We start from the raw sequence: 55,055 nt of genomic DNA on the forward strand, positions 1-55,055 counted from the left end.
AGGTTCCGCCATAGGTGGCGTAGACAGGATATTTCTGCAAACCGGCCTGCACGTTCGGGCTGCCGGGATTGTCGGTGGCGAGCCGCAGGCGCAGCTGCGACGTCAGCTTGAGATCGCGGTCGACGTCGAAACGGCCGTCGACATGGCCGGTGAAGTCAGGACGGTCGATCTCGACCGGCGACGGCGAGGGAAGCCCGTCGATCGCGGCCGGCATGTTGTTGGTGTAGCCGGAGAACGAACCGCGCAAATCCGCCACCAGCGCATGGCGCTCCCAGTCCGACATCACCAGCAGATCGGGCGCGACCACGTAGACGGGCGAACCGACAGGCTTTTGCAAGCGCGCAGGATTGCTGTCGTAGCCGGTGGAGAGCTCGAGCCCGCCCTTGATCAGGAAGCTGCCGGCGTAGTCGCCGACCGCGCCGAACGCATCGTCATCGACCTTGAGGCGACGGCGCAATGGCTGGCCGGGGACGGTGCCGGCCATCGCGGGCGACAGCGGCGCCTTATGCGCGGTCTCCGACGGCGGCGGCGCGATGCGCGGTGGGCCAAGGCTCGTGTCGGGCGTCGCAAGCGGCACCGGCGAGCCCGGGCCTGCGGGCTTCATGGGCTTCGGCTGGCCCGGATAGAGCTTTGGCTGCTGGCGCTTGCGGTTGAGCGAGTCGTAGCCGGAGCTGCTCGCGCCGTTGGCCGCGGGCAGGCCATAGGCCGGGACCTGGGCGATTCGGGATGGCGCCGCCGTCTCGCTTCGCTTGCGCGGATCATCATTGGGATCCGGCGGCTGCGGGATCGCATCCGAGGGTGCCTGCAGGACGCCCGCCGTGCGCCGCGTCGGCAGCGTGTCAGGCGAGACGAAGCCACCGCGGGTGGGATTGAACAGGTCTGGCGTGACGCTCTGGGCGGCCGCGGGCGCGCTTTCCAGCGCGGTCAGCAGCAGGCATGGCAAAGCGGCGCGAAGGAGTTGCGCGCGCTTGCTCCGGCCCCTGCCTGGAGGCGACCCCACGATGGAATAACTCCAACGAAATCAGATACTTGACTGATGGCCTCGCGCGGACACGCGGGGAACCATCCTTAATGGAGTTAAAACAATTATGGTTAATGACCCGTTGAGGTCCTGGCGCCCGCGTCGCCTCGAAGGTCCGGGCATGCTAAGGGAGGCGCCAACGGGCCGACGCCCCTCCTCCCTGGACCAGCACATGCCGAGTTCGAAACCGCTGATGACCCACTCATCTGGCCCCACTCCTGACAGCGTCGAATCCGCGCTCCGCACGCTGGAGACAGAGAGCGGCGGCATCAACGCGCTCGCCGCCGCGCTGCGCGGGCCGCTGGGCGAGCCTTTTGCCAGAGCGGTCGATCTGATCCGCAACGCCAAGGGCCGCGTCATCGTCACCGGCCTCGGCAAATCGGGCCACATGGCGCGCAAGACCGCGGCGACCCTCGCCTCGACGGGCACGCCGGCGTTCTTCGTTCACACCGCTGAAGCCGCCCATGGCGACCTCGGCATGATCACGACTGACGACGTCATCATGGCGCTGTCCTGGTCCGGCGAGCAGCCGGAGATGAAGACGCTGGTGAACTATTCGGCGCGGTTTGCGATCCCGATGATCGCGGTGACCTCGAACGCGGCGTCTTCGCTCGGCCAGGCCGCCGACATCGTCATCGAGCTGCCGAAGGCGCGCGAGGCCTGCCCGCACAATCTGGCGCCGACCACCTCGACCATGATGCAGGCCGCCATCGGCGATGCCATTGCGATTGCGCTGCTCGAAGGCCGCGGCTTCACGGCGCTGGAGTTCGCGCATTTCCATCCCGGCGGCAAGCTCGGCGCGATGCTGAAATTCGTCCGCGACTACATGCGCACCGGCGCGGAGATTCCAGTCAAGCCCCTGGGCACCAAGATGTCGGACGCGGTGGTGGAGATGTCGGCCAAGGGGCTCGGCTGCGTCTGCATCGTCGACGCCGCGAACGAGGCCGTGGGCATCATCACCGACGGCGATCTGCGCCGCCACATGCGGCCCGATCTGTTGACGGCGTCGGTCGATGACATCATGACCAGGCGGCCGAAGACCGTGCCGCCCTCGATGCTCGCGACCGAGATGATCGAGGTGCTGAACACCCGCAAGATCACGACGCTGGTGGTGACCGAGGCAGACAAGGTGGTCGGCATCGTGCATCTGCACGATCTGCTGCGGGCGGGCGTGGCGTAGGTCTCTCCCCGCCATTGGTTCGTCGCTTCAGCGCAAAATTGCTTCGCAATTTTATCGCGAGCTCCTCGCAATGACTGCGGTTGGAATGTCTACCCCGGAAACCGCGCCGCGTTCTCCTCCAGCGGCAGCTTCAGCCCGTTCGCCAGATACGACACCGTGCGGTAGAAGCCGCACAGCAGCATGATCTCGAGGATTTGCGCCTCGTCGTAATGCGCCGACAACACAGCAAACTCCGCGTCGGTGAAGGTCGCGCAGGTGTGCAGCGCGTCCACCGCCGCGATCAGGGCCTGCTCATCCGGCGACCAGCAGGATGAAGTCGCATCGCCCTTCACGGTCGCGAGCACCTCATCCTCGGTGAGCTCGGCCGGGCCGGCGAACGCCGCGACATGGACGCCCCATTCATATTCGCATGTGTTGAGCGCGCAGGTGCGGTCGATGACGATCTCGCGCTGGCGGAGCGACAGCGGTCCGGGATCGAGCAAGCCGCCGGCGCGAAACTTGTTCCAGGCGCGCGTATGGCCCGCCATGACCCGGAACAGCAGCAGCGGCGGCGCGCCGCGCATGATGCGGTCGAACTGCGCTTCGATCTCCGGGGGATAAGGCTGATCGAGCGGGGCGATTCGCGGCATCATGGATGACATGGGCGCCTTTCTTGCTACAATTAATGTAGCGCAACGCTACATTATCCGTAGCGGGATGCAAGAGGGGCGCGATGGCGAAACGGGGAAGCTCACGGAAAGTCCGCGGCTCGCGCACCGGGCGGCCGATCATGGCGCTGCTTGACCTGCTCGGCCGCCGCTGGAGCCTGCGGATCCTGTGGGAGCTGCGCGACGAGCCCCTCACCTCGCGTGCCTTGCGCACGGCCTGCGACGAGGCTTCGCCGACGGTGCTGCAAGCGCGGCTGACGGAGTTGCGCGAGGCCGGGTTTGTGGAACTGGGCGACGGTGGCGGTTATGGGCTGACGCCGCTCGGGCGGGACTTGTGCGAGACATTCATGCCGCTGCACCGCTTTGCGGAGAGGTGGAAGAGGTAGGGGCTGCTCTTACCCTCCCTTGGAGGTAGGAGCGGCTCACGCCGCAGCGACCGTCAAATTCGCACCATCCACCTGCACCACCTTCACCCGCGTCCCCGCCGGCGTATCCGGGCCGGCCACGCGCCATACCGTGTCGCCGATACGGACAGTGCCGTTGCCGTCGATGATCGGCTTCTCCAGCGTGAACTCGCGCCCCAACAGTGCCTCGGTGCGCTTGTTGAGGAAGGGGCTGGCGCTGCCATCAGGCTTCGGCCGGGCGAGCCGGCGCCACACCGGCACGGCGGCGGCGGCGAACACCGCGAACATCACGAGCTGGATCTGCCAGGAGATGACTGTAACGAACGAGATCAGGCCCACCAGCAACGCGGCAAGCCCGAGCCAGAACAGGAACACGCCCGGCGCGATCACTTCGAGCGCCATCAGGATGAAGCCGAAGATCAGCCAGTTCCAGTTGCCGAGCGATACGAACATGTCGGCCATGACACGACCTCTTTGTATTGGCGCATGACCTTAGCGGAAAATCATGCGCCGTTCCTTACCCTTGCCGCGGCGGGACCGAGGGCGGCGTCGAGCCGGTCGGGGGCACCGAGCTGGTGCGGCGCGCGGCGGCCGCCGCGGATGCCGCGCTTTCGCCGAAGGTTGCCTTGGCAATCTCGCCGATGCCGGCGAGCGAGCCGAGCATGCTGGTCGCCTCCATCGGCAGCATGATGATCTTCTGGTTCGGCGCCTCCGCGAACTGGCCGAACGCCTTGATATACTTGTCGGCGATAAAATAGTTCAGCGCGGCCACGTCGCCCTTGGCGATGGCTTCCGACACCGCCTGCGTCGCCTTGGCCTCGGCCTCAGCCAGACGCTCACGGGCCTCGGCGTCGCGGAAGGCAGCTTCGCGGCGGCCTTCGGCCTGGAGGATCTGCCCCTGCTTGGCGCCCTCGGCGCGCAGGATCTCGGACTGGCGCTGGCCTTCCGCGGCCAGAATGTCGGCGCGCTTCACGCGCTCGGCCTTCATCTGCCGGCCCATGGCTTCGACGAGGTCAGCCGGCGGCACGATGTCCTTGATCTCGATGCGGTTGACCTTGACGCCCCAGGGCGAGACCGCGGCGTCGACGACGCGCAGCAGGCGCTCGTTGATCTCGTCGCGATGCGACAGCACCTGGTCGAGATCCATCGATCCCATCACGGATCGGATGTTTGTCATGGTCAGCACCGTGATCGCTTGCGTCAGATTGGCGACCTCGTAGCTCGCCTTGGCGGCATCGAACACCTGGAAGAAGGCGACGCCGTCGACCGTCACGGTGGCGTTGTCCTTGGTGATGACCTCCTGCTCGGGGATGTCGATCACCTGCTCCATCATGTTGATCTTGCGACCCACGCGATCGAAATAGGGCACGATCAAGTTAAGGCCCGGACTCAGCGTCTGCGTGTATTTGCCGAACCGCTCGATGGTCCAGTCATAGCCCTGCGGGACCGTCTTCACGCCGGCAATCAGCGTGATGATGACGAGCAACACAAGAACAATCGCGAAAATGTCGAAGCCGCTCATATCTCCTCCAAGGCGGGAAAAAGGCCTCTCCCGCGCTGTCATTGGTCGGGATCAGGACCCTATCGGTTCAGCGGTCGCTTTTCACGTCGGCATTCTCGCCATTGCGCACAAGACGTGCTGAGAGGGGACGGTCACGATTATGTATTTACGAAGAGCCCTTGAAAGCGAGAAGGCGCAGACCTAGCGGCAAACGTTAACGATTTGCGACGCTACTCGATGACGTCGTTCGCGATGGCGAGCAGGCCTGGGGGAAGCGCGACGCCGATCGCCTTGGCCGTCTTGAGGTTGATTGCGAGCTCGAACTTGGTCGGGTTCTGGATCGGGAGGTCCGCAGGCTGCGCACCCTTCAGGATGCGATCGACATAGCCGGCGGCCCGCCGCAACTGCTCGGCACTGTCGGTGCTGTAGGACATCAGCCCGCCTTCATCGACAAAGGCCCGGATGCAGAACACGGCCGGCAGACGCGCCTGCTCAATCGCCGCCAGCAACTGCGCGCGGTTCGCCATGGCGAAGAAGTCCGGCAGCACCAGGAAACCGCCGTCCTTGCGCGACGCCAGCGCGGCGATAGAAGCGACATCATGCACGCGCGCCGGCTCGATCGTCACGTGCAGTGTTCGCCCGGCCTCCTCGAGCGTGCGCAGCATCAGCGGTGCGAACGGCGCGGTTGCCGGATTGTAGACGACGAAGACGCGGGACACCTTTGGCGTGACCTGCGTCAGCATCTCCAGCCATTTGCCGGCCAGCGGCCCGTCGTAATCGGTGAAGCCGGTGATGTTGCCGCCGGGATGGGCCAGGTTCTGGACAAAGCCCTGGCCGACCGGATCGGTGACCACCGCAAACACGATCGGGATCGTCGCGGTGCGCCGGCGCAACTCTTCCACCGAGGGGGTGCCGAGCGCGAGCAGGATGTCGGGCTTGAGCGCGATCAGCTCGTCGGCAAGCTGCGCGAGGTGGGCCCGGTCACCGGCGCCGCTGCGCCAGTCGATTTTGACATTGTCTCGATCCTTCCAGCCAAGGGAGGCAAGCGCCTCGGCGAGCCGCGGCCGGCCGATCACATCGTCAGCAGCAGTGACCGACAGCACCCCCAGGCGGCGCGGCGGAGCCGGCCGCTGCGCCCGTGCCCGGGGCGCCAGCGCGGCGATCGTCCCAAGAAGCGCCAGACACTCGCGGCGGTTCATGGGCGCCTCAAATCCAGACATCTCAGATCCAGCCTTGCAACTCCCGCAGCACGAGCGTGCGGATCACGTCCATGCCGGGAGCACTGTCGTTGAGGCAGGGGATCGCGGAAAACTGCTCGCCGCCATTGTGCCGGAAGATCTCGGCGTTCTCCTGCGCGATCTCCTCCAGTGTCTCAAGACAATCGGCGGAAAAGCCCGGCGTCACCACCGCAATCCGGCGCACGCCTTCTTTCGCCAGCCGCTCCATCGTCTTGTCGGTGTAGGGCTGCAGCCATTCATCATTGCCGAAGCGCGACTGGAATGTGAGCAGCAGGTTTGTGTCGTCCATGCCGAGCCGGCGGCGCAGTGCGTGCGTAGTGGCGATGCAGTGGCTCTGATAGGGATCGCCCTTGTCGACATAGGATTTCGGCATGCCGTGAAAGGAGGCGACGATCAGCTCGGGCTTGAATGGCAGGGTCGCGAGATGGGCCTCGATCGAGGTTGCGAGCGCCTCGATGTAGGCCTCGTCCTCGTAATATGGCGGCGTCACGCGCAGTGTCGGCTGGTTGCGCAGGCGGGCCAGCACGCGGAACACCTCGTCGCAGACGGTCGCCGAAGTCGAGGCGGAATATTGCGGATAAAGCGGAACCGCGAGAATGCGTTCGCAGCCCTTCGCGATCAGCGCATCGATGCCCGCCTCGATCGAGGGATTGCCGTAGCGCATCGCCCAGTCCACCCCGACATGCGGGCTAGCAGACAATGCGGCGGCGAGCTTGTCGGCTTGCGACCGCGTGATGGTCTTCAGCGGCGACTCATTGCGCTCGTTGTTCCATATCTTCCGGTAATCGAGCGCCTTGGTGCGCGGGCGGCTGCGCAGGATGATGGCGTTGAGCACCAATTGCCAGATCAGGCCCTGGTCCTCGATGACGCGGGGGTCCGACAGGAATTCCTTGAGGTAGACCCGCACACCAGGCGCATCGGCGGTGTCGGGCGTCCCGAGATTGACCAGCAGCACGCCCACGCGCGATGGGGCCGACTGTGTTGCCGGTTTCGCTGAAACGATGGGGGCGGCGATGGTCGTCATGACCTTTGGGTCGCGCGTTGGTCCGAACTTGTCAAGATGAGCCGGGTTTGGCTAGGGTCGCTTCCAGGCGGGGGAGGAACGATGACGCTCGCGGAATGGTGCGTGCTCGGAGCGCTGCTGCTCTATCTCTTGACGATCGTCTCGATCAAATGGATCAGGTTTCGCGGCTTCGACAATTCGCGGCCGCGCGATCCCGCCTTCTATCAGGACGCCATCGCGCAGCGCGCGCTCGGCGCGCACCAGAACGGGATCGAGACCTTTCCGTTCTTCGCCTTCGCCATCCTGCTCGCCGAATACAGGGACTCGCCGCAGCGCCTGGTCGACGAGCTCGCGGTGCTGTTCCTGATCGTGCGGGTCGCCTACGTCCTGACCTATCTCGGCAACCGGCCGGCGCTGCGCTCCATCCTGTGGAGCATCGGCTTTGCGATCAATCTCGCGATCTTCTTCATGCCGATGTTGAAGCGGCTGCTGCCGGTGTGAGCTCTTACCCTCCCCTGGAGGGCGAGGGTGAGAGGACCTCAAAAGCACGTCGTCCGCTCGGCCGCGATGTAGCCGAACAACAGCCCCGCGCCGAACAGCAGCACGAGAGCCGCCGCGCCGAGTTCGACACCGCGCATCAAAAGCGCGCCGCCGCCGTCACGCCCCGCGCTCAGGCGGCCGGCGACGTCCTTGGCCGAGACGGCCATCACCGCGATGACCGCCACAGTGATCGCGGTGCCCAAGCCCATCAGGAAGGTCGCGGCAATGCCGGCCCAGAACAGGCCCTGGGCGAGCGTGAACACCAGCACCAGGATCGCACCCGAGCAGGGACGGATCCCGACGGTCAGGATCGCGGCAAAGCCGCGCCGCCAGCCACCGGGGCCCGCGAGCTCGCTCGGAGTCGGGCCATGAGAATGGCCGCAATGCTCGTCGTGAACGTGGTCATGCCCGTGGTGATGATGGGCGTGCGCGGGATCATGACCATGATCGTGGTGATGATGGTCGTGGTGATCATGATGGTCATGCGGCACGCCCGCCAAGGCGGGCACCGGCTGCGCCACCTGCAGTGCGCGGAGGAAGGTGCGGCCCTTGACCCAGACCAGCCGCAGGCCGAACAGCGCGATCAGGGCATAGCTTGCGATTTCGATCGCGCCCTCCGCCTTGCACATGGTCTTGGCGGTGGCGTTCAGGATCCAGGCCGAGATGCCGACGATCGAGATCGCCGCAAGCGACTGCATCAGCGCGGAGGCAAACGACAGCGCGATGCCGCGCCGCGCGGTCTCGCGGTTGGCAACGAGATAGGAGGCGATCACCGCCTTGCCGTGGCCGGGGCCGGCGGCATGGAAGATGCCGTAGGCAAAGGAGATGAAGAGCAGCGTCCACACCGCCGAGCCGTCGGACTTGGCCGCCCGGATGGTCGACGACATCTGGCGATAGAATTCCGACTGCTTTGCCAGCAGCCAGCCGATGAGACCACCGGCTTCGGGCTGCGGCGCCTGCTTCGGCGCGCCGAACGGATTTTGCGCAAGGACATCGTGGAGCGCGGCGTCGGCCATGCCGGCGACGAGGAGAATAGCGGCGCAGGCAAGGAGCCCACGCCCGAACGGCGAGAGATGCGGCTTCAAGGGCAATCCACCGTGATCTTGTTGGCGAACATCATGCCGAAATTGGCATTCGGCCCATCCAGAAAGGTCTGCTCGTTGAGCTTCTGCGCGGTCGCGGAACCGTCACTGGGACGATCGAGCTTCATCTGGCAGCCGGCGGGTGCGCCGACCAGCTTGACCGGATTGTCCCTGGCCATCTGAAAGTCGATGAAGAAGGAGCGGTCGAACACTTCGAGCACCAGCTGCCTGGACTTCACCGGGTTCTTGAGCGGCAGCGTGAAATGCAGGGTCAGCACCGTGTCCTTGTAGTCGAGGTAATAGTCGACCGGGTCGTTGAAGCGCTCCTTCTTGCCATCCGCTTTCGCGAAGGTGAAGTAGGCATATTCCTTCAGCGACTCGACATTGGTCTGCGCCAGCGGCCCGAGCTCCTCGCGGGTATAGGCCCCCTTGGTCTTGCTCTCGAGCCCCTGCACTGCATAGGCGGAGAACATGTCGTCAAAGGTCCAGGCGTGGCGAACGCCGGTGATGCTGCCATCCTCGGCGTAGAGCAGCTCGCTCGTCGCTGTGATCCAGACATGCGGATGTGCGCTCGCCGAGCCTGCTGCAAGCGACAGGCCGACAGCGAGCAGCCATCCCAGCAAGACGCGCATGCCGATCAGGCCGCCTTTTCGTCGAGCAGCCCGCGGCGGCGGAGCAGCGCGTCGGGCTCGGGCGGGCGGCCGCGGAAAGCCTCGTAGGCGGCTTCCGGGTCGACCGATCCGCCGCTCGAATAGATGTCGTCATGCAGGCGTTTTGCCACCTCAGGATCGAAGACGTTGCCGGCTTCCTCGAAGGCGCCGAAGGCGTCGGCGTCCATCACCTCCGACCACATGTAGCTGTAATAGCCGGCCGCATAGTGATCGCCGGAGAAGATGTGGCCGAACTGGGTCGGCCGGTGCCGCATCGAGATTTCCTCGGGCATCCCGATCTTCTCGAGCTCACGTTTCTCGAAGGCGCGGACGTCCTGCGCGGCAGAGGCCGGCTGGGAATGGAACTCGAGATCGAGCAGCGCCGAGGAGACGAACTCGACAGTGGCAAAGCCCTGGTTGAATTTTCGCGCGGCAAGGAACCGTTGCAGCAGATCGTCAGGCAGCGGCTCGCCGGTCTGGTAGTGGCGGGCGAATTGCTGCAGCACCTCGGGCCGCTCCTGCCAGTGCTCGTAGAGCTGGGAGGGCAGCTCGACGAAGTCGGTGAAGACAGAGGTGCCCGACAGCGACGGATAGGTCACGTTGGACAGCATGCCGTGCAGGCCGTGGCCGAATTCATGGAACAGGGTGCGGGCATCGTCGGGCGACAGCAGCGAAGGCTCGCTGCCCGTGCCCTTGGCAAAGTTGCAGACATTGATGATGAGCGGGGCGATCTCGCCGTCGAGCTTCTGCTGGTCGCGCAGCGATGTCATCCAGGCGCCGGAGCGTTTGGACGGCCGGGCGTAATAGTCGCCGTAGAACAGCGCCTTGTGCTTGCCGTCAGGACCCTTCACCTCCCAGACCCGTACATCAGGGTGCCAGACCGACACATCCTTGCGCTCGGCGAAGGTGATGCCGAACAGGCGGGTGGCGCAGTCGAAGGCAGCGGCGATCATCTGATCGAGCGTCAGATACGGCTTGATCGCGGCGTCGTCGAAGTTGGCGCGTTGAAGGCGAAGTTTTTCGGCGTAGTAACGCCAATCCCAGGGCGCGAGCTTGAAATTGCCGCCCTCCTCCGTGATCAGCGCCTGCATCTCGTCGCGGTCGGCGAGCGCACGGGCCCGGGCCGGCTTCCAGACCCGCTCCAGGAGGCCACGAACCGCATCCGGCGTCTTCGCCATGGAGTCTTCGAGCCGGTAGGCGGCGAAGGTCGGATAGCCCAGCAGCTGGGCGCTCTCCTCGCGCAGCTTCAGGATCTCGCCGATGGCCGTGTTGTTGTCGTTGGCATTGCCGTTGTCCCCGCGCGCGATGAAGGCCTTGTAGACCTTCTCGCGCAGATCGCGGCGGGCCGAGCTCTTCAGGAACGGCTCGGCGGAGGAGCGCGACAGCGTCACGATGGCCTTGCCTGCCATGCCGCGGTCTTCTGCCGCAGCCTTGGCGGCGGCGACAAAGCTCTCCGGCAGGCCCTGCCGGTCGGCCTCCCCAAGCTCCATGAACCAGTCCTGCTCGTCGCCGAGCAGGTGATGGCTGAAGCTGGTCGCGAGCTGGGCCAGCTGCTCGTTGACCTCGGCCAGCCGCGTCTTGGCCTCGTCGGACAGGCCGGCGCCGGCGCGGTGGAAGCGGGTGTAGGTGCGCTCCAGAAGACGGAGCTGCTCCGGTGTCAGGCCAAGATCGGCGCGGTTTTCGTGCAGCTGGGCGATGCGGCCAAACAGCACGGCGTTCATCATGATGGGATTCCAGTGCCGCGCCATCCGCACGGAGACCTCCTTGTCGATGTCCAGGATGGCCGGATTGGAATGCGCCGAGACCAGGTCGTAGAACACCGCCGCAACCTTGTTGAGCAGCTTGCCGGAGCGCTCCAGCGCCGTGATGGTGTTGGCGAAGTCGGGCGTGGCCGGATCATTGGTGATCGCCGCGACCTCGGCGGCGTGATCGGCGAAGGCCTGCTCGAAGGCCGGCAGGAAGTGCTCCGGCGAGATCTCGTCGAAGGGCGGGGTCCCAAACGGCGTCACCCAGGCCTTGAGCAGCGGATTGGTCTCGGAGTCCGTAATTTGGTGGAGGTCTGACATCGCAAGTCCGATTTTTGAGGCAATTTGTTGGGCGCAGCTATAGCACGCGATGGGGCTTTTTTGGGCCATTTGGCCTTGCTCCCGCCGGCCTTTTCGGAGAGATTGCGGCCCTCGAAGCCACGGACCCCAACGCCCATGAACGCGCCCTCCTCGTCTTCCCGTCAGATCGTCTGGCCGAGCGTCATCACCGTCGTCAGCGCCGCGATCCTGATCGGCGCCGAGGTGTTCGGCGCGGCCTTTGCCGGCGGCTGGGCGCTCGCGGTTCTGCTCGGACTCGGCGACCAGGCCGCGCACATCCTTCAGGCCGTGCTGTTCGCACTCGGCGTGCTGGTCATGACCGCGTTCGTCCGCGCGGCTCAGCGCGTCGAGCCGTTCTTCAAGCGCGGCTGAGGCGTCTCGCGCGCGCGAGACATACGCACGACACAGAAAACTTAACGCGCGTTCATCTTCCGCTTCGCTCGCGCAACACTGCGCAAGCAGATGTTAGGCAATTCTGTTCTCAGCCTAAAAAAATTCTTGCGAAGCAGAGTCAAAACGCTTATGTGCGCTCTTGCCCAATTTCGCACGTGCCTGTGGTCGTGTGTCAGTCGGTAGGTATCCGGACAAGAGGCCGGACAGCCGCCAAGGGGTGAAGAAGCCGAGGGGCTCTTCGGAAGTGCGGAAGTCGCGAGACCGAAAGGTCAGACGACGAAGCAAACCCGGAGCGTCCAGCATCTCTCTCAAGGGATGCCTTGTCGAAGGTGACTTCACTCTTTGCAACCGTGACTGGCAGCCGGAGGCGAACCGGCGCACCCCGCTCTCAACGGGGGACGCGACTTAAAGCAACGACGGATCGGGCTTTTTTGGTCTCTACCGGCATTCCACCGCCGGCGCGGGCTACTGAAAAGGCTTGTCCTTCATTGCCAGGTGAGCGGGCGGGAAACTCTCCCAACCAATCCACGGCAGCACAGTCTGGTTTGAGTCTTTTGGCTTCAGCGCGCCTCCATCGCGCGATGTGGCCGGAGCGCTCTTATCCGACGTCACGTTGATACGGACCCCGTCGCTGGGGCCGCCGGAGAGTGCCATGACCGAACGTATCCAGGAATTCCTGCGCAACCGCCGCAAGGAAGGTCTCGACACCGAGCCGTGCCTCGTCGTCGACCTCGAGGTCGTGCGCGACAATTACCAGACCTTCGCCAAGGCGCTGCCCGACAGCCGCGTGTTCTACGCGGTCAAGGCGAACCCGGCACCGGAAGTGCTGTCGTTGCTCGCTTCCATGGGCTCCTGCTTCGACACCGCGACGGTCGCCGAGATCGAGATGGCGCTGGCCGCCGGTGCGACGCCCGACCGCATCTCCTTCGGCAACACGATCAAGAAGGAGCGCGACATCGCGCGCGCCTTCGCGCTCGGCATCCGGCTGTTCGCGGTCGACTGCACCGCCGAGGTCGAGAAGGTCGCCCGTGCCGCTCCCGGCGCGAAGGTGTTCTGCCGCATCCTCTATGATTGCGCCGGCGCCGAGTGGCCGCTGTCGCGCAAGTTCGGCTGCGACCCGGAAATGGCCGTCGAGGTGCTCGACGCCGCCAAGCGCCTGGGCCTGGAACCGTGCGGCATCTCGTTCCATGTCGGCTCGCAGCAGCGCAAGGTGAAGGCGTGGGATCGTGCGCTGGCGATGGCCTCGCAGGTGTTCCGCGACTGCGCCGAGCGCGGCATCAACCTGACCATGGTCAACATGGGCGGCGGTTTCCCGACCAAGTACCTGAAGGACGTGCCGCCGGTCGTGACCTACGGCCGCTCGATCTTCCGCGCGCTGCGCAAGCACTTCGGCAACCAGATTCCGGAGACCATCATCGAGCCGGGCCGCGGCATGGTGGGCAACGCCGGCATCATCGAATCCGAGGTCGTGCTCATCTCGAAGAAGAGCGACGAGGACGAGGTGCGCTGGGTGTACCTGGACATCGGCAAGTTCGGCGGTCTCGCCGAGACCATGGACGAGTCGATCCGCTACGCCATCCGCACCCCGCATGACGGCGCGGACATGACCCCGTGCGTGCTCGCAGGTCCGACCTGCGACAGCGCCGACGTGCTGTACGAGAAGACCCCGTATCCGCTCCCTGTTACGCTCGAGATCGGCGACAAGCTGCTGATCGAAGGCACCGGGGCCTATACGTCGACCTACTCGGCGGTGGCGTTCAACGGCATCCCGCCGCTGAAGACCTACCACATCTAAGCAGCCTCTCTTCTTCCGAGGCTATCAGGGAGCCGACTTGCCGGCTCCTCACCCGACATTGCCATTCTGACGACGCTTGAGACCGCACGCCTTCGTGCGGATTCAAGCGGGGACTGACGCGCCATGACTGCTTTTCGGAAGCCACAGATCGCCCTCACTTCGCATGCCGTTCCGTTCGTGATCCGCGCGGAACGTGCATCCGACGTCGCGATGCGTGAAGCGCTGCTCGATGTCTGTTTTGGCGAGAATCGCCATGACCGCACCTGCCAGCGCCTGCGCGACGGACGTGCGCCTGCTGCAGGCCTTGGCCTGTCGGCGATGCGCGAGGGGAAGCTCGTGGGAACCGTGCGGCTGTGGCACGTCAGCGCCGGCGGCAGGCCCGCTCTGGTCCTCGGACCACTGGCGGTGGACCCTGCCTGCCGCGAGCTCGGGATCGGCGCCGCGCTGATGTATCAAGCGCTGGCCGCCGCCCGGGCGCGCGGGCATCAAGCCGTGATCCTGCTCGGCGATGCGCCCTACTACGCCCGCTTCGGCTTCTCGGCCGAGAAGACCGGCGGACTGATGCTGCCTGGCCCGTTCGAGAGCGACCGCCTGCTGGCGATCGAATTCCAGATCGGTGCGCTCGATGGCGCCGCGGGGATGATCGTCCCGACCGGCGCGGCCCTGCCCAAACGGAGGGTAGTTCGCCCCCTCCAGGCGCACGCGGCGTAAGGGATCGCCATGATGGAGACGACCGAAGCCGTGCTCCGCGGCAACGCGCCGCCGCGCCTGCGCCGAGCAGGGGTTGCGTGAGCCCCGGAAACGCCCTTTAACCCCACGAAATTCCCCCTTCAGTCGAGGCCGAACCCATGTCCCGTCGCCTGATTTCCACCGGCTCCCCGTTTGAGAAGACCGCCGGCTACAGCCGCGCTGTGGTCGACGGCGAGTTCTGCTTCGTCGCCGGAACCACCGGCTATGACTACGCGACGATGACGATGCCTGACGATGTCACGAGCCAGTCACGCAACTGCTTCAAGACCATCGAAGCGGCCCTGAAGGAGGGCGGTTTCGAGATGGCCGACATCGTCCGTGCGACCTACTACCTCACAGATGCCAAGGACGCGGATGCGCATTTTGCTGTATGTGGCGAGGTCCTCGGCGAGATCCGTCCGGCCGCCACGCTGCTCGTCGTCTCGGCCCTTCTCAAGCCCGAGATGAAGGTCGAGATCGAAGTCACCGCCAAGCGCCGCAGCATCTAACAAGCGCCGCAGCATCTAACAAGCGCCGCAGCGCCTGATTCACCCAGCAATCGTCCGCCAGCACGTTCCGGAGAAACCATCCCATGAGCCCTCCCTCGCAGATCTACGCGAAGATCACCGGTCCCATCGTCATGGTCGGCTTCGGCTCCATCGGCAAAGGCACCTTGCCGCTGATCGAGCGCCATCTCGATTACGACAAGTCGCGCGTCACCGTGATCGATCCCAGGGACGAGGGCCGCAAGGCGCATTGCGAGAAGCAGAATGTGCGCTTCATCCAGAAGGCCGTGACCAGGGAGAATTACCGGGAATTGCTGACCCCGCTGCTCACCGAAGGCGGCGGCCAGGGCTTTTGCGTCAATCTCTCTGTCGACACCGGCTCGACCGACATCATGGAGCTCTGCAACGAGCTCGGCGCGCTCTATATCGATACGGTCAACGAGCCCTGGCTCGGCTTCTATTTCGATTCGACCAAGGGCCCGGAAGCGCGCTCCAACTACGCGCTGCGGGAAGTGACGCTGGCCGCCAAGAAGGCGCGCCCGGCGGGCTCGACGACAGCCGTGTCCTGCTGCGGCGCCAATCCCGGCATGGTCTCGTTTTTCGTCAAGCAGGCGCTGCTCAACGTCGCCGCCGATCTGAAGCTCAATGCGCCCCGGCCCAAGACCAAGGCCGAATGGGCCGATCTGATGCGGCAGGCCGGCATCAAGGGCATCCACATCGCCGAACGCGACACCCAGCGCTCCAAGACGCCGAAGGAGCCCGACGTCTTCGTCAACACCTGGTCGGTGGAAGGCTTCCTCTCGGAAGGCGTGCAGCCGTCCGAGCTCGGCTGGGGCACCCATGAGAAATGGATGCCCGAGAATGCGCGGACCCACGAAGCCGGCTGCGGCGCGGCGATCTATCTGATGCAGCCCGGCGCCAACACGCGCGTGCGCACCTGGTGCCCGACCCGCGGGGCGCAGTACGGCTTCCTCGTCACCCACAACGAATCGATCTCGATCGCCGATTACTTCACGGTGCGTGATGCCTCGGGCAAGGCGATCTACCGGCCGACCTGTCACTATGCCTATCACCCGGCCGACGATGCCGTGCTGTCGCTGCACGAGATGTTCGGCCGCGCCGCCAAGATGCAGGAGAAGCACCACATCTTGGATGAAAACGAGATCGTCGACGGCATCGACGAGCTCGGCGTGCTGCTGTTCGGCCACGAGAACAATGCCTATTGGTACGGCTCGCAGCTCTCGATCGAAGAGACCCGCGCACTTGCGCCGTATCAGAACGCCACCGGCCTGCAGGTGACCTCCGCCGTGCTCGGCGGCATGGTGTGGGCGCTGGAGAACCCGAACGAAGGCATCGTCGAAGCCGACGAGATGGATTTCGACCGCCTGCTGGAAATCCAGCTGCCATACCTCGGCCCGGTGAAAGGCTTCTACACCGATTGGACGCCGCTGACGGATCGTCCGGGACTGTTCCCGGAGGATATCGACACCAGCGATCCCTGGCAGTTCAAGAATATCCTGGTGCGCTGACAGGCGCACCTGCCCGGGCCGCAATGAGCGGGAGGCTCATAGCCTTCCGCCGGCCGGGGTGCTAACCAACCGCCCGGTCGCACGGCAACCGGGAGGTCCGCATGAAGCATATCGCCTGCATCGCCGGAGGCGTCAGCCTCCTGATCGCGTCTCACGCATGGGCCGCGGACACCGGTCAGTTGCCCTGCAAGACCACGCAGGAATGCAACGAAAACGCGGCCAAGATCGGCGCCAACGCTCCCAGGGACGCGCAGCCCTCGACCAGCACATCGGACGCCGCCGAGGACCAGTTCTACTGGCTCAACAAGATCAACAAGGCCTCCACCGTGATGCTGGTGGAGGAAGGCATCTTCCCGAAAAAGACCGGCCAGCTGATCGCCGCCGGCGTGGACTACACGATCCGCCAGGCGCGTGAGCCCGACGGCAAGCGCCCCAGCGACGTCCTTCAGATCGAGAAGATCATGACCGACAAGGTCGGCGAGGAAGCCTCCGTCATCCATGCCGGGCGCAGCCGTCAGGACATGTACGCGACCTTTCGCGCGGCCAAATTGCGCAACCAGACGCTGGATTTTGCCGAGGCCTTGCTGGGATTGCGTGCCAAGCTGCTCGGCAAGGCGGCCGACAATCTCGATGCGTTGATGCCCGGCTACACCAACGGGGTGCAGGCGGTGCCGATCACCTATGGTCATTACCTGCTGGCCTATGAGGAATCGTTCGAGCGCGACCAGCAGCGCGTCAGCGAGGCCTATCGCCGGCTCAACCTCAGCCCGATGGGCGTCGGCGTCATGTCGGGCTCGATCTGGCCGCTGAACCGCACGCGTCTCGCCGAGCTGCTCGGGTTTGACGGCGTCGTCGAGAATTCGATGGATGCCAACCAGGTGATCCCGTTCGACAGCCAGCTCGAAGCCACCGCAATCGCCAATTCGGCCGCCATCCGCATCGGCGCGATGATGCAGGATCTGCATACCCAATACGCCGAGATACGACCGTGGCTATTGCTGCAGGAGGGCTCGACCTACACCAGCAGCTCGATGCCGCAGAAGCGCAATCCGGGTCTGATCATGCAGGCGAGGATCGCGGCTTCAGATGTCGTGGGGCTGTCGGCGGCGGTGTCGATCCGCGCGCACAACGTCATGTCGGGCATGGTCGATTCCAAGTCCCAGTCCGAGGACATCGGCCTGTTCCCGCGTGCCGTCAACATGGTCACCGCCACCGACCGGGTGTTGGATGCGATCGTAGTCAACAAGGCCCGCGCCAGAGAGGAGCTGGAGAGCGACTGGACCTCGACCATGAACCTCGCCGAGCTGCTGTTGCAGGCGCACCAGATCCCGTTCCGCGTCGGCCATGGCTTTGCATCGCAAATGGTCAGCTATGCACGGCCGCTGGATCTCACGCCCAAGACCATCCCCTTCAACGAAGTGACCGACCTCTTCGCCAAGACGCTTGCCAAATTCAACATGCCGGCGAGACCCTTCCCGATGAGCGAGGCCGAATTCAGGGAAGCGATGTCACCGGAATGGATCGTGGCGCATACCAAGGGCGTCGGCGGTCCCCAGCCGGAGGAGACTGCACGCATGCTCAAGGCGGCCCAGCAGCGCCTCGATGCGGACAGGCTCTGGCTTGCCGCCCAGCGCGACAAGCTCGCGAAGGCCGATAGCGCGCTCGATCAGGCGTTTGCGGCACTCCTGCCCAACGACGCGGCGCATTAGGACCGGGGCGCGTCATGCCCTCTCACGTCATCTCGCCATGTAATCGAACGCAACGCTGCCGAGCCCGAGCGTCAGGTCCGCTTTGAAGTGCAGCGCCGACAGCACCTCGCGCACCGGCAGCCGAGCGACATCGCAGAGCGCGTGAGGAAACAGGCCGAGCGCACCGGGTCCGGTCCAGGCTTCCTTCAAGGTGATGTCCTCGAGGTGGAAGCGCACCAGCTCGCAGATCCGGGGGCTGCCGTCGACATGCGGGATGATCTTCAGGATGAAGTTCGGTGCCTTCATCGGCTGGAGCACCCCGTCAAGATCGACCTTGCGGTGCTTGTAGCCCATGGTCGCGGAGGCACAGAGCACCGAACCATAATGCAGCGAGCCGACCAGCACGTCGCTCTCGACCTCGATCTTCGGCCGCGCCAGCTTCTTCGGAAAGCCCCACAGCTCGCGGCCACCGGCGATCGGGCCTTCGTCGTCGAGATACATCGCGTGGGTGTAGGCGCCGAGCTCGCCATTGAAGCGGACCGGGATCACCTGCCCGGTCTCGGTGTAGTCGCCGAAGCCGGTCGAGTCGGGCATGCGGATGAATTCGTATTTCACCACCGGCTCCGCCACCTCGAGCGGCTCGGGCACGATGGCGGCAAGGGCTTCTGGATCGGTCCTGTAGGTGATGATGAAATATTCGCGGTTGAAAAAGCGATATGGCCCCGGCGGGAATGACGGGTTCGTGAGCGGCATCGAATAAGCGTTACGGCGAACGTCCTCGATCTTCATGGAAGCCCCATCTGTCGTTGGTTCGACGGATTATGGAGCGGCCCGCGCGCCATGGCGAGGTCATTGGCTGGGCATCAGACGTCACATGCGCGTCAAATTGCGCGACCGTCGAGCCTATTTCTTCTCGAGCGGTGGCGCGATTTTCTCGGCCGGAGCCGGCGGCAATGCCGGTTTGGCAGCACCCGCCGCGCCTTGCGTCTGCGGATCGGGACGCGCCGGCTGGGGAGCCGGCGTGGTCGGACGTTCGCCGCCTGGCTTTGCCTCGGCGGGCGTCTTGTCCTGATCGGTGGATGGCGTGCCCTGCAGCGGCTGCGTCGCCTGCGCCAGCTCCATCCGGTTTTCGGCGCGGATTTGCGCCAGCGACATCACCGAAACGACGACGCCCGCTACGAACAGCGTGCAGGCGATCGTCAGGTCGAGCTTCAGGTTTCGCTTGTCATTCTGGCCGGGCATATCGATCACCGCCTTCATCTGCGGGATCAACGAATTTCCGGGACTGGGGTTCCGCCCCCTGCATGACTGGAACCGTGGGCTCGTGCGCCAGAAGGGCAGGCTATTCCGTGGTGCTGACTTCCCAGGTGGCGTGGCTCACGCCGGGCAGGTGCTGGAGATCGGTCGCGACCGCGTTCAGCTCGTTCGGATCGACCGCAGTTGCCACCAGCTTGGCGACAATCTCCAGAATGTCGTCGCCAATCTCGGCGACGTCGACGTCGGCCACCGGATACTTCGCGGCCTCGAGCTTGTCGACGAGACGGTCGCGCATGTCAGGCAGCGCGTCGGCCGCGACGGCGAGCTTGAAATAATAGGTCGCCTCCAACGCCTTCTCGTTCAGCGGAATGCGGTTGATTGCGTTGACCAGCGGGCGCAGCATGGTGTTGCCGGCAATGACGAATACGGTGAGCGCCGCCGCCTGCGCCACCATGTCGGCGCCGGCGCATGATCCCACGGCCGCCGAAGCCCACAGCGTCGCCGCCGTGTTCAGGCCACGCACGTCCATGCCCTGCTTCATGATGACGCCGGCACCGAGAAAGCCGATACCGGAGACGACATAGGCGATCACCCGCACAGCACCATCAGCGCCGTCCAGATGCATGGCGAGATCGACGAAGGCTGCGGCACCCACCGCGACCAGCACGTTGGTGCGCAGGCCGGCGGTGCGTTGCCTGTATTGCCGCTCGGCGCCGATCAGCGTGCCCAGCACGAACGCCGTAAACAGGCTGACCAGCGTGTCGGCGAAATCAGCGAGCTGGAAGGTCGTGAGAAATCGCATGGTGCCCTATACGACCGGAACCATGACAGATCAAAGCTCCAGCAGGCCGCCGTCCCCATTTTCGTCGGCGAAGGCGAGTTGCGTGCCCTTGGCGTTCCAGGCGAGCCCGGCCACCGGCGGCGTGCCGTTGCGGCGGACCAGGATCTCGGCGCCATCCTCCATTCGCACCATCAGCACCGTGCCATCGCTGTAGCCGCAGGCCAGAATGTCGTTCTTCGGATGGCAAGCGACCACCGCCACGCGTGCCTGCAGCGGCGCCAGCATCGCGGGCTCCTTGCCCATCGGGCCGTCCTTGCCGGCAAACGGCCAGATGATGACGGTGTCGGCGCCTGAGGTCGCCAACCCCTTGCCGCCCGCACTCCAGGACATCGAGCGGACCCGGCCGGGATAGCCGGTCATGCGCATGTGCCTGTTGTCGGCGAGGCGCCAGCCGTGCAGGGCGGCCTCATGCATGCTGGTGACCAGGAACTTGTTGTCGGGGCTGAAGGTGACGCCGAGATGCGAGCCGGCCCAGGGCAGGAATTCGGCCGATCCGTCCATGTTGGGAAACCACAGCGTCGCGCCGTTGTAATGCGCGATCGCGAGCCGCAAGCCCTTGGGCGCGAACGCGAGACCACCGACGGTCGAGGGCACATCGAGCGACTTTGCCTCGGCCTGGCCGCTCTTGACGGTCGCCGTCTTGCCGGCCGACCAGGCGAAGGCACCATCAGGATGCAACGCCACGGCGTCGATCCAGCGCCGCTTCGGATCGGTGGCGAGCAGCGTCACCTCGCCCTTGGTATCGACCGAGACGACCTTGCCGTCGTCGCCGCCCATCACGAGCCGCTTGCCGTCGGAGGCCGTCGAGAGAATGCCGCCGCTGTGAACGGCCACGGTGCTGATCTCGCCCTTGGCATCGACGAAGGCGACATTCTCCTCGCCGCCGACAAAAGCGGCACGATCCCCGAGGAAATGCACCGAGGTTACACCCATGCCAAGCGTGACAGGCTTGACGCGGTCGGTGACGGAGACGATCGATGCGGAATCGGGAGCGGGCGTAAACTCTTTCATCACGAGACGATGCAGCTCTCGAAGCCCGTGCGAATGAGCTCTTCCGGCAACTCGCGGCCGATGAAGACGAGGCGGCTCTCGCGGGGCTCGCCCTCCTTCCACTTCCGTTGGTGGTTACCTTCCAGCATCATGTGGACGCCCTGGAACACGTAGCGGTCGTCGTCATCATGGAAGGCGAGGATGCCCTTGGAGCGCAGGATCTTGCCGCCCTCGACCTGCACCAGGTTCTGGAGCCAGGGCATGAAGACATTTGGATCGAGCGGCTTGTCGGTCTTGAGCGAGAGCGACTGCATGTCCTCGTCGTGATAGTGCTTCAGGCCGTGGCCGTGATCGTGATGATGGTCGTGGCCGTGATGGTGATCATGATCATGGTCGTGATCATGGTCGTCGGCCGTCAGGAAATCAGGCTCAATGTCGAGGATGCGGGCGAGATCGAACGCGCCACGATCGAGTACGTCGGCCAGCGCCACCGAGCAGCGCTCGGTGCGATGCAGTTTCGCATAGGGGTTGATGCCACGGATGCGAGCCTCGACTTCCGCAAGCTCGGGCTTGGTGACGAGATCGGTCTTGTTCAGCACGATGACGTCGGCAAACGCGATCTGGTTCTTGGCTTCGGGTGCGTCCTTCAGACGATCGGAGAGCCATTTGGCGTCGGCGACCGTGACGACCGCATCGAGCCGCGCGTTCTTCTGCACGTCCTCGTCGACGAAGAAGGTCTGGGCGACCGGCGCCGGATCGGCAAGGCCTGTGGTCTCGACGATGATGGCGTCGAACTTGCCCTTGCGCTTCATCAGCCCGTCCATGATGCGGACGAGGTCGCCGCGCACGGTGCAGCAGATACAGCCATTGTTCATCTCGAACACTTCCTCATCGGCGCCGATGATGAGGTCGTTGTCGATGCCGATCTCGCCGAATTCGTTGACGATGACGGCGTATTTCTTGCCGTGGTTTTCCGACAGAATGCGGTTCAGGAGCGTGGTCTTGCCGGCACCGAGATAGCCGGTCAGGACGGTCACGGGAATTTTTGACGAGGTCGCTTCAGGCATAACAACTCCGGACTATCGGGCTTTTCGCGCGACGCCAGGCGGGGTGGCCCCCGGCCCTAATGGTCAAGCGCGCTGGTCAGGGCCTTTATATTGTGCCTGACCATGTCAATGTAAGTGGGTGCAGGCCCCTTTTCGCCGGTCAAACCGTCCGAAATCAGGGTCCCGCCGACCTTTGCGCCGGTCTCGGCCGCGATCCGCCGGATCAGGCGGTCATCGCTGATATTTTCCAGAAAAACCGCCGGGATTTTCTGGGCCTTGATCTGGCCGATGATGGCGGCGATATCCCGCGCGCTGGGCTCGGTTTCGGTGGAGACGCCCAGCGGCGCGATGAACTGGATGCCATATTCGGCGGCGAAATAGCCGAAGGCATCGTGGGTCGAGATCACCTTGCGCCGCTCAGGGGGGATCCTGGCCATCGCGTCCCGGACCTCATGGTCGAGCGCGTCGAGCTGTTCCAGATAGGCTTTGAGCCGGCTGCGGAAAAATTCCGCGTCATCCGGGGCCGCCGCGATGAGCGCATTGGCGATACCGGTGACGTAGACCTTCGCGTTCGGCACGGACTGCCAGGCATGCGGATCGGCGGCCGAGCCGAGCTTCAGCGGCGCGATGCCGGCGGTCGCGGTGACCATTTGCGCCTTGCCGCCGGAAGACTGCACCAGGCGCGGCAGCCAGCCCTCCAGCCCCAGCCCGTTGACGACGACGAGTTTTGCGTCGGCGATGCGTTTCGCATCACCGGGCGCGGGCATGTAGACGTGCACGTCGCTGTCCGGGCCGACCAGCGTCGTCAGGTTGACGTCGTCACCACCGATCGTGCGGACGAAGTCGCCGAGGATCGAGAAGCTCGCGACGACATTGAGTCGCTCCGCAGCATGCAACGGTGAGCCGATCAGCAGCAAGGCAAAGATCAGGAGGCTGCGCATCGTCACGCCTCCAGATGCCGGCCGGGAAACATCTGCCTGACGAGGCCGCCGACGCGGCCGAACAGGACAGAGACGATGTAGAGCACGGTCGCGACCAGAATGATCGCAGGGCCCGACGGCACGCGGGTCTGGAACGACAATACGAGGCCGGCATAGCCCGAGAGCCCGGCAACGACGACAGCAATGCAGATCATCACCGTCAGATCGCGCGACCAGAACCGCGCGATTCCTGCCGGAAGGATCATCAGGCCGACCGCCAGCAGCGTGCCGAGCGCCTGAAAGCCGTTGACGAGGTTGATGACGACGAGGGCGAGGAAGGCGAGATGCGCGGGGCCGCCGGCGCGGCTGACCGTACGCAAAAATAGCGGGTCGACACTCTCGATCACCAGGGGGCGATAGATCACCGCGAGCACGAGCAGCGTCACCGTGGCGTTGAACGCGACAACGAGCAGCGTCTGGTCATCCATCGCCAGGATGTTTCCAAACAAGACATGGAGCAGGTCGATATTGGTGCCCTTGATCGAGACGATGGTGACGCCGAGTGCCAGCGAGGCCAGATAGAAGGTCGCAAGCGAGGCGTCCTCCTTCAGCCCGGTCGAGCGCGCGACCACACCGGCGAGGATCGCAACTGCAAATCCGGCGATCAGGCCACCAGCCGTCATCGCGAACAGATTGAGGCCGGAGAGCAGGAAGCCGATGGCGGCACCAGGCAGGATCGCATGGGCCATGGCGTCACCCACGAGGCTCATCCGCCGCAGCATCAGGAAAACGCCGATCGGGGCGCCCGCCAACGCCAGCGCGATGATTGCGGCGAGCGCGCGCCGCATGAACTCGAATTCGATGAACGGACCGATCAGCGCGTCATAGATCATCTGCGGTCACGCCGCCCGCGAGCTGACATCATCAGCCGCGCAGGCGGACGCGCTGTCGTCAAAAGCCTCGCACATCCGCATCGCGACCATCAGATTCTCAGGCGTCAGCACCTCTGCCGTCGGCCCCCACGCCACGGGACCACGCGCCAAAATCAACGTCTCGCTGAAATGCGTGCGCACCATCTCCATGTCGTGGAGTGCGGCCAGCACGGTGCGGCCTTCGGCGTGCCAATGCTTCACCAGTGCGAGCAGATCGGCAATGGTCTTGCCGTCGATGGCGTTGAAGGGCTCGTCGAGCACGATCAGCCTCGCGTCCTGGAGCAGCACGCGCGCGAACAGCACGCGCTGCATCTGCCCGCCCGAGAGCGTGCCGATCGGGCGGTTCTCGAAGCCATTGAGGCCAACGGATGCGATCGCGCGCAGGATCCTTGCACGCGCGGCCTTGCCGATGCCGCCGAACAGGCCCGTCCCGCGCCACAGGCCGGTGCCGACGAAATCGAACACCGAGATCGGGAAGGTGCGGTCGATGTCCGCGCTCTGCGGCAGATAGGCGATGTCACGGGCGTCCAACCTGCCGAGATGGATGCTGCCGTCGAGCGGTTTGAGGATGCCCACGATGCCGCGCAGCAGCGTCGACTTGCCGGCGCCATTCGGGCCGATCACGGCGACCAGCGCGCCTGATGCGACCTCGCCGTTGAGGTGGTGCACGGCCGGATGGCGGTCATAGCCGAGCGTGACGTTGTGAAAGTGAAGCGCTGCCATGGTCACCTCATCGCCAGCCAGACGACGACCCAGAGCGCGGCGCAGACGGCGGCAGCGGCCGAGAGACGGCCCGCCCCGGTCATGCGCAGGATCGACCAGGGCGCGTCCTGGGCCGGATGTGGAGAGGCTGGATCGTGGACATGGGCGTGGCTGTGGTCATGCCCGTGCGAATGCGCATGGTCGTGGGAATGGCCGTGATTATGGCTGTGGGACGCGGCGGGAACCATGACTATGGACGTTATATTATAACATTACATCTGTCCATGCCCGCCCTCGGCGGCGCTTTCGGCAGCAAAAAGGCGGCCGCGCGAGCGACCGCCTCTGTTGTTGCGCCCTTCCAGGGCGGCACAGCGCCGCGAACGACGAGTTACGCCTTCTCGAACAGGGACTCGACGTATTCCCAGTTCACGAGGTTCTCGACGAACGCCTTGAGATAATCGGGACGACGGTTGCGATAGTCGATGTAGTAGGAGTGCTCCCAGACGTCGCAGCCCAGGATCGGCGTGGCGCCGTGCACCAGCGGATTCTCGCCGTTCGCGGTCTTGGAGATTTCGAGCTTGCCGTTCTTCACGGACAGCCAGCACCAGCCGGAGCCGAACTGGCCGACGCCCGCCGCCTGGAAGTCTGTCTTGAACTTCTCGAGGCCGCCGAGGTCTTCGTTGATCTTCTTCTCGAGCTTGCCCGGCAGCTTGTTGCCGCCGCCATTGGGCTTCATCCAGCTCCAGAAGTGGATGTGGTTGTAGTGCTGGCCGGCATTGTTGAACACCGCGGGATTCTTGCCGAACGAGCCCTTGACGATCTCTTCAAGGGACTTGCCTTCCCATTCGGTGCCCTTGAGCGCGTTGTTGCCGTTGGTGACGTAGGCCTGATGATGCTTGTCGTGGTGGAATTCCAGCGTCTCCTTCGACATGAACTGGCCGAGGGCGTCATAGGCGTAAGGGAGTGGGGGCAGCGTAAAGGTCATGGCTTCTTGTCCGCAACTTGGTGGGGAGCATCTAACGGTGACCCCTTATAGAAGGTTCCTGCGGCGTTAAATACCGCCAATTTGCGAAAAGGCGTGATGCGATCGCGCGGGCCCATTTGCACAAGTTCGCCGCAGGCAAGTGGATGTCGGCCCCGATGTGCTGCAAAATATCGTTGCCTTTGAAGCGGTTATGACAGAACGAATGTGCCATCGAGGCCGGGACGAGGCAGAGCCATGAGTATTGAGATCGACATTTTGAACGGCGACGCCTCGTGGCCGATCGCCAAGCCGCTGCATCAGGCGGTCTGGGGACCCGATATCGTCGCGAAGCGGCCCTGGGGCCACATCAAATGGGCCAATGCCGATTTGCGTGTGCTGATCGAGACGCCCGAGGACGGGCTCGTCTGCCATGTCGGCATCTATTTCCGCACCATCACCTGGAATGGACAGAAGACGCATGTCGGCGGCATCGGCGGCGTCTGCACGCGCGAGGACCGCCGCAACAGAGGTTATGCGACCATGGCAATCGACGCCGCCGTTCACACCATGCGCGCCAACGAGGCGGTTCGCTTCGCGATCCTGTTCTGCGAGCCGCACAATTTCGCGTTCTACGAGGCCCGCAGCTGGCTGCCTTTCAAGGGCGAAGTCTATTGCAGGCAGCCTGAAGGGCGAATCCGCTTCGATGTCATGGCGCCCTACGTCTTCAACATCGTGCGCGCGCCGACGCTCGGCACCATCGACCTCTGCGGCCTGCCCTGGTGAGAGCCTGAGGTTTTCGACGGCGGCCTCGGCCACCTGCTGCGCGGGGGCAAATGAGCGCAGGAATGTGATTCCATCAGGCGTTGCACGATCCGAAATTACTGCTATTGGAGGCACTCCATTCCGAGGCCCTCCGATGTCCCGCAGAATTGCCGCTCTCACCGCCCTTCTGGCTGCGCTGTCCGGCGCAATGGCCGCTCATGCACAGAGCGTCGGCGCGAGCGGGACCTGGCTGACCCAGGCGGGCGATGCCCGCGTGAAAATCAGCAAATGCGGCGGCGGCCTCTGCGGCGTCATCATCTGGCTGAAAGAGCCATACGACACCGCGACCGGCCAGCCCGCAACCGACAGCAAGAATCCCAATCCCGCGCTCGCCAGGCGCTCGATGATCGGCCTGCCATTATTCTCCGGCATGCAGCCGGCAGGATCGAACAAATGGTCGGGCCAGATCTACAATGCCGATGACGGCAGCACCTATGCGAGCAGCATCACCGTGACCGGGGCAGAGACGCTGCGCGTCGAAGGCTGCGTCGGCGCGCTCTGCGGCGGCGAGACCTGGACGCGCGCGGGACACTAGCTCACAGCCGCCACCATCGCCTTGAGTGCCGCGGCCGCCGACGCGTAACCGCCGCGCGCACCGTCGATGAAGTGCACGTGGTCGCTCCGCAACGCGGAGGGCGTGAAGCAGGTCATCATCGCGGCATCCTGCTGATAGAGCCCATAGCGTACGATGCCGTCGCGCGCAGCGGCGACGAGACGCTCGCTCAAGGCGCGTTCGAGCTCCGGCGTGCAGTCGAGAATCATGCGAAGGCCGTCGTCATACTTTCGGAAGTCGGAATTCTCGACCACCTGGCGCTTGTAGACTTTCGGCAGGAAGCCGCCGGCGTTGATGTCGAAGCGCATCAGGACATAAGCAAAGAGCGTATAGGCGAGCAGCCCTGCGCGGCGCTTGAACAACGAGCCTCCCCGGATCGCCCGAGCCTCGTAGTCCAGCCCCTGCGGCGGCCATTTCAGCGGCGGCCCCTGCGGCGGCACGGGACGCCCCGCATCCGGACTGCGCTCGACCAGGTGGATGATGTCCTCGATCACTTTTCGGAACGCCAGCGGATCGGCGTCGCGCGCGGGCATCACCAGCACCGACAGAATCAGCCCGCGCGACGCCGGCATCACCTCGAAGCGGCAGGACAGGCCGGAAAGATCGGGCTGCGTCCCCGCGGGCGCCTCAGCGACGGCGAACTCGCCACGCTTCATCGCGGCGTCGGCGAAGGCGAGCCCACCGCCGGAGAACATCGCATAGGACAAATTGGCCGACGGACCGAAACGCGCGACGCGTACGTCGAGACCTTTTGCGCGGATGGCACTCACCGGCACCAGCGCGACGCGCATCTTCAGGTCGAGGTCTTCCCGGACCCAGGTCGCCGTCGCAGCCAAAGCTTCGCGAGCGGCTTCGAGATCGCCAGGCGCGACCGCAAAGCTGGCGCCGTCGCCGCCGAACACGAAGGGAAATTCGCGTCCCTCGAGCGCATTCGTCACCGCCGCGATCACGGCGGCGCCGGCCATGTTGACGGCCTTGTAACGCTGCGCCGCAATCGCCTTGGTGGAATCGACGATGTCGGCGACTCCGACGCTCCAGTCGTCCGGCAGCGGCGAATAGAGTTTCGGCTCCATCAGCCGGGTGAAGCCCCGGAAAACGGGGATGCTGCCGTAAAAGGAGTCGGCTGTCATCGCAGGAAGCCGGTCAGGTTTGCACCAGAACAGATACGGGGCGGGATCGATCGGGGTTCACCTGCCGGCTGTCCCGAGCGACAGCGCATCATTGGCGAAATGGAGGACAACAACAAGATGCCGGAGCAGGCTGGCCCGGCGCCGTTCGTCGGCGATGTCGCAGGATACGGCGCTAGTGCAGCTTCTCGTCCTCGCGCTTGCGCAACGCGGATGCCGGCATGTCATGACAGCCGATCAGCCGCACAAATTGCTGCGGATACATTTCGTGGCCGTTGCCGCTGGAGTTTTGATGCGACATCGGCGGGCAGCGCGTATCGTCCAGTTTCGCGGGCGAGGGCTGCACGGGCGTTTGGCCGAGACTTTGAGAGGCCATGGACTGCTCCCTGTCGTTTAGGGCAGTTCGATTGACGTAACTCATTCGATGACGCGGCATCTTACGACCAAATCCGGCAAGATGTCATTGGGCCAGATCAAGGCAATTGTGTCCGCCGGGCTCCGGTTACGCCGTATTGCCGGCGTCGATGGTGAACACGGTGCCTGTCACGTTGCGACCGCCCTCGCCGAGCAGATATTCCACCATGCGCGCGACGTCGTCGGTCTCCGGCAGGCGGCGCAGCGCGCTGCGGCCGGCGATGCGCTTGCGGCCGTCGTCGGAGAGATTATGCGTGAGCTCGGTATCGATGAAGCCGGGCGCGATCGCGTTCACGGTGATGCCGAGCTTGCCGACTTCGCGCGCGAGCGAGCGGGTAAAGCCGGTGGCAGCAGCCTTCGTCGCGCCGTAGACCGACAGGCCGTTATAGCCTGTCGTCGCGATGATCGAGGAGATGTTGATGATGCGGCCGGCGCCATCGGCCATCATCTGACGCGCGACATATTTGGTGAGGATGATCGGCGACAGCACGTTGAGCTGCACCAGCGCCTCGATCTGCGAATTGTGCATGGTCGCGAGCAGCCCCTCGGTGCCGAGGCCGGCATTGTTGACGAGACCGTAGGTCGGACCGAACTCGTCGCGGACGAGCTTTGCGAAAGCCGGAATCGCGTCGATCGCGGCGAGGTCGCAGGCGCGGAAATGCAGTCGCCCCTCGGAGACGCCGATCGCAGCCTTGAGCTCGTCGCTCTCGCGCCGCGCGGCTGCAATCACGTTGTAGCCGGCGCCCACCAGGCGCTTGCCGATCGCAAGACCAATGCCGCGGCTGCCGCCGGTGACGAGAACATTATGCATCGGTGCGCGCCAGTTTGCCGGCCGGGGTGACATCGAGCGCCTCGACGAAGCGGATCACCGCCGGCACCTTGTGCGACGCAAGCTGCGCGCGGCACTGATCCAGGATCTGGTCGCGGATCTCTTTCGCCCGCGCCTGATCGGTGCCGTCAGCGAGGATCACGTCGGCAACGACGATGCCGCCGGTGATCGGGCTGCGGCGGGATTTGGCCCGCGACATCAGCACGTCAGGGTGACGGTTGATTGCCGCTTCGATCTCTTCGGGATGAACCTTGAGGCCACCGATATTGATGATGCCGCCGCGGCGGCCGACGAAATAGTAGCGGTCGCCGCGCAATTCGACGATGTCGCCACTGTCGACGAACCCCTCGCCATCGGTGAGTGCCGCAGCGTCGCGGCCAATGTAGGCGTGTGCCGTGCGCGTCGAGCGGATGCGCAGCGAGCCGTCGACGACCTTCATCTCGACACCATTGCGGTTGCCGAGATAATTGGCCGGAAAGCCTTCGAGCCCGTCATTGACCGCGAAGCCGACGCCGGCCTCGGTCGACGCGTAGGCATGGCCGATGGAGGAATTGGGGAAGGCCGCCTTCAGGCCATCGAGCACCGCCTGGTCGGCGATCTCACCGGAGAGGCGGACATAGCCCGGCTTGAATTGCGCGGCCGAGCCGCTCATCAGGAGCTTGCGCCAGTGCGAAGGCGTGCCGGAGATGTGTGAGACGCCGCGCGCATTCAGCCGTGCGACGTGATCAGGGAGCGCCTCATGCGGGTCAGACAACACCATCGAGCCGCCCGAGAGGATGGCGCGGAGGAATATCTGCAGGCCGCCATAGCGGCGAATGTCATAGAACGTGGCCCAAACCGGCGCGGGTCCCTTTGCGGGGCCCTCGGCGACGATGGCGCCGGTGAGCGCTTCCAGCGTGTGACCGACGATTTTGGGCACGCCTGAGGTGCCCGAGGTGAGCATCAGCCATTCGGTGGCGCGTTCGGTCTCGGCAGGGTGCGCGGGCTGAAGCGGCAATTGCGCGATGACGACCAGCGAGACGTCGGTCGCGGCCCAACGATCGGGCTCGTCGGTAACGACGGCATCGATCCCGGCATCCGCGATCAGCGCGTCCAGATGCGCCGGGTTGAGATCCGGCGGGCAGAGCAGCATGCGACGGGCGATGCCATCCAGCTCGATCATTGCAAGGCCCGAACGGAGTTGGTCGGACAATTTCAGCAGCACCGCGCGGCCGGACAATTCGCGCAGGCGGCCACCGAGGACCGTCTGCGACAGGATGTCCGTCAGCGACACGACATCGTGGGCATCCGACAGGGTGCGGCCGGTCAGCTCCGTGCCGAGATGGTTGCGGAGCGCAAAGATCTCAGGCGGGGACATTTTCGTAGGCCCGCACGAAATCACCCACGGTGGCGGGGAACGCGGCGTCCTCGGAAATGGTGAAGGGATCGACGCCGGTCTCGTCCTCGAGACGCGCGACGAGAATTGCGAAGGCGAGGGAGTCGAACCCCGTCTCGTGCAGGGACAAATCGTCCGAGAGGGCGGGAAGCGTGATGTGCTGCTCCTTGGCGATCTGCTGGATCGCCTCGATGACCTTGGACCTTACCGACATGGCTGGCTTGCCTCTGAGTTGGTTGATCGATCGTGCCTCTTGCGGCGGCGCTCGGATGACCGCCTCCCATGCCACCTGTTTACCGGACAGAAGTAAATGGCCTCTTGGACAATTCGGATAAAATTGGACCTATCTGGCAATTTTGCTCGGTTACAGCCTGATCGCGCCGCCCACAATCTGCGCAAAAGTTCCGGAATCGAGCGCAACGTAAGCGCCGGATCCCGGCTCGAGCATGTATAGCGGTTCCGTTATCGCACCCGGGTCAAAGCCTGCGCGGGCGAGCTCGCCCTTCTTCTGCTTGAAGGTTTCGGTCGCGTCCAGCTCGCGCGAGATGCGGATGAAGACGGGACGGGCGTAAACCGGCAGGCGCTGTGCGAGATGGGCTGGCAGGGCTTCAATATCGAATCCCTCGTTAACGACGATCGCGCTCATGCCGGCGCGACCGTCGGTGCCGGGAATGCTCACGCCGTAGGTGGTGGCATCAACCACGCCGGTGAAATCGCGCACGGCGTCGTTGACCTCTGATGTCGCGACGTTCTCACCTTTCCAGCGGAAGGTGTCGCCGATGCGATCGACGAAATGGAAGAAGCCCTTGTCGTCGAGCCGCATCAAGTCGCCGGTGCGGAACCAGGCATCGCCCTTGGCGAAGACGTCGCGCAGAATCTTCTTCTCGGTCTCGCCGGCATCGGTATACCCCTCGAAGCGGCCCCCGCCCTCGTCCGCCTTGCCGATGCGACCGATGGCCTCACCCGGCTCGCCGCGAGCGCAAGCGACACAGAGGCCCTCCTCGTTGCGCAGCGGAGCACCGCTTTCGGGGTCGAGCTTGACGAGGCTGGCGGGGAAACGATGCGCCAGCAGGGGCGGGATGCGGCCGATTGCGCCGGGCTGCCCCTCGACGTTGAACAGCGAGAAATTGCCTTCGGTCGCGGCATAGAATTCGAGAATGCGCGGGATAGCGAAACGGCTCTGGAAATCTTCCCAGATGTCCCCGCGCAGACCGTTGCCGCACACCAGTCGCAGCCGATGACGACTCTCATATTCGGACGGCGGCGCCCTGAGCAGATAGCGGCAGAGCTCGCCGATATATTGAAACAGCGTACAGTCGTGCCTGACGATATCGGACCAGAAGTTCGAGGCCGAGAACCTCTCCGCGATCACCACCGAGCCGCCGGCGGCGAGCATGCTGCACGGCGCGACGATGCCTCCGACCGAGTGGAACAGCGGCAGGCAGTCATAGAGCCGATCCTGCGGCGAAGCGCCGGTGAGGCCGGCGAACCAGAAACCCCAATTGAGAATGCGACGATGGCTGATGCTGGCGGCCTTCGGCAAGCCCGTCGTACCCGAGGTGTAGATCAGCAGCGCACGATCATCGATGGTGACGCCGACGCGCTCTTCCGGCGACAGCGGCCCGTCTTCAAGCACAGCGAGCGCAACGTCGATCGCGCGCTCGCTGCGGGCATCGCCATGGCTCCAGATTTTGGCCTCTGTCCTCAGGTGCGGCGTTGCGCTCTCCAGCATCTCGGTCGTCTCGTGCGCGACGATGATATACGAGGGCTTTGCGACGTCGAGGCAATGCGCGAGAGATTGCCCGACCAGCCTGGTATTGATCAGTGCCACCACGCCGCCGACGCGGCTGATGCCGAGCCAGGCCGCGACATAATCGATGCAGTTGGGCATGATCAGCGCGACGCTGTCGCCCTTGACCACGCCAACGGAGCGCGCCCAGCGCGCATAGCGATTGATGCGTTTCGAGAGCGCGTCATAGTCGAGTCGAGCGTCGTTGGTGACCAGCGCGATGTGGTCGGGCTGGCGCCGTGCCCAATCGTCGACGACATCGGCGAACAGGCGGCCCGGCAATTTCTCGATCCGCGCGGTCAGCTCGATCGCCTTCAGCCAGATCTTTGAAGCCGACGGTGCGCGCGCGGCTTTCGGCTGTTCGATCACACCGGTGCTCATGCCGTTCATTCTTTCGGAACGTGTCTGCTGGTTCCGGCAGCTTAGCCCGCGGGCCCTGCCCAGGTGTTAAGAGACAAGGTAAAAGCCTGATGGCGCGCGATTAACTCTAGTCGCCCTTTACCAAGCCGACCGGATCGGCGTGCGGTCCCGCGCTGCTTGCAATATCTCATGAGGTGCGGAAGCTTCCCTCGCCCACGAGGGGAGAAGGGACGAGAGAGCGGAGACTGGACGATGTTCATCAGGCGACATTTCCTTCAAATCGCCGCCGGTGCCGCGGCTGCGCTCGCGGCGCCGCGTGCCAATGCGATTGGCAACCCGTCCTATCCTTCGCACAGCGTGAAATGGGTGGTGCCTTATGCACCGGGCGGGGCGACCGACGTGCTGTCCCGGCTGATCTGCCAGCGCCTGTCCGATCGGCTCGGACAGACCTTCATCGTGGAGAACAAGCCGGGCGCCGGCGGCAATATCGGCACGCAGGCGGTGATCACGTCCACGCCGGACGGCTACACCTTGCTGCTGACCTCGACCGCGAATGCGATCAACGCCTCGTTCGATCCGACACTGCCTTACGATTTCGCCAAGGGCATCACGCCGGTCGCCGGCGTCGCACGCATTCCGCTGGTGCTCGTCGTCAACAACGATTTGCCGGTGAAGAGCGTCGCCGACTTCATCGCCTACGCCAAGGCCAATCCCGGTAAGATGTCGATAGCTTCGTCGGGGATCGGCACGTCGCTGCATCTCTCCGGCGAGCTGTTCAAGTCGATGGCGGGCGTGCAGTTCACCCACGTGCCCTATCGCGGCTCCGCACCCGGCCTGACCGACGTGATGAGCGGCCAGATCCAGGGCATGTTCGACAACGTGACGTCGTCTTTCGAGCTGGTGCGCGCCGGCAAGCTTCGTGCGCTCGGCGTCACCACGCGCGAGCGATCGGACATCCTGCCTGACGTGCCGCCAATCGCCGACACGCTAGCCGGCTACGAAACGTCTTCGTTCTACGGCGTCGGCGCACCCTATGACACGCCGCGCGAGATTGTCGACCTGCTCAATCGCGAGGTCGACATGGCGCTATCCGACGCGGGGATCAAGGCCCGCATCGCCGAACTCGGCGCGATCCCCCTGCACGGCAATCCAGGCGAGTTCGGCGGCATGCTGACCGCCGAGACCGAGCGCTGGCGCAAGGTGGTGGAGCTGTCGGGAATCAAGAAGGAATAGCCAGCGGCTTCTGCGCGCCAAACAGACGGATGTTCATCCCGAATGACAGTATCGCAGGCCTTCAGTACGCCCGCTTGTGGCGCCGGCGCGGCGGCTCGTTGAAGGCATAATAGGGATTTAGATCGCAGGTTGCAGCGAGGCCCGACGCGGTGGCCCGGCACTGCGGCAGCGACGTGAAGGAGCAGTCGAACCAATCGCTGCCGCCGCCGCGAAGACCGCCCGAGTAAACGTGCATGCATACCGGATAGTGTGGATCGTAGCGCTGGGCGCTGGCATCTGCGGCAACGAACAGCGTGGCAACGGCAGTGACGATCAGGAGCGGCAGGCGCATCGGACATTTCCTTCAAGCGGGCAGGCGTTATGCCATTTCGATATGGCACAACAGCGCGGAAGAAGCGACCGTTCCTGTTTATACCTCTCCCGCTTGTGAGCTGCAGCAAAACCGGTCCGACACGCTGCCCTAGCGATCCGAAACCGCGAAGGCGCTCCGTGCCGGGCCTGCATTGAACGCATATCTCGCCACATCAGTCCTTCGACAAAGGTCGCAGGTGACTGGGGCAGGAAACCGCTCGCACGCCCGGGCGAACGGACTAGTCTTGCGATCACAACGCGGCCCCGGACCGATGATGTTCCAGGGCGATCAACAAACATATGGGCTGAAGGAAACGCACATTTGCGCTCGGGCTTTCGGGCGCAGCTCCGCTGTGAGCGGGGCCAAGATGCGCTGGCCGGTCCGTGGGCTCGGGGCATGCAAGAGAGCTTTTCGTCTCCGTTCATCCGCTATCCGATCGGCACCTCGCTGCTGATGGCCGGCATCCTGTTCGTGGGCCTCGTCGCCTATCCTCTGCTGCCGGTCGCGCCGCTGCCCCAGGTCGACTTTCCAACCATCCAGGTTTCCGCGTCGCTTCCCGGCGGCAGCCCGGAAACCATGGCGTCATCGGTGGCTCAGCCGCTCGAGCGCCAGCTCGCGCAGATTCCCGGCATCACGCAGATGACGTCGACGAGCTCGCTCGGCTCGGCCTCGATCACCATCCAGTTCGATCTCAACCGCCTGATCGATGCTGCCGCGAACGACGTGCAGGCCGCGATCAACGCCGCGAGCGGCCAATTGCCGAAGAACCTGCCCTCGCCGCCGACGTACCGCAAAGTCAACCCGGCGGATTCCCCGATCATGATCCTGTCGGCAACCTCGGACACGCTGCCGCTGACCACCGTCAGCGACCGCACCGACGCCCAGCTCGCGCAGCAGATCAGCCAGATTCCCGGCGTCGCCCAGGTGTTCGTCGGCGGGCAGCAGAAGCCCTCGGTGCGCATCCAGGTCGATCCGGCCAAGCTGGTCGCCAAGGGCCTGTCGCTGGAGGACGTGCGCAACCAGATCGCCATCGCGACCACCGACAGCCCAAAGGGCAATATCGACGGCACCAGGCGCGCCTACACGGTCTACGCCAACGACCAGCTGCTCGAGGCCAGCCAGTGGCAGGACGTCATCGTCGCCTATCGCAACGGCGCGCCTTTGCGGATCCGCGACATCGGCGAGGCGGTGGCGGGACCGGAGGACATGAAGACCGCAGCCTGGGCCGACGGCAAGCGCGGCGTGTTCCTCGTCATCTTCAAGCAGCCCGGCGCCAATGTCATCGAGACGGTCAACCGCATCAAGGAGAGACTGCCGCGGCTGATCGCGGCGATACCGCCCGCGATCGGCATCAAGATCATCAGCGACCGCACCATCACGATCCGCGAGGCCGTCGACGACGTGCAGATCACGCTGATGATCACCATCATGCTGGTGGTCATGGTGATCTTCATCTTCCTGCGCAGCTTCTGGGCCACGATCATCCCGAGCATCACCGTGCCGCTGGCGCTGCTCGGCGCCTGCTCGCTGATGTGGGTATTCGGCTATTCGCTGGACAATCTCTCGCTGATGGCGCTGACCATCGCAGTCGGATTCGTGGTCGACGACGCCATCGTGATGCTGGAGAACATCACGCGCTACGTCGAGCGGGGCGAGAACCCCGTCACCGCCGCTTACAAGGGGGCGGCCGAGATCGGCTTCACCATTGTCTCCATCAGCATCTCGCTGGTCGCCGTGCTGATTCCGCTGCTGCTGATGGGTGGCATCATCGGCCGGCTGTTCCGCGAATTTGCGGTGACGCTGTCGATGGCGATCTTCGTTTCGCTCGTGGTGTCGCTGACCCTGACGCCGATGATGGCCTCGCGTTTCCTGCGCTCCGACCACGAGGCCCGCAGCGGCCGCCTTTACCAATGGAGCGAGCGGCTGTTCGAGCGTCTGCTCGGCGCCTATGAGCGCGGGCTCGACCTCGCTCTGCGGCGCAGCTTCATCACGCTCTGCGTGTTCTTTACCACCGTCGCGCTGTCGGCGCTGCTGTTCATCCTGATCCCGAAGGGCTTCTTCCCGCAGCAGGACAACGGCTTCCTCACCGGGGTGTCGGAAATGCCCCAAGATATCTCCTTCGCCGAGATGAAGCGGCGGCAGGAAGAGCTCAATGCCATCGTGCAGGCCGACCCTGCCGTCGATTCCATCGCGATGTTCATCGGCGGAGGCGGCACGGCGCTGAATTCGGGGCGCATGTACGTCACGCTGAAGCCGCTCGGGGAACGCGGCGCGAATGCGCAGCAGATCATCGCGCGGCTGCGGCCGAAGCTCGCCAGGGTCGAGGGCGCGCGCCTCTTTATGCAGGCCTCGCAGGACGTGCGGCTCGGCGGGCGCGCGACCCGTACCCAGTTCGAGTTCACGCTGCAGGACGCCAACCTGGCCGAGCTGAACGCCTGGGCACCGAAGATCCTGACGGAAATGAAGGGCCTGCCGGAGCTTCGCGACGTTGCTACCGACCAGCAGACCGAGGGCACCACGCTGCAGCTCACGATCAACCGCGACACCGCCGCGCGTTACGGCATCCAGCCGCAGCTGATCGACGACACGCTCTATGATGCCTTCGGCCAGCGCCAGGTGGCGCAATATTTCACGCAGACCAACAGCTATCACGTGATCCTCGAGATCACGCCTGCGCTGCAAGGCAAGCTCGACACGCTCGACAAGCTCTACATCAAGTCGCCCCTGACCGGCGACGAAGTGCCGCTCTCGGTGATCTGCAGCTGGAATAACGACCCCGTGCGCCCGCTCGCGATCGCTCATCAGAGCCAGTTTCCCGCGGTGACGATCAGCTTCAACCTTGCCGAAGGCGTTGCGCTGGGACAGGCAACCGCCGCGGTGATGCGCGCGGTCGGCGAGATGGGCGCGCCGCCGACACTGTCCATGAGCTTCCAGGGCACGGCACAGGCGTTCCAGCAATCGCTTGGCACCGTGCCGATGCTGATCCTCGCCGCCCTCGTCGTGGTCTATCTGGTGCTGGGGGTGCTCTATGAGAGCTACATCCACCCGCTGACCATCCTGTCCACGCTGCCATCGGCCGGCGTCGGCGCAATCGCGATCCTGATGCTATCAGGCTTCGATTTCAGCCTGATCGCCCTGATCGGGGTCATCCTCCTGATCGGCATCGTCAAGAAGAACGGCATCATGATGGTGGACTTCGCCATTGCCGCCGAGCGCGAGCAGCATCTGAGCCCGGAGCAGTCGATCCGCCAGGCCGCGCTGCTGCGCTTCCGCCCCATCATGATGACGACGATGGCGGCGCTGCTCGGCGGCGTCCCGCTGATGCTGGGCACCGGCACCGGCGCGGAGATCCGCCAGCCCCTCGGCTACGCCATGGTCGGCGGCCTCGCGGTCAGCCAGGCACTGACCTTGTTCACGACGCCCGTCGTCTATCTCTACCTCGACCGCTTCTCCAACGCGCTGTCACGCTGGATGGCGAGAAAGCCGGAGGTGGAGGAAGAGGGCGAGGAGCGGAAGGACGCGGCGGAGTAGGTAGGCGGCGCTGCTGCTAGCTCCTCCGTCATTGCGAGCGCAAACCAATCCAGGACTGTTTCCGCGGGGATAATCTGGATTGCTTCGTCGCCAGCGCAAAATTGCTTCGCAATCTTGTCGCTGGCTCCTCGCAATGACGATGGGGCGAGACGGGTCTCACCCCAGTCCCTGCAACACCAGCCGGTTGAGCCTTGCGGTAAACGCGGCCGGATCTTCCGGCAGCTCGCCATCCAGAATCTGCGCCTGCTCGAGCAGGAGCAGGCTGAGATCGTCGACCGTCTTCGAGCCGGCCTGCGCCCTGGTGATCGCCGTGACCATCGGGTGGCGCAGATTGATCTCCAGGATCGGCTTGGTCCGCATGCCGCGGTTCTGCTGCGCCAGGATTCGCTCGAGCTCGCGGCTCGGGCCCTGGCTATCGGCGACGAGGCAGGAGGCAGAGCTGGTGAGACGGGTCGAGGCCTTGACGTCGCTGACGCGCTCGCCAAGCGCGGCCTTGATCACCGCGATGGTGGCGGCCTCATCCGCCTCGGGCTCGTCCTTCTTCGCCTCATCCTTGTCGTCGACGCGCGGAATCAGGTCGAGATTGAGGTCGCCCTGGCTCAACGACTTCAGCGGCTTGCCCTCGAACTCCGTCGGCATCGAGGTCCAGAACGCATCGACGGGATCGGACAGCAGCAGCACCTCGATGCCGCGTGCGGTGGCAGCTTCCAGTCGTGGACTGGCCTTCAGCCGCTCGATGCTCTCGCCGACAAGATAATAGATCTCGGTCTGGTTCGGCTTGAAATCGGCGACGACGTCCTTGAGCGCGCGCTTCTCGCCCGATGTGGTGGTGAAGCGCGACAGAGCAAGCAGCTTTTCGCGGCGCTCGAAATCCTCGTAGATGCCCTCTTTCAGCACTGCACCGAACGCGTCCCAGATCTTTGCGAAATTCTCCGCATCCTTCTCGGCAAGGCTTTCGAGCTCGTTGACGACGCGGGTCGCCACCGCTTTCCGGATCTGCGCCAGCTGCGGATTGTTCTGGAGCATCTCGCGCGAGATGTTGAGCGGAAGGTCCTCGCTGTCCACGACGCCGCGAATGAAGCGCAGGTAGCCCGGCAGCAGGTCGGCATCGTCAGTGATGAAGACGCGGCGGACATAGAGCTTGACGCGGCCCTTGCGATTCGGCTCGAACAGGTCGAATGGCTTGGTCGATGGCGCGAACAGCAGCACGGCATAGGAGTAGCGGCCTTCGGCACGGTAGTGCAGGGTCATCGCGGGGTCGTCGAAGGCGGATCCGATCTGCTGATAGGCCTTCTTGTAATCGTCGGCCGAAAGTTCGGATTTCGAACGCTGCCATAGCGCGCTCGCCGAGTTGATCTGGCGAGGGTCGCCTTCGCCAGGCACCAGCTCGATCGGGAACAGGATGTTGTCGGAATAGGCGCCGACGATGCGCTCGATCTCGTATGTTTCGAGATATTTCCTGGCGTCGTCCTTCAGGTGCAGGACGATTTCGGTGCCGCGCGCCACGCGCGCCGCTTCCTCGTCACTGGCGCGCGCGATCTCGAAGCCCGAGCCGCCTGAGGACGTCCAGGTCCAGACATCGCTCTCGCCGGCGCGGCGGCTGATTACGACGATCTTGTCTGCGACCATGAAGGCGGAATAGAAGCCGACGCCGAACTGGCCGATCAGGCCGAGGCCGTCCTTGGCCTCCTTCAGCTTCGAGACGAACGCCTTGGTGCCGGAGCGGGCAATGGTGCCGAGATGGTCGATCAGCTCCTGCCGCTCCATGCCGATGCCGTTGTCGGCAATTGTCAGCGTTCCCGCCGCCTTGTTCGGGACGATCCGGATCTTGAGCGCGTCGCCCTCGCCCAGCAGGGCCGGATTGGCGATGGCCTCATAGCGCAGCTTGTCGCAAGCATCCGAGGCGTTGGAGACGAGCTCCCGCAGGAAAATGTCGGTTTCAGAATAGACGGAATGCACCATCAGGTGCAGCAGCTCGGAAACCTCTGCCTGGAAAGGCTGCGTATGCGTGGCCGTGTCGGACGTCGTCATGCGTTTACCCGGTCAATCAGAAGTGGAGAAAGCCCGGATATAACGCGATGGGATGGAGGATCAAGTGGGCGCGCGAACCGCCACCCCGAGAGGGGCGGTTTTGACGACGTGGATCAGGTCACGCAGCGGCCGGGCTGGAGCAGTTTTGCGACTTCGGTCAGGGAGCTGACCATAGGCTCGCAGGCGATCGTCGGCTTGCGGCCGGGCTTCAGCAGGATGGGAGCCGGCTTTGCATTGCCGGTCTCGACGACCGCGGGGACGCGCAACAGCACGGACGTATCGGCAAGGTCATTGAGCCGCATCGAGACGGTGCGGGTGGGAACCGTTGAGGGTTTCAGGGCACCCAGGCGATCGGATTTGCTGCCGCGATTGACATTCTCGCTTGCGACGTTTCGACCCGCGGCTGGGCCCGTGACCGCCTGCCAGCGGTCGGCCGTATCGTGGCCAGAGGCCAGCTGCACGGCGCCAACTTGAACGACGCCGAGCGTCGCGACGAGTGCGACGGCACCCAGAAATACCTGTTGAATCTGTGGCATGGCTGTCGGTCCCTCGCCCCATGGCGATCGCGGGAACAACGCGAGGAGAGGACCGGAGTTTCCCAGAGGTTAAGATCACTTAACCGTGTGCCAAATTCACGCCAATCTGCACAAAAAAAATTGCAGCCGCTTGGAACGACTTCCGGGCCCGGGAGTCGTCCCAGCAGCCGGCTATTCCCCCCTGCCCCATAAGCCGGCGACGTAGGGCGCGACTGTGGTGATGCCAGTCGCGCCTTACTTTTGTCTGGGCTGCCTTTTGTCTGGGCTGCCTCACTTCGTCTTTCCCGCCAGCCAATCCCGCCCCTCAGCATAGAGCTTCTCAACCTCGGGGCCGGTCAGGCCCGGCATATCGCGCTTGACCTTGTAACCGATCAATTCCTGGACGTACGCGAGATGGCGATAGCCTTCCGGCAGCGCGGCCAGCGCCTGCTGGTCGAGCCGGAGTGTCGCGGCGGGATCGACCGGGTCGATCCGGTCCTTCTCATAGATCGGCTGGCGGCGGACGATGCCCCATTGGCCCTTTCGTTTCTCCAGGAAATCGTAGAACCGCCCCGTGCAGACGACATCGCAGAGCACGTCGTGCACCAGGGCCCGCTGCGAGATCGTCATCTTGGTCTGGGCAATAGCCCGCTCGCCGGCGAGATCGATGCTGATGCCGCCGAGGAAATGCAGGATGCGGACGCCCCTGGCAAAGCCCTCCTGGCTGACCCGCATGAAATCCCGCGCCGGCCCCTGAAACCAGGTCGCGGACATCCAGCCCTCTTCGTGCCAGACGGTGGCAAAGCGCTCCCAGTCACCGGCGTCGCGCCACACCGCCCAGTTCTCGACGAGGTCGCGGATGGCAAGGCGGTCGAGGAGTTGCTGGTCCATGATGCGAGGTCTCCGGATGGCTTGAAGCGGCGAGGGATGTCATCGCGGCGAGACATCAACGAGGCAATAAGGTCGCCGTCAAGCATGCGACGGCTGGCAGCCGTTCGAATTGCCCACAATGACGAAGCGCGATACGCGTAGCGAACCTTGCAATCAACCTGATGGCGACTAGTATTGGCGCCGATGCAGATGAAATCCCCGTTACTGGCCGCGCTTTTCGGGTTGCTGGCGGCGTTCCCCGCCTGCGCACAGACCGCTACCCAGAACGAGAGTGTCAAGGCGTGGAAGGCAGGGATCGCGGCGCATATCGCCAGCAACAAGTATTTTCCAGCGAACGGATTGGGACAAACCGGCCAAGCCAAGGTCGCATTCTCCATCGACCGGTCCGGCAAATTGATCTCGCGGGCGTTGACGGAAAGCGCCGGCTCGCGGGCGCTCGACGATGCAGCGCTCATGATCATCGCCCGCGCCGACCCCTTTCCGGCACCGCCTTCGGAATTGAAGGACCAGTCGTTCTCGTTCACCGTGCCGATTGTCTTCACCGGCCGACAGTTCCAGGTGTCGCCCTTCGCGATCCTGTTGAGGAAGCCAGACTCTCCCCTCACCGAGCCCGAGCCGATGACCGCCTGGCGCAAGGCAGTCACCGAGCATGTCTGGCGCCACGGGGCGTTTCCGCCAGAGGCCGCCGGTCAAAGGGCCGATGCCGGCGTCACATTCGTGGTCGATCGTTCTGGCAAGCTGATCTCGAGCGCCTTGGTCGAAAGCACCGGCTCCGCGCCGCTGGACGCCGCCGCCCTCGCCATGGTGGAGCGATCCGTGCCGTTCCCGAAGCCGCCTGCCGAGGCGAAGGATGATCTGCAGAGAGTGACCGTCCTCATGGCGTTCGACGGGACACGGCTAAACTCAGGGCCGTCGCCGGAGCAGGAAAAATTTCTCCAATCCTGGATCGAAGGCCAGGGCAAGTCGAATGCGAAATCGCCCGGACCGAACGATACCAAGCTGAATTCCATGCTTCGCAGCATTTGCCGCGGCTGCTGAGTCAGGGCAAAAATAAGCTCTCCGTTACACGCGAAAACGGCGCGTCTTGCGACGCGCCGTTTTCCATTTCGATAGAGGCTTCCTGAAACCGCCGGCGCCTGGTCAAGCCGCCGGCGCCTTCGGCGCGCGGTTGCGCGAGTTGCGCTGGAAGAACAGGGCCTGGCTCGCCACCGCCGACACCATCGCGGGCTGGAACGGTTTTGAGATCAGGAAGGCCGGCTCCGGACGCTCGCCGGTGAGGAAGCGCTCCGGATAGGCGGTGATGAACACCACCGGCACCTCGAAGGTGCGGAGCAATTCGTTGACCGCATCCAGGCCCGACGAACCGTCGGCGAGCTGGATGTCGGCGAGGATCAGGCCCGGCCGCTTGTTCTTGGCCAGCGCCACCGCATCGGCATGGGTGCGCGCGACGCCGACCACGTTGTGGCCGAGATTCTTCACGAGGCTCTCGAGATCCATGGCGATGAAGGTCTCGTCCTCGATGATCAGCACGTCGGTGGCGATCTCGGCCGCCATTTCGCGACCTGCCGCATCGGCCAGCCGGCGGGTCTCGGCGACATCGGTGCCGAGCACAAAGGCGACTTCCTCTTCCGAAAACCCTTCCAGCGAGAGCAGCAGGAAGGCCTGGCGCGGCAACGGCGTTATGTTGGACAGCCGCCGCTCGGGCGGCATCGGCAGCGTCGCAACCTCGGAATCGTCGTTGACCGAGACGGAATTCCAGATCTGGGTGAACAGCCGGAACAGGCCGGCGCGTGGCCCATGGCTCTCGTCGAGCACCGAGGGGTCGCCCAGCATGGCTTCCAACATGGCTGCAACATAGGCGTCGCCGGAGGCTTGGCTGCCCGTCAGGGCGCGCGCATACCGACGCAGCAACGGCAAGTGTTCAGCAACGAGCTGTGAACGGGACATCCCCACTCCATTCATCTTCGGGCCGGCTTGGCAACGCGGGGGGCCCGGGTTCCCCTGCTGGGCTGTTTACGCTTCAGGCCAAGAAAAGTTCCGCCGCGGGCGGAACTATTTGTCGGACGTCGAATTGAACTCGTCCAGGGAACGGCTCCCGGTTGAGAAAACCTATCGACTTTGCAGTCACTTAACTCGGGGAAACGTGGAACAGGTCATGAAAGATCTCAAGTCTCAAGCCAGCAAAAGCACGACCCCCGGCAAGGGAGGCCTCACTCCGGAGATCCAATCCCGGATCGGGCACCAACTGCGCGCGATGTACGACGACGTCGTACGGCAGGGGGTTCCGGACCGGTTCGCGGAGCTCATCAAAAAGCTTGATGCGCCGGGAGGCGTATCCCAAAACGAGAATGGAGCTGGGGGCTCTAACGACAATCATGGGAGGGACTAATGCCTCTCACGAACTCCCTGCGTGATGACATCCTGGCGGCCGTGCCGAGCCTTCGCGCATTCGCGATCTCGCTCAGCGGCAATGCGGACCGGGCCGACGATCTGGTGCAAGAGACGCTGTTGCGCGCGCTTGCCAACATCGACTCGTTCCAGCCCGGCTCCAACCTGCCGGCATGGCTCTTCACGATCCTGCGAAACCTGTTCCGCTCCGACTATCGCAAGCGGCGCCGCGAGGTTGAGGACGCCGAGGGCAACTATGCCAAGACACTGAAGACGCAGCCTTCGCAGAACGCCCATCTCGAGTTCGAGGAATTTCGCGGCGCGCTCGAAAAGCTTCCGCAGGACCAGCGCGAAGCCTTGATCCTGGTCGGCGCTTCCGGCTTCTCCTATGAAGATGCGGCCTCGATCTGCGGCTGTGCGGTCGGCACCATCAAGAGCCGCGTCAACCGCGCGCGCTCGAAGCTCGCAGCGCTGCTCTATGTCGACGGCGCCGAGGATTTCGGGCCGGACGAGACCGTGCGTGCCGTGATCGGCGGCAGCGGCGGATAGCGCGTCAATCGATTGAAGGTGACAGCTGTAAAGACGGCCGTTCGCGCGGCCGTCTTCGCATGCCTGTGTGATCGCCGATTGTCGCGCGATTACTTCTCGACGAACGTCACCGTGTCGGCCACCGTTGCCCGCGAGGTACGGTAGCTGTTCACCTTGTGCGCGACGTCGGCATATCCGAACGAGATGCCGCAAACGACGCGACGGTCATCGGGCAGGTTGAAGTGACGCCGGATCAGGCCGGAATGGCGCGCAAGTGCGGCCTGCGGAATCGTGCCGAGCCCGAGCGCCTGGGCCGCGAGCATGAAATTGGAGACGTAGGCCCCGCAATCGATCGCGCCGTAGATGCCGAGCGCCTCGTCGGTGTGAACGATCGCGACATGCGGCGCACCGAAGAAATTATAGTTCTCCAGCGCCTGCTTGGCGTAGCCCATCTTGTCCCCGCGCGGGATGCCGAGCGTGTTGTAGAGCTGGAAGCCGCTCTCGCGGCGGCGTTCGAGATAGATCCCGACATATTCGCGCGGCGGCGTGAAATCATAATCATCGCCGAGACCGGCTGAGGCCTCCTTGTAGATCAATTGCCGGAAGCGCTCCTTCGCCTCACCGCTGGCGATAATGACCTGCCAGGGCTGACTGTTGCACCAGGACGCGGTCCGCTGTGCGGTGGTCAGCACATGCTCGATGGTGGCGCGATCGACCTCCTTGGGGAGGAAGGCGCGGACGGAGTAGCGCTCGTTGAGGAGCTCTTCGAGCACGACGATGCGGTTGGTCTGGTTTACTTTTGCGTCCATGGGTCAGCTCGTGTTGGAGACCGCATCACCGCCCCTTGGTCGGGATCTTGTTGTAAGGCACGTCCTTGTCGACCCGAATGTCACCCGGCAGACCCAGCACACGCTCGGCGATGATGTTGCGCAGGATCTCGTCGGTGCCGCCGGCGATACGCATCGAGGGCGAGGACAGCAGCATCTGCTGGAACTGGCCGTGCGCAATCTCCTCGTCGCCGCCCGTCAAAACACCGGCCGCGCCCTGGAGGTCCATCGCATAAGTTGCGATGTCCTGGAGCATCAGGCCCGACACCAGCTTGCCGATGGAGTTTTCCGGTCCCGGCCGCTCGCCCTTCGACAGCGCCGAGATGGCGCGGTAGCTCGTGTATTTCAACCCGCTCGACTTCACCGCCCAGCTCGCAAGCTTGGATCGCACGGCCGGATCGTCGATCGCGAGCCCGTCCTCCAGCATCAACTTCGAGCAGAACTCGAACATCTCGGGGACGCCGGTCGCGAGCCGCGCACCGATCGACATGCGCTCGTTCATCAGCGTGGTCAGCGACACGCTCCAGCCCTCGCCGACCGCCCCCAACCGCTGACTATCGGGGATCACCACGTCGGTGAAATAGACCTCGTTGAACTCCTGCATGCCGTTGGCCTGCTTGATCGGGCGGACCTCGACGCCCGGGCTCTTCATGTCGAGGAAGAACATGGTGAGGCCTTTGTGCTTGGGCACATTGGGATCGGTGCGCGCGATCAACAGGCCGTAGTCGGAGTAATGCGCGCCTGACGTCCAGATCTTCTGGCCGTTGACGACCCAGGTGTCGCCCCTCTTCTCCGCGCGCGTGCGCAGGCCGGCGACATCGGAGCCGGCGGACGGCTCGGAGAAAAGCTGGCACCAGATCTCCTCGCCCGCGGCGAGTTTCGGCAGATAGCGGCGCTTGGCATCCTCGCTGCCCCAGGCCATGACGGTGGGACCGCACATGCCCTCGCCGATCTGGAAGGGTTGCGTCAGCTTGCCGTAGACGCCCTCCTCCTGCTGCCAGATCACGCGTTCGATCGGGGTCGCGCCGCGACCGCCATATTCCCTGGGCCAGTGCAGGCAGGCCCATCCGCCCTCCGCCTTCTTCTTCTGCCAGGCCTTGCCGACCTCGACCATATCATGCTTGGCAAGCCTGATGCGGCCCAGCGAAGACTTCGACAGCTCCTGCTCGAACTGCTTCGGCGCGTTGGCATCGACCCACTTGCGTGCGGTCTCGCGGAACGCAGCTTCCTGCGGGGTGTCGTCGAAATTCATGGCGAACCTCTACCCTCTTCCCTTGGTCGGGATCTTGTTGAACGGCACGTCCTTGTCGACCCTGATGTCGCCGGGCAGACCCAGGACACGCTCGGCGATGATGTTGCGCATGATCTCGTCGGTGCCGCCTTCGACACGCGTGCCCGGCGCGCGCAGCAGCATCGCCTGGAAACGGCCGGCCAGTTCGGCATCCTCGCCGCTGACCACGCCCTTCGCGCCTTGCAGATCCAGCGCGTAGCTCGCAACATCCTGGATCATCGAGCCCGCGACCAGCTTGCCGATGGAGTTCTCCGGACCCGGGCGCTCGCCCCTCGACAACGCCGAAATGGCGCGCATGCTGGTGTATTTCAGCCCGCTCGCCTTCACTGCCCAACTCGCCAGTTTCGAGCGCACTGCACGATCCTCGATCGCCGGGCCTTCGTCGAGCATCAGGCTGGAGCAATACTCGAACAATTCAGGAAAACCCGTCGAGACGGCCGCGCCGATCGCGCTGCGCTCGTTCATCAACGTGGTCAGCGAGACATTCCAGCCGTCGCCGACCTCGCCGAGGCGCTGATGATCGGGGATGCGGACGTTGGTGAAATAGACCTCGTTGAAGTCGGAGGCTCCGCTCGCCTGCTTGATCGGCCTGATCTCAACGCCCGGGCTCTTCATGTCCAGGAAGAACATGGTGAGCCCCTTGTGCTTGGGCACGGTGGGATCGGTGCGGGTGAGCAGGATGCCGTAGTCGGAATAATGCGCGCCCGAGGTCCAGATCTTCTGGCCGTTGATGACCCAATCGTCGCCATCCTTTTCGGCGCGCGTGCGAAGCCCTGCGACGTCGGAACCACCGGCGGGCTCGGAAAACAGCTGGCACCACACCTTCTCGCCCGATGCGAGCGGCGGCAGATAGGTGCGCTTATGCTCCTCGCGCGCGAACGCCATCATGGTCGGCCCGCACATGCCGTGGCCGATGATGAACATGCGGGACAATTGGCCGAACGGCCCTTCTTCCTGCTGCCAGATCACGCGCTCGATCGGCGACGAGCCGCGGCCGCCATACTCCTTCGGCCAATGCAGGCACGCCCAGCCGGCATCGGCTTTTTTCTTTTGCCAGGCCTTTGCGACATCAAGAATATCGGCGTTCTTGAGCACGGTGCGGCCGAGCGAGGATCTGCGCAGTTCCTCCTCGTACTGCTTGGGCGCGTTGGCATCGATCCACGCGCGCGCCTGGCGGCGGAATTCCGCTTCCTGCGGGGTGTCGTCGAAGTTCATGACGGTACCCTTCGCTTACGCCGCGTTCTTCTTGCGCATGCGGTCAATCAGCTGATCTTCCCAATAGGACAAGCTGCCAAGGCCGAGCGCCATCGCGTTGGCGCGGCGGTAGTACATGTGGCAGTCGAATTCCCACGTGAAACCCATGCCGCCGTGAACCTGGATGTTGTTCTTGGCGCAATGCTGGAACGCCTGCGTCGCGCTGATGCGCGCGGCGGCCGCGGCTTCCGGCAGTTCGGCGGCGTTGGTCGAGAGCGCCCAGGCGCCATAATAGCTATTGGAACGTGCCAGGGTCGCCGACACGTACATATCCGCCAACATGTGCTTGATTGCCTGGAACGAACCGATCTGGCGGCCGAAGGCGATGCGGTCGAGTGCGTAGTCGCGGCCCATCTCCAGCGCGCGGTCGGAGCCGCCGACCTGCTCGAAGGCACAGAGCACCGCCGCGCGGTCGAGCACCTGAGTCACGATGCTCCAGCCTTCGCCGGCCGCGCCGAGCGGCTCGGCCTTGCAGTCGTTGAACGTGATTTCCGCCTGCCCGCGGGTCGGATCGAGATTGGTCAGGCTCTTCACCTCGACGCCGCCGTCCCTGAGATCAACCAGGAACAGCGAGGTGTCATTCCCGCGCCCACTCGATCCCGTGCGGGCAGCGACGACGGCGAAGTTGGCGATGGCGCCATCCGGCACAGGCTTCTTGACGCCATTGAGCGTGCCGTTCGCGGCCGTCAGCTTCACGTTCTTCGGCGTGGGATTGCCTTTGCCCTCGAACAGCGCCAGCGTGCCGATCGCGTCGCCCGAGGCGATTGCGGGCAGCCACTTCTTCTTTTGCGCGTCACTCCCTGCGATCAGCAGTGCTTCGGCAGCGAGATACACGGTCGAGGAGAACGGTACCGGCGCATTGGCCCGGCCCATCTCTTCGGCGATCACGCAGAGCTCGAGGTGGCCCGCACCGGCGCCGCCAAATTCCTCGGGGATCGCGACGCCGAGAAAGCCCATCTCGGCAAGGCCCTTCCACAGCTCCTTGTCATACGGCGCCTTGCCGTCCAGGACGACCCGCACCGCCTTGGGCGGGCACTTCTCGGCAAGGAATTTGCGCGCCTGATCACGGAGCTGCTTCTGGTCATCGGAGAAATCGAAATTCATGGCGCATGTCCGCGTTGATGGGTTACTTGAGAATGATGACGTCTTGATCCGGCTTGTCGGCGTAGAGCCGCTCGACCAGCGCCGCGCGACGCTCGAGGCCGGCGCGTTGGTTGATGTAGCCCTTGTCGGTGAGCTCGTTGCCGTCGATCGAGGGCGGCTCGGCCATCAACATCGCGCGGGCGATGATGCGGCTGCTGGCGCCTTCGCACTCCTTGTTGTGAACCTCCAGCCCGCGCCTGAAGCAGGCGATCACGTCAGGATGCTTCACCGCATCCTCCAAGCCGAGCTCGGGATTGCCGACGAGCTGCCGGCAAGCGTGCAGGTTCGGCCACGCCAGAAGGCCGATGAAAGCGCGATCCTGTCCCGCGACCAGCGCGTCGTGCACGACGGGCGTCGCAGCCGCGATCGCGTCGGTGCGGAGCGAGCCGACATGCACGAAGGTGCCGGTGGTGAGCTTGAAGTCTTCCACGACACGCCCGGCAAAGATGATGCCCTTCACCGGATCGGACTCGTCGACGAAGATGCCGGCATCGCCGATGCAGTAAAAACCTTCCTCATCGAACATCTTCCTGGTCAGGTCCGGCTGGCCGAAATAGCCGGGCGTGACATTGACGCCGCGCAAGCGCAGCTCGTATTTCGAGCCGCACGGCACCATCTTCAGTTCGACCCCGGGGAACGGCAGGCCGATCAGGCCGACGCGCTCGGTGTCCCAATAGGTGCCGGTCGAAGTCGGCGACGTCTCGGTCGAGCCCCAGCCGGTGTAGAACACGATGCGCTCGCCGGTGGTCTTCACGGCGAGTGCCTGCATGCGGTCGTAGAGATCGTCAGGCAATCGCGCGCCGCCATAGGCCATGATCGAGAGATTCCTGAAGAACGAGCGGCAGAGCGCGTCGTCTTTCTCCATCGCAGCCGCAAGCGCGGCGTAGCCGGCCGGCACGTTGGCGTAATAGGTCGGTGAGATCTCGCGCAGGTTCCTGATCGTCTCCTCGAACTGGCCCGGCATCGGTCGGCCTTCGTCGATATAGAACGTGCCACCATCAATCAGCACCGGATGGAACGCGGCATTGCCGCCCATGGTGTGATTCCAGGGCATCCAGTCGAGAACAGTGGCCAGCGGGCCGCCGGGCATGCGCGGCCGCACCTGCATCATCATGGCCGCATTGGCGCACATCATGCGCTGCGTGTTGATGACCGCCTTGGGCATGCCGGTCGAGCCCGACGTGAACAGCAGCTTGCCGACCGTATCGGGCGTAATCTGGGCGATCGACGCTTCGACATCCTTAGTCACGGGCGTTGCGGCGAGATCGGCAAAGCTGACGCTCTTGATGCCCTGACAGGGCCGCGCGACGTGAACGACTGTGACGCCGGTGAGATCGAGTGCTTTCAGCGCCTTCTCGAAGACCGGGCCGTCCTGCACCATCACCACGGCGGGCTTGATCAAGTCGAACAGGTATTTCAGCTTGACGTGATCGTGGCTCATCAGCGAATAGGCGGGCGAGACTGGGGCCGCCGGGACGCGCGCCTGCATCGCGGCCTGCGTCATCAGCGCGTGCTCGATCGAATTACCGGAGAGGATCGCGACCGGGCGCCCGTCGAGCTTGAGGTTCAGCAGCGCCTGCGTCAGCGCATCCACGGTCCGCTTGGCTTCACCGTAGGAAACCTTGCGCCACTCGCGATTTGGCCCGCAGCGTTGCGCAAGCCAGATACGTTCGGGCGCTTCTTTCGCCCATTTTGCGAGCGAAGCCGGAAGATGCTTTTCGTAGACCTGCAAGGGAATGCGCGACTTCAGCACCACCGTGCCGTCAGCGCGCCGCTCGACAGCGATGTCGCGCGCGAGCCACTCGACCTTGCGAAAGGCGGGCTTCGCCATCACCGCCGCCGCGCTTCCACTCATTTTGCGTCTCCCGGAATTATTGCCCTGAGCGGATCTTTGTCCTTCAGCGCTTGATATAGACAGGCTTTCGCTTCTCAAGGAAGGCCCTGATGCCCTCTGAAAATTCCTCGGAACGGCTGCACAGGATCTGGTTACGATCCTCCATCGCGATAACAGCTTCCAGCGATCCTGCATCGAGGCTCATGTTGAGGCATTCCTTTGAGAGCCGCAGCCCGACCGGCGAAGCCGTCATCATCGCGTCGACATAAGGCTCGGCCGCGGCATCAAGCTTGTCCTCGTCGACGACTTCCGAGACGAGCCCCACTGCGAGGGCGCGTTCGGCACCAATGAAGCGTCCGGTGAGGATCAGTTCGGAGGCGACGGAGACGCCGACGAGCCGCGGCAGGAAATAGCTGGTGCCGATATCGCAGCCGCCGAGACCGAGCTTGATGAAAGCGCAGTTCATTCGCGCCGATTTCGTCGCGACGCGAATGTCGGAGGCCAGCGCCAGCGCAAAGCCGCCGCCGGCCGCCGCGCCCTGCACCACCGACAGGATCGGCTGCGGACAGCGCCGCATCAGCATCACGATGTCGGCGATGCGACGTTGGGAATCCAGCGACTCCGTCACGCCCGGCGGCTCCTGCTGCCCGGCGCGCCGCGCCATTGCGGCCTTCAGATCGAGGCCGGCGCAAAAATTCTTGCCGGCGCCCTTCAGCACGACGAGGCGCGTGTCACGGTTGCGCTGGAGTCCCTGGAAATAGGCGTTGAGCGCGTCGATCAAAGACGGATCGAGAGCGTTGAGACGGTCAGGACGATTGAGCGTCACCCGGTCGACGCCGTCGTCGTGCTCGATCAGCAGCGGTTGGGACATGGGTGCCTCGCACTTTCGTGTCACACGGGGACCGTCTCCCACCCTCCCCTCCAGGGGAGGGTAAGAAGCTCACCTCCTACCGCGGAGCCATCCTGATGGCGCCGTCGAGACGGATGGTTTCCCCATTCAGCATCGCGTTTTCGACGATGTGCACGGCAAGCGCGCCGTATTCCTTGGCATCGCCAAGACGCGAGGGATGCGGCACCTGGGCGCCAAGGCTCTTGCGGGCTTCCTCATTCAGCCCCATCAGCAGCGGCGTGAAGAACAGGCCGGGCGCGATGGTGTTGACGCGGATCTTCTGGCTCGCGAGGTCGCGCGCGGCAGGCAAGGTCAGTCCGACGACGCCGCCCTTTGAGGCGGAGTAGGCGATCTGGCCAATCTGGCCTTCATAAGCGGCAACCGAGGCGGTATTGATGATGACGCCGCGCTCCTCACCAACAGGCTCGATTGTGACGAGGCGCTCTGCGAACAGCCGCAGGCAGTTGAAAGTGCCGATCAGATTGACGTTGATGATGCGCGCGAACTTTTCGAGCGGATAGACACCGTCACGGCCGACGATGCGTTGCGAGCCGCCGATGCCGGCACAGTTCATCAGCACGCGGGCGACGCCGTGCGCAGCTTCCGCCTTGGCGATCGCGGCCTTGATCTGCTCTTCGCTGGTGACGTCGGCATGAAGCGCGACGCCCTTCACCTCGGCCGCGACCTTCTCCGCATTTTCCTTGTTCTGGTCGATCACGCCGATCTTGGCACCCTTGGCCGCCATGGCCCGTGCGGTCGCTTCGCCGAGACCCGAACCACCACCGGTGATGAGAACGGCTACGTCTTTCAATTCCATGACAGGCTACCTTTCCTTGGACGTTTCTTCTCTAGACTTATGAGTGATGGCCGGATTATCCGGCCGCGGCAGCTTCCTCGACTTGCGTGAGGATGCCGCCGCAGATCAGCGTTTCCATGTGTTTGATGTATTGCCGGCAGACTTCGTCGGTGACCGGGCCGACGCCGGTCGCGCGAGACATCGCGTGCCGGCCGAAGAACAGATGATCGCAGGCGCCGATCAGGCTGGTGTAGAACAGCACCGGATCGGTCTGGCGGAACTCGCCGCGGCTGACGCCCTCCGCGAGCAGGCGCCGATGAAAGTCCAGCAGCGGCGCGACGAAGAACTTCGAGACCTCGTCAGCGGAGCCGGCAACGCTTTCATGCAGCAGATAGTGGATCAGCCGGTTCATATAGGGGAATCGGTGATAGGCGCGGATGATGCCGCCGATATGCAGCTTCAGCTTCGCCGTCGATGTGATCGGCTGCGCCAGCAGGTATTCGAGGTTGGACATCTCGGTCGCGGCATCGCGAGCGAGCAGCGCCAGCAGCAGGCCATCCTTGTTGCCGAAATGATATTTGACCAGCGCGGCATTGGCACCGGACTTCTGCGCGATGTCGGAGAGCGAGATCTCGATCGAGGAGCGCTCGATCATCAACTCGCTGGCGGCCACGAGCAATTTCTCTGCCGTGGAATTCTTTCCGCTGGGGAGCTTGCTCGGTACGCTGGTAGCCACGGAGATCCCTGTTCAAGCCGCATGAAGCGGGTCGCAGATAAGCCCAAGCAGCGCCTCCCCACAAGAGTTAATTGATCGATTGACTAAACGATGTCCCACCCGTTACATCCGCTCCGAGAGCCCAACCTGATCAAAAATAATCATGGGAGAGACCGAAATGGCCGAGGCATACATCGTCGCCGCTGCGCGGACCGCGGGCGGGCGCAAGGGGGGCCGCCTCGCCGGCTGGCATCCGGCCGATCTCGCCGCCAAGGTGCTGGACGAACTGGTCGATCGCACCAAGGTCGATCCCGCTTTGGTCGAGGACGTCATCATGGGTTGCGTGATGCAGGTCGGTGAGCAGTCCAACAATGTCGCACGCAACGCGATCATGGCGTCAAAGCTGCCGGAGAGCGTGCCCGGCACATCGATCGACCGTCAGTGCGGCTCCTCGCAGCAGGCGCTGCACTTCGCCGCACAGGCTGTGATGTCCGGCACCATGGACGTGGTGATCGCGGCTGGCGTGGAATCGATGACGCGCGTGCCGATGGGCCTCTCCTCGCAACTTCCGGCCAAGAACGGCTTCGGCAATTACAAGAGCCCGGGCATCGAGGCGAGATATCCCAACATCGTGTTCAGCCAGTTCACCGGCGCCGAGATGATGGCGGAGAAGTATGGTCTGTCGAAGGATGATCTCGACGAATATTCTTTCCAGAGCCATCAGCGCGCGATCGCGGCCACACAAGCCGGTCACTTCAAGAAGGAGATCGTGCCGCTCGAGATCACCCGCGCTGACGGCTCCAAGGACATCCACCACATCGACGAAGGCATCCGCTTCGACGCCACGCTCGAAGGCATCAAGGGCGTCAAGCTGATCGCCGAGAACGGCAAGTTGACCGCGGCCAGCGCCAGCCAGATCTGCGACGGCGCCTCCGGCGTGATGGTCGTGAACGAGCGCGGCCTCAAACAGCTCGGCCTCGCACCGCTGGCGCGCATCCATCACATGACCATGACCGGCGGCGATCCCGTCATCATGCTCGATGCGCCGCTGCACGCCACCAAGAAGGCGCTGGAGAAGGCCGGCATGAAGATCGACGACATCGACCTGTTCGAGGTCAACGAGGCCTTCGCCTCGGTGCCGACAGGCTGGCTGAAGACCACCGGCGCCGATCCCAGCAGGCTCAACGTCAATGGCGGCGCCATTGCGCTCGGCCACCCGCTCGGCGGCTCCGGCACCAAGCTGATGACGACGCTGGTTCACGCCCTGCACCAGCGCGGCAAGCGCTATGGCCTCCAGACCATGTGCGAAGGCGGCGGCATGGCCAACGTCACGATCGTGGAGCGGCTGTAAGAAAGACAAAGGCGAGTAGCGGGTGGCGAGTAGCGAGCGGTGAGTAGGCGGAGAGCGGTTTTCCTTTTTCCCTATTTGCCGGTCGCTACTCGCCATTCGCGTTTTTGAGGAACCGCCATGACCCACCCCTCCATCTACGCCCGCTCCACACCAAACAAGATCGCCTATCAAATGGCCGGGACCGGCAAGGCGATCACCTATCGCGAGCTCGACGAGCTCTCGAACCAGGGAGCCCAGCTGTTCCGCTCGCTCGGGCTCAAGGCCGGCGACCACATCGCGCTGCTGATGGAAAACCGCCTTGCCTTCATGGAGATCTGCTGGGCGGCACAACGCAGCGGGCTCTATTACACCGCGATCAGCCGCTATCTAAAGCAGGACGAGATCGACTACATCGTCAAGGACTGCGGCGCCAAGGTCGTCATCACCACGCCGAAATGCGCCGACCAGATCAAGGACCTGGTCAAAGGCGCGCCGGGCGAGCCGATCTTCTACATGGTCGACGAGCCCTTGCCCGGCTTCCGCTCCTACGACAGGGAAGCCGCCGCGCAGCCGACCACACCGATCGCGGACGAGGT

Annotated in this window: 57 protein-coding genes (2 of these 57 cut by a window edge); 18 read left to right on the top strand and 39 right to left on the bottom strand. The window is 64.3% G+C overall.

Going from position 1 to position 55,055, the window contains the following annotated elements; translation table 11 throughout:
* A protein-coding gene (locus ACVIIW_RS05345; protein WP_456699787.1) for an outer membrane beta-barrel protein crosses the window boundary here: on the bottom strand, positions 1-1,000 show its 5' portion. Its footprint begins 743 nt before the window's first position; the window shows 1,000 of its 1,743 coding nt (coding positions 1-1,000); it begins with the start codon at positions 998-1,000; its stop codon lies off the left edge, out of view.
* Between the two features lie 193 nt (positions 1,001-1,193).
* On the opposite strand from ACVIIW_RS05345, the gene ACVIIW_RS05350 reads away from it, so the two are divergent.
* Complete coding sequence (locus ACVIIW_RS05350) at positions 1,194-2,201, top strand: KpsF/GutQ family sugar-phosphate isomerase (protein ID WP_456699788.1); 1,008 nt, start codon at positions 1,194-1,196, stop codon at positions 2,199-2,201.
* Positions 2,202-2,290: 89 nt separating this feature from the next.
* On the opposite strand, the gene ACVIIW_RS05355 is transcribed toward ACVIIW_RS05350, so the two are convergent.
* The gene (locus tag ACVIIW_RS05355) at positions 2,291-2,842 is read right to left on the bottom strand and encodes a carboxymuconolactone decarboxylase family protein (RefSeq protein ID WP_456699789.1); all 552 of its coding nucleotides are present in this window, start codon (positions 2,840-2,842) and stop codon (positions 2,291-2,293) included.
* Positions 2,843-2,913: 71 nt separating this feature from the next.
* Between ACVIIW_RS05355 and ACVIIW_RS05360 the strand changes: the two genes are divergently transcribed.
* On the top strand, positions 2,914-3,234 hold the full coding sequence (locus ACVIIW_RS05360) for a winged helix-turn-helix transcriptional regulator (RefSeq protein WP_456699790.1): 321 nt from the start codon (positions 2,914-2,916) through the stop codon (positions 3,232-3,234).
* 36 nt (positions 3,235-3,270) lie between these two features.
* Here ACVIIW_RS05360 and ACVIIW_RS05365 read toward each other — a convergent pair whose 3' ends face one another.
* From ACVIIW_RS05365 to hemH, 4 genes are all read right to left on the bottom strand, one after another.
* Entirely contained in the window at positions 3,271-3,714 is a 444-nt protein-coding gene (locus ACVIIW_RS05365) for an NfeD family protein (RefSeq protein ID WP_456699791.1), read from the bottom strand.
* Positions 3,715-3,769: 55 nt separating this feature from the next.
* A complete protein-coding gene (locus ACVIIW_RS05370; RefSeq protein WP_456699792.1) occupies positions 3,770-4,774 on the bottom strand; it encodes an SPFH domain-containing protein in 1,005 nt (334 codons plus the stop codon).
* 209 nt (positions 4,775-4,983) lie between these two features.
* Entirely contained in the window at positions 4,984-5,952 is a 969-nt protein-coding gene (locus ACVIIW_RS05375; RefSeq protein ID WP_456699793.1) for an ABC transporter substrate-binding protein, read from the bottom strand.
* Between the two features lie 22 nt (positions 5,953-5,974).
* On the bottom strand, positions 5,975-7,015 hold the full coding sequence (hemH, locus tag ACVIIW_RS05380) for a ferrochelatase (protein ID WP_456699794.1): 1,041 nt from the start codon (positions 7,013-7,015) through the stop codon (positions 5,975-5,977).
* Positions 7,016-7,096: 81 nt separating this feature from the next.
* Here hemH and ACVIIW_RS05385 point away from each other — a divergent pair, with 81 nt between their 5' ends.
* On the top strand, positions 7,097-7,495 hold the full coding sequence (locus ACVIIW_RS05385; protein ID WP_456699795.1) for an MAPEG family protein: 399 nt from the start codon (positions 7,097-7,099) through the stop codon (positions 7,493-7,495).
* Between the two features lie 38 nt (positions 7,496-7,533).
* Here the strand turns inward: ACVIIW_RS05385 and ACVIIW_RS05390 are convergent, their stop codons facing one another.
* The 3 genes from ACVIIW_RS05390 to ACVIIW_RS05400 are packed head-to-tail and all read right to left on the bottom strand — an operon-like array spanning position 7,534 to position 11,332.
* Positions 7,534-8,619: a nickel/cobalt transporter gene (locus tag ACVIIW_RS05390; protein ID WP_456699796.1), complete on the bottom strand. Its 1,086-nt coding sequence runs from the start codon at positions 8,617-8,619 to the stop codon at positions 7,534-7,536.
* The gene (locus ACVIIW_RS05395) at positions 8,616-9,254 is read right to left on the bottom strand and encodes a DUF1007 family protein (protein WP_456705091.1); all 639 of its coding nucleotides are present in this window, start codon (positions 9,252-9,254) and stop codon (positions 8,616-8,618) included. The genes ACVIIW_RS05390 and ACVIIW_RS05395 overlap by 4 nt, the downstream gene beginning before the upstream one ends.
* Positions 9,254-11,332: a M3 family metallopeptidase gene (locus ACVIIW_RS05400; protein ID WP_456699797.1), complete on the bottom strand. Its 2,079-nt coding sequence runs from the start codon at positions 11,330-11,332 to the stop codon at positions 9,254-9,256. The genes ACVIIW_RS05395 and ACVIIW_RS05400 overlap by 1 nt, the downstream gene beginning before the upstream one ends.
* A 135-nt stretch (positions 11,333-11,467) precedes the next feature.
* Between ACVIIW_RS05400 and ACVIIW_RS05405 the strand changes: the two genes are divergently transcribed.
* Positions 11,468-11,722 (top strand): hypothetical protein, encoded by a 255-nt coding sequence (locus tag ACVIIW_RS05405; RefSeq protein WP_092235256.1) that lies wholly within the window; start codon positions 11,468-11,470, stop codon positions 11,720-11,722.
* 486 nt (positions 11,723-12,208) lie between these two features.
* Here the strand turns inward: ACVIIW_RS05405 and ACVIIW_RS05410 are convergent, their stop codons facing one another.
* Complete coding sequence (locus ACVIIW_RS05410) at positions 12,209-12,397, bottom strand: hypothetical protein (protein ID WP_177243507.1); 189 nt, start codon at positions 12,395-12,397, stop codon at positions 12,209-12,211.
* Between ACVIIW_RS05410 and ACVIIW_RS05415 the strand changes: the two genes are divergently transcribed.
* From ACVIIW_RS05415 to ACVIIW_RS05435, 5 genes are all read left to right on the top strand, one after another.
* Entirely contained in the window at positions 12,396-13,538 is a 1,143-nt protein-coding gene (locus ACVIIW_RS05415; RefSeq protein ID WP_092235252.1) for a type III PLP-dependent enzyme, read from the top strand. The two genes, ACVIIW_RS05410 and ACVIIW_RS05415, sit on opposite strands and share 2 nt — an antisense overlap.
* Positions 13,539-13,661: 123 nt before the next feature.
* Positions 13,662-14,249, top strand: coding sequence for a GNAT family N-acetyltransferase (locus tag ACVIIW_RS05420; protein WP_456699798.1), 588 nt, complete (start codon positions 13,662-13,664; stop codon positions 14,247-14,249).
* A gap of 137 nt (positions 14,250-14,386) precedes the next feature.
* A complete protein-coding gene (locus ACVIIW_RS05425) occupies positions 14,387-14,776 on the top strand; it encodes a RidA family protein (RefSeq protein ID WP_456699799.1) in 390 nt (129 codons plus the stop codon).
* Positions 14,777-14,859: 83 nt separating this feature from the next.
* The gene (locus tag ACVIIW_RS05430; protein WP_456699800.1) at positions 14,860-16,302 is read left to right on the top strand and encodes a homospermidine synthase; all 1,443 of its coding nucleotides are present in this window, start codon (positions 14,860-14,862) and stop codon (positions 16,300-16,302) included.
* Positions 16,303-16,403: 101 nt separating this feature from the next.
* Complete coding sequence (locus ACVIIW_RS05435; RefSeq protein ID WP_456699801.1) at positions 16,404-18,011, top strand: argininosuccinate lyase; 1,608 nt, start codon at positions 16,404-16,406, stop codon at positions 18,009-18,011.
* A gap of 27 nt (positions 18,012-18,038) precedes the next feature.
* Here the strand turns inward: ACVIIW_RS05435 and ACVIIW_RS05440 are convergent, their stop codons facing one another.
* The 10 genes from ACVIIW_RS05440 to ACVIIW_RS05485 form a co-directional block, all read right to left on the bottom strand.
* Positions 18,039-18,779 carry an acetoacetate decarboxylase gene (locus ACVIIW_RS05440; protein WP_456699802.1) on the bottom strand — a complete coding sequence of 247 codons (741 nt, stop codon included), beginning with the start codon at positions 18,777-18,779 and terminating at the stop codon, positions 18,039-18,041.
* Between the two features lie 114 nt (positions 18,780-18,893).
* Positions 18,894-19,232 carry a hypothetical protein gene (locus ACVIIW_RS05445; RefSeq protein WP_456705092.1) on the bottom strand — a complete coding sequence of 113 codons (339 nt, stop codon included), beginning with the start codon at positions 19,230-19,232 and terminating at the stop codon, positions 18,894-18,896.
* A gap of 100 nt (positions 19,233-19,332) precedes the next feature.
* A complete protein-coding gene (locus ACVIIW_RS05450) occupies positions 19,333-20,049 on the bottom strand; it encodes an MgtC/SapB family protein (protein ID WP_456699803.1) in 717 nt (238 codons plus the stop codon).
* 30 nt (positions 20,050-20,079) lie between these two features.
* Complete coding sequence (locus ACVIIW_RS05455) at positions 20,080-21,099, bottom strand: WD40 repeat domain-containing protein (RefSeq protein ID WP_456699804.1); 1,020 nt, start codon at positions 21,097-21,099, stop codon at positions 20,080-20,082.
* Entirely contained in the window at positions 21,099-22,145 is a 1,047-nt protein-coding gene (locus ACVIIW_RS05460; protein WP_456699805.1) for a CobW family GTP-binding protein, read from the bottom strand. The genes ACVIIW_RS05455 and ACVIIW_RS05460 overlap by 1 nt, the downstream gene beginning before the upstream one ends.
* Before the next feature lie 56 nt (positions 22,146-22,201).
* Entirely contained in the window at positions 22,202-23,065 is an 864-nt protein-coding gene (locus tag ACVIIW_RS05465; RefSeq protein WP_456699806.1) for a metal ABC transporter substrate-binding protein, read from the bottom strand.
* Positions 23,066-23,067: 2 nt separating this feature from the next.
* Entirely contained in the window at positions 23,068-23,937 is an 870-nt protein-coding gene (locus tag ACVIIW_RS05470; RefSeq protein ID WP_456699807.1) for a metal ABC transporter permease, read from the bottom strand.
* Positions 23,938-23,943: 6 nt separating this feature from the next.
* Positions 23,944-24,699: a metal ABC transporter ATP-binding protein gene (locus tag ACVIIW_RS05475; protein WP_456699808.1), complete on the bottom strand. Its 756-nt coding sequence runs from the start codon at positions 24,697-24,699 to the stop codon at positions 23,944-23,946.
* A 2-nt stretch (positions 24,700-24,701) separates the two neighbouring features.
* A complete protein-coding gene (locus ACVIIW_RS05480; RefSeq protein ID WP_456699809.1) occupies positions 24,702-24,926 on the bottom strand; it encodes a hypothetical protein in 225 nt (74 codons plus the stop codon).
* Between the two features lie 140 nt (positions 24,927-25,066).
* The gene (locus tag ACVIIW_RS05485) at positions 25,067-25,663 is read right to left on the bottom strand and encodes a superoxide dismutase (protein ID WP_456699810.1); all 597 of its coding nucleotides are present in this window, start codon (positions 25,661-25,663) and stop codon (positions 25,067-25,069) included.
* A gap of 234 nt (positions 25,664-25,897) precedes the next feature.
* On the opposite strand from ACVIIW_RS05485, the gene ACVIIW_RS05490 reads away from it, so the two are divergent.
* Together ACVIIW_RS05490 and ACVIIW_RS05495 are read left to right on the top strand one after the other, a co-directional pair.
* Complete coding sequence (locus ACVIIW_RS05490) at positions 25,898-26,425, top strand: GNAT family N-acetyltransferase (RefSeq protein ID WP_456699811.1); 528 nt, start codon at positions 25,898-25,900, stop codon at positions 26,423-26,425.
* A 133-nt stretch (positions 26,426-26,558) separates the two neighbouring features.
* Positions 26,559-26,999: a DUF2147 domain-containing protein gene (locus ACVIIW_RS05495; protein WP_456699812.1), complete on the top strand. Its 441-nt coding sequence runs from the start codon at positions 26,559-26,561 to the stop codon at positions 26,997-26,999.
* Here ACVIIW_RS05495 and ACVIIW_RS05500 read toward each other — a convergent pair.
* From ACVIIW_RS05500 to ACVIIW_RS05525, 6 genes are all read right to left on the bottom strand, one after another.
* On the bottom strand, positions 26,996-28,147 hold the full coding sequence (locus ACVIIW_RS05500; RefSeq protein ID WP_456699813.1) for a DUF3095 domain-containing protein: 1,152 nt from the start codon (positions 28,145-28,147) through the stop codon (positions 26,996-26,998). The genes ACVIIW_RS05495 and ACVIIW_RS05500 overlap by 4 nt on opposite strands.
* A gap of 172 nt (positions 28,148-28,319) precedes the next feature.
* Positions 28,320-28,520 carry a hypothetical protein gene (locus ACVIIW_RS05505; RefSeq protein WP_456699814.1) on the bottom strand — a complete coding sequence of 67 codons (201 nt, stop codon included), beginning with the start codon at positions 28,518-28,520 and terminating at the stop codon, positions 28,320-28,322.
* Positions 28,521-28,646: 126 nt separating this feature from the next.
* Positions 28,647-29,369 carry an SDR family NAD(P)-dependent oxidoreductase gene (locus ACVIIW_RS05510; protein ID WP_456699815.1) on the bottom strand — a complete coding sequence of 241 codons (723 nt, stop codon included), beginning with the start codon at positions 29,367-29,369 and terminating at the stop codon, positions 28,647-28,649.
* Positions 29,362-30,744, bottom strand: coding sequence for a class I adenylate-forming enzyme family protein (locus tag ACVIIW_RS05515; protein WP_456699816.1), 1,383 nt, complete (start codon positions 30,742-30,744; stop codon positions 29,362-29,364). The genes ACVIIW_RS05510 and ACVIIW_RS05515 overlap by 8 nt, the downstream gene beginning before the upstream one ends.
* Positions 30,731-30,976 (bottom strand): acyl carrier protein, encoded by a 246-nt coding sequence (locus ACVIIW_RS05520; RefSeq protein WP_456699817.1) that lies wholly within the window; start codon positions 30,974-30,976, stop codon positions 30,731-30,733. The genes ACVIIW_RS05515 and ACVIIW_RS05520 overlap by 14 nt, the downstream gene beginning before the upstream one ends.
* 150 nt (positions 30,977-31,126) lie before the next feature.
* Complete coding sequence (locus tag ACVIIW_RS05525) at positions 31,127-32,941, bottom strand: long-chain-acyl-CoA synthetase (protein ID WP_456699818.1); 1,815 nt, start codon at positions 32,939-32,941, stop codon at positions 31,127-31,129.
* Between the two features lie 222 nt (positions 32,942-33,163).
* Here ACVIIW_RS05525 and ACVIIW_RS05530 point away from each other — a divergent pair, with 222 nt between their 5' ends.
* Positions 33,164-34,144, top strand: coding sequence for a Bug family tripartite tricarboxylate transporter substrate binding protein (locus ACVIIW_RS05530; protein ID WP_456699819.1), 981 nt, complete (start codon positions 33,164-33,166; stop codon positions 34,142-34,144).
* 61 nt (positions 34,145-34,205) lie between these two features.
* Here ACVIIW_RS05530 and ACVIIW_RS05535 read toward each other — a convergent pair whose 3' ends face one another.
* A complete protein-coding gene (locus ACVIIW_RS05535) occupies positions 34,206-34,475 on the bottom strand; it encodes a DUF3551 domain-containing protein (protein ID WP_456699820.1) in 270 nt (89 codons plus the stop codon).
* 417 nt (positions 34,476-34,892) lie between these two features.
* Here ACVIIW_RS05535 and ACVIIW_RS05540 point away from each other — a divergent pair, with 417 nt between their 5' ends.
* Entirely contained in the window at positions 34,893-38,027 is a 3,135-nt protein-coding gene (locus ACVIIW_RS05540) for an efflux RND transporter permease subunit (RefSeq protein WP_456699821.1), read from the top strand.
* Between the two features lie 156 nt (positions 38,028-38,183).
* Here the strand turns inward: ACVIIW_RS05540 and htpG are convergent, their stop codons facing one another.
* The 3 genes from htpG to ACVIIW_RS05555 form a co-directional block, all read right to left on the bottom strand.
* Positions 38,184-40,058, bottom strand: coding sequence for a molecular chaperone HtpG (gene htpG, locus ACVIIW_RS05545; RefSeq protein WP_456699822.1), 1,875 nt, complete (start codon positions 40,056-40,058; stop codon positions 38,184-38,186).
* 113 nt (positions 40,059-40,171) lie between these two features.
* Entirely contained in the window at positions 40,172-40,594 is a 423-nt protein-coding gene (locus ACVIIW_RS05550) for a hypothetical protein (protein WP_456699823.1), read from the bottom strand.
* A gap of 270 nt (positions 40,595-40,864) precedes the next feature.
* Entirely contained in the window at positions 40,865-41,464 is a 600-nt protein-coding gene (locus ACVIIW_RS05555; RefSeq protein ID WP_456699824.1) for a nuclear transport factor 2 family protein, read from the bottom strand.
* A 189-nt stretch (positions 41,465-41,653) separates the two neighbouring features.
* Between ACVIIW_RS05555 and ACVIIW_RS05560 the strand changes: the two genes are divergently transcribed.
* Positions 41,654-42,502, top strand: a complete 849-nt coding sequence (locus ACVIIW_RS05560) for a TonB family protein (RefSeq protein WP_456699825.1) — start codon at positions 41,654-41,656, stop codon at positions 42,500-42,502.
* Positions 42,503-42,604: 102 nt separating this feature from the next.
* Here the strand turns inward: ACVIIW_RS05560 and ACVIIW_RS05565 are convergent, their stop codons facing one another.
* Positions 42,605-43,411 (bottom strand): response regulator, encoded by an 807-nt coding sequence (locus tag ACVIIW_RS05565; RefSeq protein WP_177243503.1) that lies wholly within the window; start codon positions 43,409-43,411, stop codon positions 42,605-42,607.
* A gap of 208 nt (positions 43,412-43,619) precedes the next feature.
* Here ACVIIW_RS05565 and ACVIIW_RS05570 point away from each other — a divergent pair, with 208 nt between their 5' ends.
* Both ACVIIW_RS05570 and ACVIIW_RS05575 read left to right on the top strand, forming a co-directional pair.
* On the top strand, positions 43,620-43,853 hold the full coding sequence (locus ACVIIW_RS05570) for a NepR family anti-sigma factor (RefSeq protein ID WP_456699826.1): 234 nt from the start codon (positions 43,620-43,622) through the stop codon (positions 43,851-43,853).
* Positions 43,853-44,401, top strand: a complete 549-nt coding sequence (locus ACVIIW_RS05575) for a sigma-70 family RNA polymerase sigma factor (protein ID WP_084292346.1) — start codon at positions 43,853-43,855, stop codon at positions 44,399-44,401. Before ACVIIW_RS05570 ends, ACVIIW_RS05575 begins: the two co-directional genes overlap by 1 nt.
* A gap of 89 nt (positions 44,402-44,490) precedes the next feature.
* On the opposite strand, the gene ACVIIW_RS05580 is transcribed toward ACVIIW_RS05575, so the two are convergent.
* The 8 genes from ACVIIW_RS05580 to ACVIIW_RS05615 form a co-directional block, all read right to left on the bottom strand.
* On the bottom strand, positions 44,491-45,189 hold the full coding sequence (locus ACVIIW_RS05580; RefSeq protein ID WP_456699827.1) for a nitroreductase: 699 nt from the start codon (positions 45,187-45,189) through the stop codon (positions 44,491-44,493).
* A gap of 25 nt (positions 45,190-45,214) precedes the next feature.
* On the bottom strand, positions 45,215-46,459 hold the full coding sequence (locus ACVIIW_RS05585) for an acyl-CoA dehydrogenase (protein WP_456699828.1): 1,245 nt from the start codon (positions 46,457-46,459) through the stop codon (positions 45,215-45,217).
* Positions 46,460-46,468: 9 nt separating this feature from the next.
* Positions 46,469-47,713: an acyl-CoA dehydrogenase gene (locus ACVIIW_RS05590; RefSeq protein WP_456699829.1), complete on the bottom strand. Its 1,245-nt coding sequence runs from the start codon at positions 47,711-47,713 to the stop codon at positions 46,469-46,471.
* A 15-nt stretch (positions 47,714-47,728) separates the two neighbouring features.
* The gene (locus ACVIIW_RS05595; RefSeq protein WP_456699830.1) at positions 47,729-48,856 is read right to left on the bottom strand and encodes an acyl-CoA dehydrogenase family protein; all 1,128 of its coding nucleotides are present in this window, start codon (positions 48,854-48,856) and stop codon (positions 47,729-47,731) included.
* A gap of 22 nt (positions 48,857-48,878) precedes the next feature.
* On the bottom strand, positions 48,879-50,750 hold the full coding sequence (locus tag ACVIIW_RS05600; protein WP_456699831.1) for an AMP-binding protein: 1,872 nt from the start codon (positions 50,748-50,750) through the stop codon (positions 48,879-48,881).
* A gap of 43 nt (positions 50,751-50,793) precedes the next feature.
* Positions 50,794-51,600 carry an enoyl-CoA hydratase/isomerase family protein gene (locus ACVIIW_RS05605; RefSeq protein ID WP_456699832.1) on the bottom strand — a complete coding sequence of 269 codons (807 nt, stop codon included), beginning with the start codon at positions 51,598-51,600 and terminating at the stop codon, positions 50,794-50,796.
* A 76-nt stretch (positions 51,601-51,676) separates the two neighbouring features.
* On the bottom strand, positions 51,677-52,435 hold the full coding sequence (locus ACVIIW_RS05610) for an SDR family NAD(P)-dependent oxidoreductase (protein WP_128954145.1): 759 nt from the start codon (positions 52,433-52,435) through the stop codon (positions 51,677-51,679).
* A 55-nt stretch (positions 52,436-52,490) separates the two neighbouring features.
* On the bottom strand, positions 52,491-53,093 hold the full coding sequence (locus ACVIIW_RS05615; RefSeq protein ID WP_456705093.1) for a TetR family transcriptional regulator: 603 nt from the start codon (positions 53,091-53,093) through the stop codon (positions 52,491-52,493).
* A gap of 214 nt (positions 53,094-53,307) precedes the next feature.
* Between ACVIIW_RS05615 and ACVIIW_RS05620 the strand changes: the two genes are divergently transcribed.
* Together ACVIIW_RS05620 and ACVIIW_RS05625 are read left to right on the top strand one after the other, a co-directional pair.
* Positions 53,308-54,480 carry an acetyl-CoA C-acetyltransferase gene (locus tag ACVIIW_RS05620; protein ID WP_456699833.1) on the top strand — a complete coding sequence of 391 codons (1,173 nt, stop codon included), beginning with the start codon at positions 53,308-53,310 and terminating at the stop codon, positions 54,478-54,480.
* Between the two features lie 117 nt (positions 54,481-54,597).
* Positions 54,598-55,055 carry the 5' end (the start) of an acyl-CoA synthetase gene (locus ACVIIW_RS05625; protein WP_456699834.1) on the top strand. Its footprint extends 1,087 nt past the window's final position, so only the first 458 of its 1,545 coding nucleotides appear in the window; the start codon lies at positions 54,598-54,600; the stop codon falls past the right edge of the window.

This window comes from Bradyrhizobium sp. USDA 4449 (assembly GCF_054056275.1).

Coding starts and splice junctions, on each gene's coding strand:
- ACVIIW_RS05515 (WP_456699816.1), bottom strand. CDS start 30,744: ATGTCCCCGCCTGAGATCTTTGCGCTCCGCAACCATCTCGGCACGGAG.
- ACVIIW_RS05535 (WP_456699820.1), bottom strand. CDS start 34,475: ATGCGCCTGCCGCTCCTGATCGTCACTGCCGTTGCCACGCTGTTCGTT.
- ACVIIW_RS05540 (WP_456699821.1), top strand. CDS start 34,893: ATGCAAGAGAGCTTTTCGTCTCCGTTCATCCGCTATCCGATCGGCACC.
- ACVIIW_RS05585 (WP_456699828.1), bottom strand. CDS start 46,459: ATGAATTTCGACGACACCCCGCAGGAAGCTGCGTTCCGCGAGACCGCA.
- ACVIIW_RS05500 (WP_456699813.1), bottom strand. CDS start 28,147: ATGACAGCCGACTCCTTTTACGGCAGCATCCCCGTTTTCCGGGGCTTC.
- ACVIIW_RS05405 (WP_092235256.1), top strand. CDS start 11,468: ATGAACGCGCCCTCCTCGTCTTCCCGTCAGATCGTCTGGCCGAGCGTC.
- ACVIIW_RS05575 (WP_084292346.1), top strand. CDS start 43,853: ATGCCTCTCACGAACTCCCTGCGTGATGACATCCTGGCGGCCGTGCCG.
- ACVIIW_RS05520 (WP_456699817.1), bottom strand. CDS start 30,976: ATGTCGGTAAGGTCCAAGGTCATCGAGGCGATCCAGCAGATCGCCAAG.
- ACVIIW_RS05565 (WP_177243503.1), bottom strand. CDS start 43,411: ATGTCCCGTTCACAGCTCGTTGCTGAACACTTGCCGTTGCTGCGTCGG.
- ACVIIW_RS05370 (WP_456699792.1), bottom strand. CDS start 4,774: ATGAGCGGCTTCGACATTTTCGCGATTGTTCTTGTGTTGCTCGTCATC.
- ACVIIW_RS05505 (WP_456699814.1), bottom strand. CDS start 28,520: ATGGCCTCTCAAAGTCTCGGCCAAACGCCCGTGCAGCCCTCGCCCGCG.
- ACVIIW_RS05415 (WP_092235252.1), top strand. CDS start 12,396: ATGACCGAACGTATCCAGGAATTCCTGCGCAACCGCCGCAAGGAAGGT.
- ACVIIW_RS05495 (WP_456699812.1), top strand. CDS start 26,559: ATGTCCCGCAGAATTGCCGCTCTCACCGCCCTTCTGGCTGCGCTGTCC.
- ACVIIW_RS05435 (WP_456699801.1), top strand. CDS start 16,404: ATGAAGCATATCGCCTGCATCGCCGGAGGCGTCAGCCTCCTGATCGCG.
- ACVIIW_RS05420 (WP_456699798.1), top strand. CDS start 13,662: ATGACTGCTTTTCGGAAGCCACAGATCGCCCTCACTTCGCATGCCGTT.
- ACVIIW_RS05510 (WP_456699815.1), bottom strand. CDS start 29,369: ATGCATAATGTTCTCGTCACCGGCGGCAGCCGCGGCATTGGTCTTGCG.
- ACVIIW_RS05375 (WP_456699793.1), bottom strand. CDS start 5,952: ATGAACCGCCGCGAGTGTCTGGCGCTTCTTGGGACGATCGCCGCGCTG.
- ACVIIW_RS05560 (WP_456699825.1), top strand. CDS start 41,654: ATGAAATCCCCGTTACTGGCCGCGCTTTTCGGGTTGCTGGCGGCGTTC.
- ACVIIW_RS05605 (WP_456699832.1), bottom strand. CDS start 51,600: ATGTCCCAACCGCTGCTGATCGAGCACGACGACGGCGTCGACCGGGTG.
- ACVIIW_RS05400 (WP_456699797.1), bottom strand. CDS start 11,332: ATGTCAGACCTCCACCAAATTACGGACTCCGAGACCAATCCGCTGCTC.
- ACVIIW_RS05455 (WP_456699804.1), bottom strand. CDS start 21,099: ATGAAAGAGTTTACGCCCGCTCCCGATTCCGCATCGATCGTCTCCGTC.
- ACVIIW_RS05470 (WP_456699807.1), bottom strand. CDS start 23,937: ATGATCTATGACGCGCTGATCGGTCCGTTCATCGAATTCGAGTTCATG.
- ACVIIW_RS05360 (WP_456699790.1), top strand. CDS start 2,914: ATGGCGAAACGGGGAAGCTCACGGAAAGTCCGCGGCTCGCGCACCGGG.
- ACVIIW_RS05600 (WP_456699831.1), bottom strand. CDS start 50,750: ATGAGTGGAAGCGCGGCGGCGGTGATGGCGAAGCCCGCCTTTCGCAAG.
- ACVIIW_RS05620 (WP_456699833.1), top strand. CDS start 53,308: ATGGCCGAGGCATACATCGTCGCCGCTGCGCGGACCGCGGGCGGGCGC.
- ACVIIW_RS05555 (WP_456699824.1), bottom strand. CDS start 41,464: ATGGACCAGCAACTCCTCGACCGCCTTGCCATCCGCGACCTCGTCGAG.
- ACVIIW_RS05480 (WP_456699809.1), bottom strand. CDS start 24,926: ATGGTTCCCGCCGCGTCCCACAGCCATAATCACGGCCATTCCCACGAC.
- ACVIIW_RS05445 (WP_456705092.1), bottom strand. CDS start 19,232: ATGCCCGGCCAGAATGACAAGCGAAACCTGAAGCTCGACCTGACGATC.
- ACVIIW_RS05485 (WP_456699810.1), bottom strand. CDS start 25,663: ATGACCTTTACGCTGCCCCCACTCCCTTACGCCTATGACGCCCTCGGC.
- htpG (WP_456699822.1), bottom strand. CDS start 40,058: ATGACGACGTCCGACACGGCCACGCATACGCAGCCTTTCCAGGCAGAG.
- ACVIIW_RS05450 (WP_456699803.1), bottom strand. CDS start 20,049: ATGCGATTTCTCACGACCTTCCAGCTCGCTGATTTCGCCGACACGCTG.
- ACVIIW_RS05365 (WP_456699791.1), bottom strand. CDS start 3,714: ATGGCCGACATGTTCGTATCGCTCGGCAACTGGAACTGGCTGATCTTC.
- ACVIIW_RS05440 (WP_456699802.1), bottom strand. CDS start 18,779: ATGAAGATCGAGGACGTTCGCCGTAACGCTTATTCGATGCCGCTCACG.
- ACVIIW_RS05460 (WP_456699805.1), bottom strand. CDS start 22,145: ATGCCTGAAGCGACCTCGTCAAAAATTCCCGTGACCGTCCTGACCGGC.
- ACVIIW_RS05430 (WP_456699800.1), top strand. CDS start 14,860: ATGAGCCCTCCCTCGCAGATCTACGCGAAGATCACCGGTCCCATCGTC.
- ACVIIW_RS05410 (WP_177243507.1), bottom strand. CDS start 12,397: ATGGCACTCTCCGGCGGCCCCAGCGACGGGGTCCGTATCAACGTGACG.
- hemH (WP_456699794.1), bottom strand. CDS start 7,015: ATGACGACCATCGCCGCCCCCATCGTTTCAGCGAAACCGGCAACACAG.
- ACVIIW_RS05595 (WP_456699830.1), bottom strand. CDS start 48,856: ATGAATTTCGATTTCTCCGATGACCAGAAGCAGCTCCGTGATCAGGCG.
- ACVIIW_RS05490 (WP_456699811.1), top strand. CDS start 25,898: ATGAGTATTGAGATCGACATTTTGAACGGCGACGCCTCGTGGCCGATC.
- ACVIIW_RS05425 (WP_456699799.1), top strand. CDS start 14,387: ATGTCCCGTCGCCTGATTTCCACCGGCTCCCCGTTTGAGAAGACCGCC.
- ACVIIW_RS05590 (WP_456699829.1), bottom strand. CDS start 47,713: ATGAACTTCGACGACACCCCGCAGGAAGCGGAATTCCGCCGCCAGGCG.
- ACVIIW_RS05465 (WP_456699806.1), bottom strand. CDS start 23,065: ATGCGCAGCCTCCTGATCTTTGCCTTGCTGCTGATCGGCTCACCGTTG.
- ACVIIW_RS05475 (WP_456699808.1), bottom strand. CDS start 24,699: ATGGCAGCGCTTCACTTTCACAACGTCACGCTCGGCTATGACCGCCAT.
- ACVIIW_RS05530 (WP_456699819.1), top strand. CDS start 33,164: ATGTTCATCAGGCGACATTTCCTTCAAATCGCCGCCGGTGCCGCGGCT.
- ACVIIW_RS05350 (WP_456699788.1), top strand. CDS start 1,194: ATGCCGAGTTCGAAACCGCTGATGACCCACTCATCTGGCCCCACTCCT.
- ACVIIW_RS05550 (WP_456699823.1), bottom strand. CDS start 40,594: ATGCCACAGATTCAACAGGTATTTCTGGGTGCCGTCGCACTCGTCGCG.
- ACVIIW_RS05525 (WP_456699818.1), bottom strand. CDS start 32,941: ATGAACGGCATGAGCACCGGTGTGATCGAACAGCCGAAAGCCGCGCGC.
- ACVIIW_RS05610 (WP_128954145.1), bottom strand. CDS start 52,435: ATGGAATTGAAAGACGTAGCCGTTCTCATCACCGGTGGTGGTTCGGGT.
- ACVIIW_RS05570 (WP_456699826.1), top strand. CDS start 43,620: ATGAAAGATCTCAAGTCTCAAGCCAGCAAAAGCACGACCCCCGGCAAG.
- ACVIIW_RS05355 (WP_456699789.1), bottom strand. CDS start 2,842: ATGTCATCCATGATGCCGCGAATCGCCCCGCTCGATCAGCCTTATCCC.
- ACVIIW_RS05580 (WP_456699827.1), bottom strand. CDS start 45,189: ATGGACGCAAAAGTAAACCAGACCAACCGCATCGTCGTGCTCGAAGAG.
- ACVIIW_RS05385 (WP_456699795.1), top strand. CDS start 7,097: ATGACGCTCGCGGAATGGTGCGTGCTCGGAGCGCTGCTGCTCTATCTC.